General features: G+C 71.7%; 53 protein-coding genes and 1 tRNA gene (1 of these 54 running past the window's edge). 26 read left to right on the top strand and 28 right to left on the bottom strand.

The genetic code is table 11. The annotated features are described in order from the left end of the window. From G3I54_RS31665 to G3I54_RS31655, 3 genes are all read left to right on the top strand, one after another. Positions 1–1447, top strand: partial view of an acyl-CoA dehydrogenase gene (locus G3I54_RS31665; protein WP_164619691.1) — the 3' portion only. 380 nt of this gene lie to the left of the window's left edge; only the last 1447 of its 1827 coding nucleotides appear in the window; its start codon lies beyond the left edge, outside the window; its stop codon occupies positions 1445–1447. 126 nt (positions 1448–1573) lie between these two features. Further along, complete coding sequence (locus tag G3I54_RS31660; RefSeq protein ID WP_164619689.1) at positions 1574–2872, top strand: M18 family aminopeptidase; 1299 nt, start codon at positions 1574–1576, stop codon at positions 2870–2872. A gap of 100 nt (positions 2873–2972) precedes the next feature. Further along, positions 2973–3194: a DUF6458 family protein gene (locus G3I54_RS31655; protein WP_164619686.1), complete on the top strand. Its 222-nt coding sequence runs from the start codon at positions 2973–2975 to the stop codon at positions 3192–3194. 60 nt (positions 3195–3254) lie between these two features. Here the strand turns inward: G3I54_RS31655 and G3I54_RS31650 are convergent, their stop codons facing one another. Further along, the gene (locus tag G3I54_RS31650; RefSeq protein WP_164619684.1) at positions 3255–5072 is read right to left on the bottom strand and encodes a thioredoxin-like domain-containing protein; all 1818 of its coding nucleotides are present in this window, start codon (positions 5070–5072) and stop codon (positions 3255–3257) included. A 64-nt stretch (positions 5073–5136) separates the two neighbouring features. Between G3I54_RS31650 and G3I54_RS31645 the strand changes: the two genes are divergently transcribed. Further along, positions 5137–5628: an LURP-one-related family protein gene (locus tag G3I54_RS31645; protein WP_164619682.1), complete on the top strand. Its 492-nt coding sequence runs from the start codon at positions 5137–5139 to the stop codon at positions 5626–5628. Between the two features lie 70 nt (positions 5629–5698). Here the strand turns inward: G3I54_RS31645 and G3I54_RS31640 are convergent, their stop codons facing one another. Then, positions 5699–6499 carry a carbon-nitrogen family hydrolase gene (locus G3I54_RS31640; protein WP_164619680.1) on the bottom strand — a complete coding sequence of 267 codons (801 nt, stop codon included), beginning with the start codon at positions 6497–6499 and terminating at the stop codon, positions 5699–5701. A gap of 199 nt (positions 6500–6698) precedes the next feature. On the opposite strand from G3I54_RS31640, the gene G3I54_RS31635 reads away from it, so the two are divergent. Beyond that, positions 6699–7523 carry a maleylpyruvate isomerase family mycothiol-dependent enzyme gene (locus tag G3I54_RS31635; protein WP_164619678.1) on the top strand — a complete coding sequence of 275 codons (825 nt, stop codon included), beginning with the start codon at positions 6699–6701 and terminating at the stop codon, positions 7521–7523. A gap of 46 nt (positions 7524–7569) precedes the next feature. On the opposite strand, the gene G3I54_RS31630 is transcribed toward G3I54_RS31635, so the two are convergent. From G3I54_RS31630 to G3I54_RS31620, 3 genes are all read right to left on the bottom strand, one after another. Beyond that, the gene (locus G3I54_RS31630) at positions 7570–8877 is read right to left on the bottom strand and encodes an MFS transporter (protein WP_164619676.1); all 1308 of its coding nucleotides are present in this window, start codon (positions 8875–8877) and stop codon (positions 7570–7572) included. Next, positions 8874–9557: a GntR family transcriptional regulator gene (locus tag G3I54_RS31625; RefSeq protein WP_164619674.1), complete on the bottom strand. Its 684-nt coding sequence runs from the start codon at positions 9555–9557 to the stop codon at positions 8874–8876. The genes G3I54_RS31630 and G3I54_RS31625 overlap by 4 nt, the downstream gene beginning before the upstream one ends. A gap of 101 nt (positions 9558–9658) precedes the next feature. Next, positions 9659–10603, bottom strand: a complete 945-nt coding sequence (locus G3I54_RS31620) for a zinc-binding dehydrogenase (protein WP_164619665.1) — start codon at positions 10601–10603, stop codon at positions 9659–9661. Between the two features lie 192 nt (positions 10604–10795). Here G3I54_RS31620 and G3I54_RS31615 point away from each other — a divergent pair, with 192 nt between their 5' ends. After that, positions 10796–11695: a D-alanyl-D-alanine carboxypeptidase gene (locus tag G3I54_RS31615; RefSeq protein WP_164619662.1), complete on the top strand. Its 900-nt coding sequence runs from the start codon at positions 10796–10798 to the stop codon at positions 11693–11695. Positions 11696–11775: 80 nt separating this feature from the next. On the opposite strand, the gene G3I54_RS31610 is transcribed toward G3I54_RS31615, so the two are convergent. Next, entirely contained in the window at positions 11776–11961 is a 186-nt protein-coding gene (locus G3I54_RS31610; protein WP_164619660.1) for a DUF397 domain-containing protein, read from the bottom strand. Between the two features lie 2 nt (positions 11962–11963). After that, positions 11964–12842 carry a helix-turn-helix transcriptional regulator gene (locus G3I54_RS31605; protein WP_164619658.1) on the bottom strand — a complete coding sequence of 293 codons (879 nt, stop codon included), beginning with the start codon at positions 12840–12842 and terminating at the stop codon, positions 11964–11966. A gap of 243 nt (positions 12843–13085) precedes the next feature. On the opposite strand from G3I54_RS31605, the gene G3I54_RS31600 reads away from it, so the two are divergent. Next, positions 13086–13514, top strand: a complete 429-nt coding sequence (locus tag G3I54_RS31600; RefSeq protein WP_164619656.1) for an ATP-binding protein — start codon at positions 13086–13088, stop codon at positions 13512–13514. A gap of 59 nt (positions 13515–13573) precedes the next feature. Here G3I54_RS31600 and G3I54_RS31595 read toward each other — a convergent pair whose 3' ends face one another. Genes G3I54_RS31595 through pdhA (G3I54_RS31585) form a run of 3 tightly spaced genes read right to left on the bottom strand, consistent with a single transcriptional unit; the run spans position 13574 to position 17195 of the window. Beyond that, entirely contained in the window at positions 13574–15040 is a 1467-nt protein-coding gene (locus tag G3I54_RS31595) for a dihydrolipoamide acetyltransferase family protein (protein WP_164619654.1), read from the bottom strand. Between the two features lie 11 nt (positions 15041–15051). Next, positions 15052–16032 (bottom strand): alpha-ketoacid dehydrogenase subunit beta, encoded by a 981-nt coding sequence (locus G3I54_RS31590; protein ID WP_137229291.1) that lies wholly within the window; start codon positions 16030–16032, stop codon positions 15052–15054. 2 nt (positions 16033–16034) lie between these two features. Next, a complete protein-coding gene (pdhA, locus tag G3I54_RS31585; RefSeq protein WP_164619651.1) occupies positions 16035–17195 on the bottom strand; it encodes a pyruvate dehydrogenase (acetyl-transferring) E1 component subunit alpha in 1161 nt (386 codons plus the stop codon). Positions 17196–17544: 349 nt separating this feature from the next. Between pdhA (G3I54_RS31585) and G3I54_RS31580 the strand changes: the two genes are divergently transcribed. The 3 genes from G3I54_RS31580 (at position 17545) to G3I54_RS31570 (ending at position 19905) form a co-directional block, all read left to right on the top strand. Next, positions 17545–18204 (top strand): response regulator transcription factor, encoded by a 660-nt coding sequence (locus G3I54_RS31580; protein ID WP_137229295.1) that lies wholly within the window; start codon positions 17545–17547, stop codon positions 18202–18204. Positions 18205–18292: 88 nt separating this feature from the next. Beyond that, a complete protein-coding gene (locus G3I54_RS31575) occupies positions 18293–18742 on the top strand; it encodes a pyridoxamine 5'-phosphate oxidase family protein (protein ID WP_164619649.1) in 450 nt (149 codons plus the stop codon). A 131-nt stretch (positions 18743–18873) separates the two neighbouring features. After that, positions 18874–19905: a phosphotransferase gene (locus G3I54_RS31570; RefSeq protein ID WP_164619866.1), complete on the top strand. Its 1032-nt coding sequence runs from the start codon at positions 18874–18876 to the stop codon at positions 19903–19905. 75 nt (positions 19906–19980) lie between these two features. Here the strand turns inward: G3I54_RS31570 and G3I54_RS31565 are convergent, their stop codons facing one another. Beyond that, positions 19981–21576 carry a protein kinase gene (locus tag G3I54_RS31565; RefSeq protein WP_164619647.1) on the bottom strand — a complete coding sequence of 532 codons (1596 nt, stop codon included), beginning with the start codon at positions 21574–21576 and terminating at the stop codon, positions 19981–19983. Between the two features lie 359 nt (positions 21577–21935). Between G3I54_RS31565 and G3I54_RS31560 the strand changes: the two genes are divergently transcribed. The 6 genes from G3I54_RS31560 (at position 21936) to G3I54_RS31535 (ending at position 29649) form a co-directional block, all read left to right on the top strand. Next, a complete protein-coding gene (locus G3I54_RS31560; protein WP_164619645.1) occupies positions 21936–23573 on the top strand; it encodes a protein kinase in 1638 nt (545 codons plus the stop codon). A 306-nt stretch (positions 23574–23879) separates the two neighbouring features. Then, positions 23880–24485 (top strand): hypothetical protein, encoded by a 606-nt coding sequence (locus tag G3I54_RS31555; protein ID WP_343240478.1) that lies wholly within the window; start codon positions 23880–23882, stop codon positions 24483–24485. A gap of 80 nt (positions 24486–24565) precedes the next feature. Continuing rightward, positions 24566–25189, top strand: coding sequence for a PadR family transcriptional regulator (locus tag G3I54_RS31550; RefSeq protein WP_164619634.1), 624 nt, complete (start codon positions 24566–24568; stop codon positions 25187–25189). A gap of 157 nt (positions 25190–25346) precedes the next feature. After that, a complete protein-coding gene (locus G3I54_RS31545; RefSeq protein WP_164619632.1) occupies positions 25347–26129 on the top strand; it encodes an ABC transporter ATP-binding protein in 783 nt (260 codons plus the stop codon). Beyond that, positions 26126–28990, top strand: coding sequence for an FtsX-like permease family protein (locus G3I54_RS31540; protein ID WP_164619630.1), 2865 nt, complete (start codon positions 26126–26128; stop codon positions 28988–28990). The genes G3I54_RS31545 and G3I54_RS31540 overlap by 4 nt, the downstream gene beginning before the upstream one ends. A gap of 110 nt (positions 28991–29100) precedes the next feature. Continuing rightward, positions 29101–29649, top strand: coding sequence for a bacterial proteasome activator family protein (locus tag G3I54_RS31535; protein ID WP_073776059.1), 549 nt, complete (start codon positions 29101–29103; stop codon positions 29647–29649). Positions 29650–29795: 146 nt separating this feature from the next. Here the strand turns inward: G3I54_RS31535 and G3I54_RS31530 are convergent, their stop codons facing one another. From G3I54_RS31530 to pdhA (G3I54_RS31500), 7 genes are all read right to left on the bottom strand, one after another. Next, the gene (locus G3I54_RS31530) at positions 29796–30788 is read right to left on the bottom strand and encodes an NAD(P)H-quinone oxidoreductase (RefSeq protein ID WP_164619628.1); all 993 of its coding nucleotides are present in this window, start codon (positions 30786–30788) and stop codon (positions 29796–29798) included. A gap of 88 nt (positions 30789–30876) precedes the next feature. Continuing rightward, positions 30877–32013, bottom strand: a complete 1137-nt coding sequence (locus tag G3I54_RS31525) for a potassium channel family protein (protein ID WP_164619626.1) — start codon at positions 32011–32013, stop codon at positions 30877–30879. Further along, positions 31971–33677 carry a molybdopterin molybdotransferase MoeA gene (locus G3I54_RS31520; RefSeq protein WP_164619624.1) on the bottom strand — a complete coding sequence of 569 codons (1707 nt, stop codon included), beginning with the start codon at positions 33675–33677 and terminating at the stop codon, positions 31971–31973. The genes G3I54_RS31525 and G3I54_RS31520 overlap by 43 nt, the downstream gene beginning before the upstream one ends. After that, entirely contained in the window at positions 33674–34600 is a 927-nt protein-coding gene (locus G3I54_RS31515) for an NTP transferase domain-containing protein (RefSeq protein ID WP_164619622.1), read from the bottom strand. The genes G3I54_RS31520 and G3I54_RS31515 overlap by 4 nt, the downstream gene beginning before the upstream one ends. 106 nt (positions 34601–34706) lie before the next feature. Next, complete coding sequence (locus G3I54_RS31510) at positions 34707–36110, bottom strand: dihydrolipoamide acetyltransferase family protein (RefSeq protein WP_164619620.1); 1404 nt, start codon at positions 36108–36110, stop codon at positions 34707–34709. Further along, positions 36110–37141 carry an alpha-ketoacid dehydrogenase subunit beta gene (locus tag G3I54_RS31505; RefSeq protein WP_164619618.1) on the bottom strand — a complete coding sequence of 344 codons (1032 nt, stop codon included), beginning with the start codon at positions 37139–37141 and terminating at the stop codon, positions 36110–36112. The genes G3I54_RS31510 and G3I54_RS31505 overlap by 1 nt, the downstream gene beginning before the upstream one ends. Beyond that, on the bottom strand, positions 37138–38298 hold the full coding sequence (gene pdhA, locus G3I54_RS31500) for a pyruvate dehydrogenase (acetyl-transferring) E1 component subunit alpha (protein WP_164619616.1): 1161 nt from the start codon (positions 38296–38298) through the stop codon (positions 37138–37140). The genes G3I54_RS31505 and pdhA (G3I54_RS31500) overlap by 4 nt, the downstream gene beginning before the upstream one ends. Before the next feature lie 223 nt (positions 38299–38521). On the opposite strand from pdhA (G3I54_RS31500), the gene G3I54_RS31495 reads away from it, so the two are divergent. After that, the gene (locus tag G3I54_RS31495; protein WP_164619614.1) at positions 38522–39136 is read left to right on the top strand and encodes an Lrp/AsnC family transcriptional regulator; all 615 of its coding nucleotides are present in this window, start codon (positions 38522–38524) and stop codon (positions 39134–39136) included. A gap of 33 nt (positions 39137–39169) precedes the next feature. Here the strand turns inward: G3I54_RS31495 and G3I54_RS31490 are convergent, their stop codons facing one another. After that, positions 39170–39766, bottom strand: a complete 597-nt coding sequence (locus tag G3I54_RS31490; RefSeq protein ID WP_032790269.1) for a TetR/AcrR family transcriptional regulator — start codon at positions 39764–39766, stop codon at positions 39170–39172. Positions 39767–39922: 156 nt separating this feature from the next. On the opposite strand from G3I54_RS31490, the gene paaN reads away from it, so the two are divergent. Continuing rightward, positions 39923–41623 carry a phenylacetic acid degradation protein PaaN gene (gene paaN, locus G3I54_RS31485; protein ID WP_164619612.1) on the top strand — a complete coding sequence of 567 codons (1701 nt, stop codon included), beginning with the start codon at positions 39923–39925 and terminating at the stop codon, positions 41621–41623. On the opposite strand, the gene G3I54_RS31480 is transcribed toward paaN, so the two are convergent. Genes G3I54_RS31480 through G3I54_RS31470 form a run of 3 tightly spaced genes read right to left on the bottom strand, consistent with a single transcriptional unit; the run spans position 41624 to position 44597 of the window. After that, positions 41624–42343 (bottom strand): TrmH family RNA methyltransferase, encoded by a 720-nt coding sequence (locus G3I54_RS31480; RefSeq protein WP_164619610.1) that lies wholly within the window; start codon positions 42341–42343, stop codon positions 41624–41626. It abuts the gene before it with no gap. Further along, on the bottom strand, positions 42340–43716 hold the full coding sequence (locus tag G3I54_RS31475; protein ID WP_164619608.1) for an HTTM domain-containing protein: 1377 nt from the start codon (positions 43714–43716) through the stop codon (positions 42340–42342). The genes G3I54_RS31480 and G3I54_RS31475 overlap by 4 nt, the downstream gene beginning before the upstream one ends. Continuing rightward, the gene (locus G3I54_RS31470; protein ID WP_164619606.1) at positions 43713–44597 is read right to left on the bottom strand and encodes a DUF5819 family protein; all 885 of its coding nucleotides are present in this window, start codon (positions 44595–44597) and stop codon (positions 43713–43715) included. Before G3I54_RS31470 ends, G3I54_RS31475 begins: the two co-directional genes overlap by 4 nt. Positions 44598–44685: 88 nt before the next feature. On the opposite strand from G3I54_RS31470, the gene paaA reads away from it, so the two are divergent. The 6 genes from paaA to G3I54_RS31440 all read left to right on the top strand — a co-directional run bounded on the left by paaA (position 44686) and on the right by G3I54_RS31440 (position 49662). Further along, positions 44686–45795, top strand: a complete 1110-nt coding sequence (gene paaA, locus G3I54_RS31465; protein ID WP_164619604.1) for a 1,2-phenylacetyl-CoA epoxidase subunit PaaA — start codon at positions 44686–44688, stop codon at positions 45793–45795. Continuing rightward, on the top strand, positions 45792–46082 hold the full coding sequence (gene paaB / locus G3I54_RS31460) for a 1,2-phenylacetyl-CoA epoxidase subunit PaaB (protein ID WP_018489793.1): 291 nt from the start codon (positions 45792–45794) through the stop codon (positions 46080–46082). The genes paaA and paaB overlap by 4 nt, the downstream gene beginning before the upstream one ends. After that, positions 46079–46795 (top strand): 1,2-phenylacetyl-CoA epoxidase subunit PaaC, encoded by a 717-nt coding sequence (gene paaC, locus G3I54_RS31455; protein WP_164619601.1) that lies wholly within the window; start codon positions 46079–46081, stop codon positions 46793–46795. Before paaB ends, paaC begins: the two co-directional genes overlap by 4 nt. Continuing rightward, positions 46789–47286 carry a 1,2-phenylacetyl-CoA epoxidase subunit PaaD gene (gene paaD, locus G3I54_RS31450; protein WP_030077129.1) on the top strand — a complete coding sequence of 166 codons (498 nt, stop codon included), beginning with the start codon at positions 46789–46791 and terminating at the stop codon, positions 47284–47286. Before paaC ends, paaD begins: the two co-directional genes overlap by 7 nt. Next, positions 47287–48345, top strand: a complete 1059-nt coding sequence (locus G3I54_RS31445; protein WP_164619599.1) for a 2Fe-2S iron-sulfur cluster-binding protein — start codon at positions 47287–47289, stop codon at positions 48343–48345. A gap of 123 nt (positions 48346–48468) precedes the next feature. Further along, entirely contained in the window at positions 48469–49662 is a 1194-nt protein-coding gene (locus tag G3I54_RS31440) for an acyl-CoA dehydrogenase family protein (RefSeq protein ID WP_164619596.1), read from the top strand. Positions 49663–49708: 46 nt separating this feature from the next. On the opposite strand, the gene G3I54_RS31435 is transcribed toward G3I54_RS31440, so the two are convergent. The 4 genes from G3I54_RS31435 to G3I54_RS31420 all read right to left on the bottom strand — a co-directional run bounded on the left by G3I54_RS31435 (position 49709) and on the right by G3I54_RS31420 (position 53221). Further along, positions 49709–50053, bottom strand: coding sequence for a rhodanese-like domain-containing protein (locus G3I54_RS31435; protein WP_010071374.1), 345 nt, complete (start codon positions 50051–50053; stop codon positions 49709–49711). Positions 50054–50230: 177 nt separating this feature from the next. After that, complete coding sequence (locus G3I54_RS31430) at positions 50231–51217, bottom strand: J domain-containing protein (protein WP_164619593.1); 987 nt, start codon at positions 51215–51217, stop codon at positions 50231–50233. A gap of 102 nt (positions 51218–51319) precedes the next feature. Beyond that, the gene (locus G3I54_RS31425; protein ID WP_343240477.1) at positions 51320–52732 is read right to left on the bottom strand and encodes a DUF2252 domain-containing protein; all 1413 of its coding nucleotides are present in this window, start codon (positions 52730–52732) and stop codon (positions 51320–51322) included. 138 nt (positions 52733–52870) lie between these two features. Further along, complete coding sequence (locus tag G3I54_RS31420) at positions 52871–53221, bottom strand: helix-turn-helix domain-containing protein (protein ID WP_164619589.1); 351 nt, start codon at positions 53219–53221, stop codon at positions 52871–52873. A gap of 148 nt (positions 53222–53369) precedes the next feature. Here G3I54_RS31420 and G3I54_RS31415 point away from each other — a divergent pair, with 148 nt between their 5' ends. Continuing rightward, positions 53370–53981 carry an NAD(P)H-dependent oxidoreductase gene (locus G3I54_RS31415; RefSeq protein ID WP_164619587.1) on the top strand — a complete coding sequence of 204 codons (612 nt, stop codon included), beginning with the start codon at positions 53370–53372 and terminating at the stop codon, positions 53979–53981. A gap of 172 nt (positions 53982–54153) precedes the next feature. Here G3I54_RS31415 and G3I54_RS31410 read toward each other — a convergent pair whose 3' ends face one another. Both G3I54_RS31410 and G3I54_RS31405 read right to left on the bottom strand, forming a co-directional pair. Next, positions 54154–54957 (bottom strand): ScbR family autoregulator-binding transcription factor, encoded by an 804-nt coding sequence (locus tag G3I54_RS31410; RefSeq protein WP_164619585.1) that lies wholly within the window; start codon positions 54955–54957, stop codon positions 54154–54156. Between the two features lie 298 nt (positions 54958–55255). After that, a tRNA-Leu gene (locus G3I54_RS31405) sits at positions 55256–55338 on the bottom strand. A gap of 310 nt (positions 55339–55648) precedes the next feature. Between G3I54_RS31405 and G3I54_RS31400 the strand changes: the two genes are divergently transcribed. Beyond that, positions 55649–56129: DUF3662 domain-containing protein (locus tag G3I54_RS31400; RefSeq protein ID WP_164619583.1), on the top strand; the 481-nt coding region annotated here is incomplete at its 3' end.

Genomic DNA, 56129 nt, shown 5'->3' with positions numbered 1-56129 from the left:
GTACTCCTCCGGCCCGGCCTTCGCCGGCATCCTCTTCGACGAGGGCAACGAGGAGCAGAAGAAGATCGCGGAGATCGCCGTCGAGAAGCAGTGGGGCTCGACGATGGTGCTGACCGAGCCGGACGCCGGCTCCGACGTCGGCGCCGGCCGGACGAAGGCCGTGCGGCAGGACGACGGCTCCTGGCACATCGAGGGTGTGAAGCGCTTCATCACCTCGGGCGAGCACGACATGTCCGAGAACATCATCCACTACGTGCTGGCCCGCCCCGAGGGCGCCGGACCCGGCACCAAGGGCCTCTCGCTCTTCATGGTCCCGAAGTTCCACTTCGACTGGACCACCGGCGAGCTGGGCGAGCGCAACGGCGTCTACGCGACGAACGTCGAGCACAAGATGGGCCTCAAGGCCTCCAACACCTGCGAGATGACGTTCGGCGACCAGCACCCCGCCAAGGGCTGGCTGATCGGTGACAAGCACGACGGCATCCGCCAGATGTTCCGCATCATCGAGTTCGCCCGGATGATGGTCGGCACGAAGGCCATCGCCGCCCTCTCCACGGGCTACCTGAACGCCCTGGAGTACGCCAAGGAGCGCGTCCAGGGTCCGGACCTGGCGAACTTCATGGACAAGACGGCGCCCAAGGTCACCATCACGCACCACCCCGACGTGCGCCGCTCGCTCATGACGCAGAAGGCGTACGCCGAGGGCATGCGCTCCCTCGTGCTGTACACCGCCTCCGTCCAGGACGCGATCCAGGAGCAGGAGGCCGCGGGCGAGGACGCCAAGGCGCTGAACGGCCTCAACGACCTGCTGCTGCCGATCGTGAAGGGCTACGGCTCCGAGAAGTCCTACGAGCAGCTCGCGCAGTCGCTCCAGACCTTCGGCGGCTCCGGCTACCTCCAGGAGTACCCGGTCGAGCAGTACATCCGGGACGCCAAGATCGACACCCTCTACGAGGGCACCACGGCGATCCAGGGCCAGGACTTCTTCTTCCGGAAGATCGTCCGCGACCAGGGCGCCTCGCTCAACACGCTCTCCGAGGAGATCAAGAAGTTCCTCGCGGGCAACCAGGGCAACGAGGAGCTGGCCCCCGCGCTGGACTCGCTCGCCAAGGCGGCCGTGGACCTGGAGGCGATCGTCGGCACGATGATCACCGACCTCACCGCGACCGGCGAGGACGTCAAGAACATCTACAAGGTGGGCCTCAACACGACCCGCCTGCTGATGGCCTCCGGCGATGTCGTCGTCGGCTACCTGCTGCTCAAGGGCGCGGCCGTGGCCGCCGAGAAGCTGCCGACCGCCGCCGCCAAGGACGTCGCCTTCTACCAGGGCAAGATCGCCGCCGCGAAGTTCTTCGCCGCCAACGTCCTGCCGGGCGTCTCGACCGAGCGCGCGCTCGCCGAGTCGGTCGACAACTCGCTGATGGAGCTGGACGAGGCCGCGTTCTAGGACCTCGCCCGACCCGCTCGCACCGTCGACAGCGCCGCCGCCCGGAGGATTCCGGGCGGCGGCGCTGTCGTGTCGGATGTCCGGTCACCGGATACCGGACCGCGAGTCCTCGTTACAGTGAAGAACATGAGTTCCCCTCTCCGGTTCGACCGCGCGCACACCGATGACCTGATGTCCTTCCTGGCGGCCAGCCCGTCCCCGTACCACGCCGTGGCGAACGCCGCCGCGCTGCTGGAGGAGGCCGGCTTCCGGCAGGTCGAGGAGACCGCCGCCTGGGACGCGTCGGCCGGCGGGAAGTACGTGCTGCGCGGCGGGGCGATCGTCGCCTGGTACGTGCCGGAGGGCGCGCAGGCGCACACCCCGTTCCGGATCGCCGGGGCGCACACCGACTCCCCCAACCTCCGGGTGAAGCCGCTGCCCGACACCGGGGCGCACGGCTGGCGCCAGATCGCTGTCGAGGTCTACGGCGGCACCCTGCTGAACACCTGGCTCGACCGGGATCTGGGTCTGGCCGGGCGGATCTCGCTGCGGGACGGCACCCACCGGCTGGTCAACATCGACCGGGCGCTGCTGCGGGTGCCGCAGCTGGCCGTGCACCTGGACCGGTCGGCGAACACCGAGGGGCTCAAGCTCGACCGGCAGAAGCACATGCAGCCGATCTGGGGGCTCGGCGAGGTCGAGGAGGGCGACCTGATCCGCTTCGTCGCCGAGGAGGCGGGCGTCGACGCGGAGGACGTCACGGGCTGGGACCTGATGCCGCACGCCATCGAGCCGCCCTCCTATCTGGGCCGGGACCGGGAGCTGGTGGCCGGGCCCCGGATGGACAACCTCCTCTCGGTGCACGCCGCGACCGCCGCCCTGGCCGCCGTCTCCGCGCGGCCCGACGCCGACCTCCCGTACATCCCGGTGCTCGCCGCCTTCGACCACGAGGAGAACGGCTCGCAGTCCGACACCGGGGCCGACGGGCCGCTGCTCGGATCGGTGCTGGAGCGCTCGGTGTTCGCCCGCGGCGGCACGTACGAGGACCGCGCCCGCGCCTTCGCCGGCACGGTCTGTCTCTCCTCCGACACCGGCCACGCCGTGCACCCCAACTACGCGGAGCGGCACGACCCGACGCACCACCCGGTCGCCAACGGCGGACCGATCCTCAAGGTCAACGTCAACATGCGGTACGCCACCGACGGCAGCGGCCGCGCGGTGTTCGCCGCGGCCTGCGAGAAGGCGGGCGTGCCGTGGCAGAGCTTCGTGTCCAACAACGCGATGCCCTGCGGCACCACGATCGGCCCGATCACCGCGGCCCGGCACGGCATCCAGACCGTGGACATCGGCGTGGCGATCCTCTCCATGCACAGCGCGCGTGAGCTGTGCGGCGCCGACGACCCGTATCTGCTGGCGAACGCTCTCGCCTCGTTCCTCGCGGGCTGAACCGCCGCCCAACCGCCGCCGCGCACATGCTTGTTGCCGGGCCGGGTACGCGACCCGTACACCGGCCCGGATTCACCGGGCGGTCGAGGAGGCGGAATTCATGGGACTCGGAGGATGCATTCTCCTGATCGGTGGGGGCGCGATCCTGGCGTTCGCCACGGACTGGAAGCTGGACACCGTCAACGTGGACCTGGTCGGCTGGATCATGATGCTCGTCGGCCTCGTCGGGGTGTTCGTCTACATGAGCATCGCGCGCCGCCGCCGGATGGTCGTGCCGCCCACCACCACCGTCGTCCAGGACGACCAGCAGAACTACCACTGACAGCTCGCCGGACGGAGCGCCCCTCGCAGGGGTGCCCCGCCCGGCGCGTAGCCCGGCGCGTCAGCCCTGCGCGTCCATCCCGGCGAGCACCAGCGCCAGCCGGGATTCGCCCGCCGCCGTGACGCGGACCGGCACCCCCCAGTCCTGCTGGTGCACATGGCAGGCCGGGTACTCGTTGGCCGGGTCGTCGTCGCAGGACGCCGCCATCGCGGAGACATGCAGCACGCCCTCGGTGACCCCGTCCGCGAGGACCAGATCGCGCCCGAGGTCCGTGCCCGCGCCGGAGCCCTCCGCCAGCAGCTCGGGCGGGGTCGCGGAGACCAGCAGCCGGGTCGAGGGCCCGTAGCGGGTGTCCAGCTTCTGTCCCGCGGGCGCCTGGAAGACCACGTCGAGGCGGAGGGTGCCCGGGGCGATCTCGGTGGCGGCGCGCTGGGTGCGGTGCGCCTGGTCCGCGACCCGTACCGCCTCCTCGGGCAGCCGGAGGCGGGTCAGCCGATGGCGGGCCGACTCGACGACGACCAGGTCGCCGTCGACCAGCACCGCGTCGCTGGGCTCGCGGACATCGGTGGCCAGGGTGGTGACCTCGCCGGACTCCGGGTCGTAGCGGCGCAGGGCGTGGTTGTACGTGTCGCTGACGGCGACGGACCCGTCGGGCAGCGCGGTCACGCCGAGCGGGTGTTGCAGGAGCGCCTGGTCGGCGGCCCCGTCGCGGTGGCCGAAGTCGAAGAGGCCGGTGCCCACGGCGGTGTGCACCTGCTCCTCGCGGTCGACCCAGCGCAGCGCGGAGGTCTCGGAGTCGGCGACCCAGAGCCGCTCCCCGTCGGCCGAGACGGCGAGCCCGGACGGCTGGGCGAACCAGGCCTCGGCGGCGGGCCCGTCGACCAGGCCCTCGTTGGTGGTCCCGGCGGCCACGCGTACGGTCCCGGCCTCCGGGTCGTACGTCCACAGCTGGTGCACGCCCGCCATGGCGATCCACAGCCGGTCGCCGAACCACGCGACGTCCCACGGCGAGGAGAGGTCCACCTCGCGCGCCGGGCCGCTGGTCGGCGTGCCCTGCCACCACTGGCGGCCGGTGCCGGCGAGGATGCTGGTCACCCCGGTCGTGAGGTCCAGGGCGCGGATGGCGTGGTTGACGGTGTCCGCGACGGCGATGCGGCCGTCCGGGAGCACGGCGAGCCCCTGCGGTTCGCTGAACCGGGCCTCGTCCGGGCCGCCGTCGTTCAGCCCGCGTTCGCCGGTGCCGAAGTGGCGTCGTACGGTCTCGCCGTCGGCGTCCAGCTCGACGAGGCGGTGGCGGGTGGTGTCGGAGACCAGGAAGCCGCCGTCGGGCAGGAGCAGCGCCTTGCCCGGGAAGCGCAGATGCGTGGCGACGGGCTCGGGCGCGACGTAGGGGCCGTCACCGCGGCGGAGCGTGCCCTTGGCGGCGTGCTCGGCCTCCAGCTCCTCGACGAGCTTCTCGATGGCGTGCGCGTGGCCCTCGCCCGCGTGCTGGGCGACGACATAGCCCTCGGGGTCGATCACGACGAGCGTCGGCCAGGCGCGTACGGCGTACTGCTTCCAGGTGGCCAGCTCGGGGTCGTCGAGGACGGGGTGGTGGACCTCGTAGCGCTCGACGGCGTCGACGACGGCCTGGTGCTCGGCCTCGTGGACGAACTTCGGCGAGTGGACACCGATGATCACCACGGTGTCGCGGTGCTTCTCCTCCAGCTCGCGCAGCTCGTCCAGGACATGCAGACAGTTCACACAGCAGAACGTCCAGAAGTCGAGGATGACGATGCGTCCTCGCAGGTCAGCGAGGGTGTACTGCTGGTCGCCTGTATTGAGCCAGCCGCCCTTGCCGATGAGTTCGGGGGCGCGGACGCGTGCACGTGTTGCCATGCCACAAGTCAACACCTTCCCCACCTGCACGCATTCCGCCGGGGCCCGGGGGAACCTGTGACCCATGAGACTTCTCGTACGTGAGCGGCTTTTCGCCATCGGCGACGACTACTGGATCGAGGACGACGGGGGCCGCAAGGTCTTCCTGGTCGACGGCAAGGCGATGCGGCTGCGCGACACCTTCGAGCTGAAGGACGCCGACGGCCGGGTCCTGGTCGAACTGCGGCAGAAGCTGATCAGCCTGCGCGACACGATGCTCATCGAGCGGGGCGGCGAGGAGCTGGCCAAGGTCAAGCGCAAGCGGCTGTCGCTGCTCCGCAACCACTACCGTGTCACGCTGGTGGACGGCACGGAGCTGGACGTCAGCGGCAAGATCCTGGACCGCGAGTTCGCCATCGAGTACGACGGCGAGCTGCTGGCCCAGATCTCGCGCCGCTGGCTGACCATCCGGGACACGTACGGCATCGACGTCGTCCGGGACGACGCCGACACCGCGCTGCTCATCGCCGTGGCGATGTGCGTGATCGTGCTGGCGGAGAAGGAGCAGGAGGGCTGAGCGCGTTCCCACGGGCGGGGCCGCGCGCGGGAGTTCGTTGTTTCACGTGAAACAGCGCACCCCACGTCCCTCAGGAGCTGAGGCGCGGCGGGGCGAGCCCCAGCCGGCGGTCCTTCAGGGCCGGGAACTGGTCCCGGGTCGCGCGCACCTTCTCCGGGTCCAGCTCGACGGTCAGGATCTCCTCGTCCGCGCCCGCCTGGGCCAGCACCTCGCCCCAGGGGTCGACGACGCTGCTGTGCCCGGCCTGCTGGACGCCTGCGTGCGTGCCCGCCGTGCCGACGGCGAGGACGTACGCCTGGTTCTCCACGGCGCGGGCCTGCGCCAGGAGGGTCCAATGGGCGCGCCGGCGCTCGGGCCAGCCCGCCGCCACGACCAGCATGTCGGCGCCCGCGTCGACGAGCCCCCGGAACTGCTCCGGGAAGCGCAGGTCGTAGCAGGTGGCCAGGCCCAGCGTGGTCTCCGGCAGGGCGACGGTCACCAGCTCCTCGCCCGCGCCCATCATCACCGCCTCGCCCTGGTCGAAGCCGAAGCGGTGGATCTTTCGGTAGGCGGCCGTGCGCTCGCCCTCGGGCGAGAAGACCAGGCTGGTGTTGTAGAGGGTGCCGTCGTCCGCGCGTTCGACGAAGGATCCGGCGTGCAGCCAGACGCCGGCCTCGGCGGCGGCCTTCGCCATCACCTCGTGCGTGGGGCCCTCCAGCGGCTCGGCCTCCGCCTCGAAAACGGTGTAGGCGAACGCCCCGACCGGCCAGAGTTCAGGAAGGACCACCAGGTCGGCGCCCCGCTGGGCGACCACCAGGGAAGCCGCTCGCGCCCTGCGGGACTCGACGGATTCGTCCGGGTCTACTGCGATCTGGATGAGGGAGGCGCGCACACTACCACCGTCCTGGCATTCAAGCCGTCAACACGGGCCTACGATCGTCACACGAAAGCACTGCCGGGGTGCCTGCTCGCAGCGTAACTTAGCGGTCGAACCTCCCACGCAGCTCGCCGACAGCGCCGTCAGTGCCAGCCCATCCGCCAGCACTCCCTGCTCTCCAGCCCATGCACCGCAGAACCGCACGAGGGGTCCCGTGACCGTCCATCCCAGCCTCCAGCCCTACACCGACGCCGCGACCCACTCCATCGAGGCGATAGCCGAGCTGGTGAAGCCCCTCGCCGAGAGCGAGTGGAACCGCCGTACGCCCTGCCCGGGATGGTCGGTGCGCGACATCGTGTCGCACGTCATCGGCATGGAATGCGAGATGCTCGGCGATCCGCGGCCGATCCACACGCTGCCGCGCGACCTCTACCACGTACAGAGCGACTTCGCCCGGTACATGGAGATGCAGGTGGACGTCCGGCGGCACCACACCGCCCCGGAGATGACCTCCGAGCTGGAGTACGTCCTCATCCGCCGGGCCCGGCAGCTCCGCAACGAGTCGCGCACCCCGGAGACCACGGTCCGCGCCCCGCTGGGTGCCGAGCAGACCCTCGAAGTGGCGCTGAACCGACGGGCCTTCGATGTCTGGGTGCACGAACAGGACCTGCGCACCACGCTCGGGCAGCCGGGCAACCTCGACTCTCCCGGCGCCCTGATCGCCCGGGACACCCTGCTCGCCGCGCTGCCGAAGGTGGTCGCCAAGAGCGCGGGCGCGCCCGCCAATTCGGCGGTGGTCTTCGATGTGCACGGCCCGGTGGAGTTCCTGCGGACGGTACGGGTCGACGCGGAGGGCCGCGGTTCGATCGACGGCGCGCCCTCGCTGGGCCCCGCCGTGACGCTGTCGCTGGACTGGGAGACGTACGTCCGCCTCGCCTGCGGCCGGGTCCGGCCCGCGGCCGTCGCCGACCGGATCAAGATCGAGGGCGACCAGGAGCTGGCCGCCGCGATCCTGGACAACTTCGCCGTGACCCCGTGACTCCGTTACCGCTCACGGGCACGTGCCCGCGCCCCGGGGTCGAGGGCTACGCGGGCACGTGCACGGCCTCGACGCGGCTGACCACGTGGTGGTCGCGTTCCCTGAGCGCCGCCCGACGGCGCAGCCGCAGGATCTGGGTGACGCCGAGCGCCTCCAGGACGAAGACCGAGGCGAACGCGACGCGGTAGTTGTCGCCCGTGGCGTCCAGCAGGACCCCGACGGCGAACAGGGTGGTCATCGAGGCGACGAACCCGCCCATGTTGACGATTCCGGAGGCGGTGCCCTGGCGTTCGGGCGGGTTGGCCGGCCGGGCGAAGTCGAAGCCGACCATCGAGGCCGGACCGCAGGCGCCGAGCACCAGGCACAGGACGACCAGCAGCCACATCGGCGTGTGGTCGGCCGGATAGAAGATCGCGGACGCCCACAGCAGGGCCGTCGTCGCCACCGTGCCCAGCGCGATCGGGACGCGCGCCCCGTGGTGGCGGGCGATGATCTGCCCGTAGACGAGCCCGACCACCATGTTGGACAGCACCACCAGGGTGAGCAGCGTGCCCGCCGTGCCCCGGCTCAGCCCCTGCGCCTCGACCAGGAACGGCATGCCCCACAGCAGCAGGAACACCATCGCCGGGAACTGGGTGGTGAAGTGCACCCACATCCCGAGCCGGGTCCCGGGCTCCTGCCAGGCGGCGGCGATCTGCCGACGGACGTACGCGGCCCCGGCGTGCTCGGCGGGCGGCGGCTCATGGCCCTCGGGGTGGTCCTTGAGGAACAGCAGGAGCAGCACCAGCACCACCACGCCCGCCAGCGAACTGCCGACGAACGTCGTGGTCCAGCCGTAGCTGTGCAGCGCCCGCGCGATGAACAGCGTCGAGACGAGGTTGCCCGCCATCCCGAACAACGCCGCGACCTGGCCGATCAGCGGCCCGCGCCGGGCCGGGAACCAGCGGCTGCCGAGCCGCAGCACGCTGATGAACGTCATCGCGTCGCCGCAGCCGAGCAGCGCGCGGGCCGCCAGCGCCATCCCGTACGAGGGGGAGAGCGCGAAGCCCAGCTGCCCGACGGTGAACAGGACGACCCCGATGGTGAGGACCTTCTTGGTGCCGAGCCGGTCGACCATCAGCCCGACGGGTATCTGCATGCCCGCGTAGACGAGGAGCTGGAGGATGGAGAACGTGGAGAGCGCCGAGGCGTTGACGTCGAACCGGTCGGCGGCGTCGAGTCCGGCGACGCCCAGGCTCGTACGGAAGATGATCGCGACGAAGTAGACGGCGACCCCGATGCCCCAGACCCAGGCGGCACGCCGGCCGCCGGGCGGGTCGCCGGGCAGGGAGAGCGTGGGGGCGGCCGAACTCACCGGTCCTCACCCCGCACCAGCACCCGCACCCGGCCGACATGGCGGCGCACGACCTGCGCGGCCACCTCGGCGTCCCCGGCCCGGATCGCCTCCAGCAGCTCACCGTGCTCGGTGATGTTGGCCTCGATCCTGCCGGGGTGGGCCTCCATCACCGCGACGCCCATCCGCAGCTGACGGTCGCGCAGCTGGTCGTAGAGGCGCGAGAGGATCTCGTTGCCCGCGTTCTTCACGATCTCGGCGTGGAAACAGCGGTCCTTGACGGCCACCTCCGCCAGGTCGCCGACCTCCGCCAACTGCCGCTGCTCCTCCAGCAGCTGCTCCAGCCGCTCGATCAGCTGCGGCGAGGCGGGCACCGCCTTGCGCGCCGCGAACTCCTCGACCAGCAGCCGGGTCTCCACCACGTCCTTGATCTCCTGCGCGGAGACGGCGAGGACGAGTGCGCCCTTCTTCGGGTAGAGCTTGATCAGCCCCTCGACCTCCAGCCGCAGCAGCGCCTCGCGCACGGGCGTCCGGGAGACGCCGACCGCGTCCGCCAGATCGCCTTCGGTGAGCAGCGTGCCGCCCTCGTAACGACGGTCCAGGACCGCTTCCTTGATGTGCGTGTAGACGCGTTCGGCGGCGGGCGGACGCTTGAGGGAGGAGGCCGTGGAGCGTACGGGGGCGGAGGGTGCGGCAGGCATGCGCACAGCATAGATACAACATGCACGCATGTGGACCGGCGTCCGGATTCTGGACCTCCGGAACGGCCGGAGGGCCCCTGCCCCGGGCCCGGAGCCGGCCCTCAGGAGAAGTCCAGCACCAGCCGCCCTCGCAGACCTCCGGCCGCCAGCAAGCGGTGCGCCCGGGCCGCCTCCCGCCACGGCAGCACCTCGGCGACGCGCAGAGCGAGCGCCCCGCGCTCGGCCTGGCGGCGCAGCCCGTCCAGCACGTCGGTGTCGAACATGACGTCGGACACCATCACGGGGTGCACCCGGACGCCGCGCCCGGCCGGCCCGGACCAGCCCCGCAGTTCGGCCAGGGCCCCGCCGTCGGCGATGGCGGGCAGGATCTCGGCGGTCTGCATCGACCCGTCGACCAGCCCGGGGACTCCCCGGGGACACAGCTCCCGGACCCGGGCAGGGAAGGCCGCCCCCCGCTCGACCACACGGTCGGCCCCGAAGCCGAGCACCAGATCGCTGTCGCGCTCGGACGCGTCGGCCACGACCGTCAGACCGTCCGCCTTGGCCAACTGGACCGCGAATCCCCCCACGGCCCCCGCCGCCCCGGTGACCGCGACCGCGCCACCGCCCGGCACGGCCAGCCGGTCCAGGGCCAGCCGGGCGGTCGCGGCGTTCATCAGCAAGGTGGACGCCGCCGCGAAACCCGCCCCCGCGGGTGCGGGCACCACCGACACCGCGGGCGCCACGACCCGCTCCGCATAGGCCCCACCGCGTGGGCCGGTGAACGGCACCATCGCCACGACACGCTGACCCACGAAGAGGCGGTCACCGACACCCGGCCCGAGCTGGTCGATGACGCCCGCGGCGTCCATACCCGGCACGAACGGCGGCGCGATGCCCTCCATCCGTACGGCATGGCCCCCCGTCCGCAGCAGGGCGTCCGTCGGGTTCACGGCAGCCGCGTGCACACGGATGCGAACCTCGCCCTCGCCCGCCTCGGGCTCCGGAAGCTCCAGCACCCGCAGGACCTCGGGGCCACCGAACACGTCGAGTCCGATCGCTCTCACAGCAGGGGCAACCACCCCTCCGGAGGCTTCATTCCGCATGGGCCGCACGGGCCGAAAGCGACCTCGGCGCGGCCAGGTCAAGCCTGCGCAAATTCACCCGTTCGGTAACACATCCATTGCCCCTTCCCAGGAGTCTCACCTGCGAGCGGCACCCTTATGTGGCCGCATATCAGGGGCATTTGGAGCGTTCAGTTGAAAATCGGCATCAAGCGCATCAATCGCGTCACCGTGACGGCCACCGTGACGCTCACCGCCGGTGCGGTGCTCGCGGGCAGTGCCTTCGCCTCCACGGCGCACGCCGCCGCACCGCCGGCTCCGAAGATCGTCGCCAAGGGCGGCTTCGTGATGAACGACGGCACCGGGAAGACCCTCTTCACCAAGTCCGCGGACACCCGCCGGGCCACCGGCTCCACCACGAAGATCATGACGGCGCTGGTCGTGCTGTCGCAGAAGAACGTGAACCTGAAGAGCAAGGTCACGGTCCAGAAGGCCTACAGCGACTACATCGTCTCGAAGAACGCCTCGTCCGCCCGGCTGATCGTCGGCGACAAGGTCACCGTGGGCCAGCTCCTCTACGGCCTGATGCTCCCCTCCGGCTGCGACGCCGCGTACGCCCTGGCCGACAAGTTCGGCTCCGGCAAGACCCGTGCGGCCCGCGTGAAGTCGTTCATCGGCAAGATGAACTCCACGGCGAAGAGCCTCAAGCTGAAGAACACCCGCTTCGACTCGTTCGACGGCATAGGGGGTGGCAACAACTACTCGACCCCCCGTGACCTGACGAAGATCGCCAGCAAGGCGATGAAGAACTCCACGTTCCGCTCGATCGTCAAGACCAAGTCGACGAAGCAGAAGGTGACCACGAAGAGCGGTGGCTACCGCTACATGTCGTGGAGCAACACCAACAAGATGCTCAGCAGCTACAGCGGTGCGATCGGCGTCAAGACCGGCTCCGGTCCGACCGCCAAGTACTGCCTGGTCTTCGCGGCGACCCGCAAGGGCAAGACGGTCATCGGCACGGTGCTCACCTCGTCCTCCGAGGCGAACCGCACCGCCGACGCGAAGAAGCTGATGGATTACGGCTTCAAGAAGTAGCCCGCACGCGTCGTACGTGAAGGGGCCCGGCCCGCACACACCGTGCGGGCCGGGCCCCTTCGTCGTACGTACGGCTACGGCTACGGCTGCCGGCGCCGCAGGTCGGCCGTGAAGGCGTCCCAGGCGGCGGGCGCGAGGACGAGGACGGGTCCGTCGAGGCGCTTGGAGTCGCGGACGGCGACGGCACGGGGGACGTTGCGGGCCACTTCGACGCACTCGCCGTTGCCGCTGCTGTAGCTGGACTTGACGAACTCGAAGTGGGGCACAGCTACAACTCCTTGCGAATACGCCCTATGAGAGCGATGGAATCGCGGGGAGCGAGTCCGCTTCTGGCAATGCGACCGAATGTGACGTTGTGGCGGGCGGCATCCGTCTCACTCTCCAGCCACAGCGTAGACGACGTCGTGTCCATGTAGACCACGTCCATCGCACCGGGTTCAGCGAACGAGACAATGCTAAAAGCGCTGGTCATGCCCGGGTGGGATCCCGCGAGGAACGGGACAACCTGCACCGTGACATTTGGCTCGGCTGCCGCGTCCGCCAGGTGGGCCAGCTGAGCCCGCATCACTTCGCGGCCACCGACCAGTTGGCGCAGGGCCGCCTCGGCGACGATCGCCCACAAAGCCAGCGGGGCACTGTCCGTGAGACGTGCCTGCCGTGCGATCTTCGCTTCGACGAAACGCTCGATCTCATCCGGGTCGTCCCAGTCCGCGTTGCCGACCGCGAGCGCCCTGGCGTAGTCCGGTGTCTGGAGCAGCCCGGGAACGAAAGCCCCCTGCCAGGTCCGGACGCCTGTCGCGATGTCCTCGAGCGCAACGTACTCGACCAGCGAGCGCAGCTCCGGGTACTGGTTCCACCAGCCCTTCGCCTTACGGCGCTCCCGGTCCACCCGGGCGACTTCCAACAGCCGCCCGACGGACTTCGCGTCCTCCAGGCCGTAGAACTCGCAGAGAGTTCGGATGTCCGGGTCCCTCATCGGAACCCATCCCCGCTCCATCTTCACGATCTTCGAGTTGGTCGCGCTGATGACCTGCGCGGCCTGCTGCTGCGTCTTCCCGGACGCGTCCCGCAGGCGCAACAGCTCGCTACCAAGCCTGCGCCCAAGAACAGTTGACGACCGGTTCCCTTGCGGTGTCGCTGGATTCACGGCCCCAGTGTCCCGCTTCCCAGGGCGACACGTCGACCGCTGTCACCCGTTGGAGACAAGTGTCTCCGTTTCACTTGCCCCCACTATCGGAGGTGGCTACTTTCGGTACTCCGCCGCTCGCACAGCGGAGCCAACTCGGCGGAAGTGCACCGCCCTGCCCTGCGCCGGAGCCGAAAGCTCAAGTCCCGGCCCACCGCAGCAGCGACATCGCCACCGCCCACCCCACACCGGAGGCACGCGAGCATGACCGCAGCCCAGGCGATCTCAGCCCTCACCCCCGACCCCGTCCTCCGCGAGGACCGCGTCGACTACACGCCCACCGCGCACAGCGTCGTCCTCAGCCGGCACCGTGCCGCCCGGCTCGTCCTCCAGTGGGGGCACCCCACGCTCGCCGGTGACGCGGCGCTCCTGGTCAGCAAGTTGGCGACCAACGCGTTGCTGCACGGGGCGATCCGGGGGCGGCTCTTCCGGGTCCATCTCACGCTCACCGAGTTCGTCCTACGGGTCGCGGTCAGCGATCCGCGCGGGGAGCGGCTGCCCAGCCTTCGGCGGCCCGATGCCGACGACTGCTACGGGCGCGGGATCCTGATCGTCGCGCAGCTCGCCGATGACTGGGGCGTCGAGCCGCGCACGGTGGGCAAGACCGTGTTCGCCGAACTCGCCGTACGGTGAGGGCCGGACATGCCGGTGGGCCCGTACGCAACAACGTACGGGCCCACCGGACAGAAAACCTACGCCCAGGTGATCAGGCGCTTCGGCTGCTCCAGGATCGCCGCCACATCGGCCAGCACCTTGGAGCCGAGCTCGCCGTCGACCAGTCGGTGGTCGAACGACAGGGCCAGCGTGGTGACCTGACGCGGCTTCACCTTGCCCTTGTGGACCCACGGCTGCAGCTTGATCGCGCCGACCGCCAGGATCGCGGACTCGCCCGGGTTGAGGATCGGCGTGCCCGTGTCGACGCCGAAGACGCCGACGTTGGTGATGGTCACCGTGCCGCCCGCCATCGCGGCCGGGGAGGTCTTGCCGTCCCGGGCCGTGGCGACCAGCTCGCCCAGGGACGCCGCGAGCTGCGGCAGCGTCTGGTCGTGCGCGTCCTTGATGTTCGGCACGATCAGACCGCGCGGGGTGGCCGCCGCGATGCCCAGGTTCACGTAGTGCTTCTGCACGATCTCCTGGTTGGCCTCGTCCCAGGCGGCGTTGACCTCGGGGTTCCGCTTGATCGCTACGAGGAGGGCCTTGGCGATGATGAGGAGCGGATTGACCCGCACCCCCGCCATGTCCTTGTCCTCCTTCAGCTCGGCCACGAGCTTCATCGTGCGTGTCACGTCGACCGTGACGAACTCGGTGACGTGCGGCGCGGTGAACGCGCTGCCGACCATCGCCTGCGCGATGGCCTTGCGGACGCCCTTGACCGGGATACGGGTCTCGCGGGCGGAGCCGGAGACCACCGCCGGCGCCTCGGCGACCGCCGGTGCGGGGGCCGCCGGTACGGGAGCCGGGGCAGCCGCCGGAGCAGTGGCCGGAGCCGCCGCCGCGTGGACGTCCTCGCGGGTGATGATGCCGTCCTTGCCGGTCGGCACCACCGTCGCCAGGTCGATGCCCAGGTCCTTGGCCAGCTTGCGCACCGGCGGCTTGGCGAGCGGACGGCCGCCCTGCGCACCACCCTGGGCCGGCACCACCGGAGCCGGGGCCGCGGCGGCGGGCGCCGCGTGCCCGTTCAGCTCGGCCTGCACCGCCGCCGCGACGGCGGCGGCCTCCGGAGCGGCCGACGCCCCCTTGCGCGGGCGGCGCTTGGTGGAGGACTCGGCGACGCCATAGCCCACCAGGACCGGCGTACGGCCCTTCGGCTCGGCCTCCGCCTCCGGCGTCTCCACCGGCTCCTGGACCGGAGCGGCGGCCGCCGGGGCCGGAGCAGGCGCGTCGCCGCTGCCCGGGGCCACGTCGATCGCGATGATCACCTGGCCGACGTCGACGGTCGTGCCCTCGGGGAAGCGCAGCTCGTGCACCACCCCGTCGAACGGGATCGGCAGCTCGACGGCCGCCTTCGCGGTCTCGACCTCGCACACGACCTGGCCGTCGGTGACGGTGTCGCCGGGCTGGACGAACCACTTGAGGATCTCGGCCTCGGTCAGTCCTTCGCCCACGTCGGGCATCTTGAACTCACGGAAGCGAGCAGACGTTTCGGTCATCGTCGTCACGAACCCTCTCCTCAGAACGCCAGCGAGCGGTCGACGGCGTCGAGCACCCGGTCCAGGCCGGGCAGATACTCGTCCTCCAGCCGGGCCGGCGGGTACGGGACGTGGTAGCCGCCGACCCGCAGCACGGGCGCTTCGAGGTGGTAGAAGCAGCGTTCGGTGATCCGGGCGGCGATCTCCGCGCCGGAGCCGTAGAAGACGGGCGCCTCGTGGACGACCACGACCCGGCCGGTCTTCTCGGCCGACGTCTGGATGGCGTCGAAGTCGATCGGGGACATCGAGCGCAGGTCCAGGACCTCGATCGACTTGCCCTCCTCCTGGGCGGCCGCGGCCGCTTCCAGGCAGACCTTCACCATCGGCCCGTACGCGACGAGCGTGAGGTCGCCGCCCTCGCGGACGGTGACGGCCTTGTGCAGCGGGCCGGGGATGGACTCGGTGTCGACCTCGCCCTTGTCCCAGTAACGCCGCTTGGGCTCGAAGAAGATGATCGGGTCGTCGCTCTGGACGGCCTGCTGCATCATCCAGTAGGCGTCGCTCGCGTTGGACGGCGAGACCACCTTGAGGCCCGCGACATGCGCGAAGAGCGCCTCGGGGGACTCGCTGTGGTGCTCGACCGCGCCGATGCCGCCGCCGTACGGAATGCGCACGACGACCGGCAGCTTGACCTTGCCGAGCGCGCGGGCGTGCATCTTGGCGAGCTGCGTGACGATCTGGTCGTACGCGGGGAAGACGAAGCCGTCGAACTGGATCTCGACGATCGGGCGGTAGCCGCGCAGGGCCAGGCCGATCGCCGTGCCGACGATGCCGGACTCGGCGAGCGGGGTGTCGATCACCCGGTCCTCGCCGAAGTCCTTCTGGAGTCCGTCGGTGATCCGGAAGACGCCGCCGAGCTTGCCGACGTCCTCACCCATGATGAGGACCTTGGGGTCGTTGTCGAGGGCGAGGCGGAGCGACTCGTTGAGCGCTTTCGCGATGGACATCTTTTCCACGGCCATGGCTACTTGCCCTCCTCGGCAGAGTCGGCGAACGATGCCTGGTAGGCGGCGAACTGGGCCCGCTCCTCGTCCACGAGGGAGCTGCCGTCGGCGTAGCCGTGCTCGAACAGGGCCATCGGGTCCGGGTCGGGCATCGCGCGTACCGCTTCCCGTACCCGCTTGCCGAGGGTCTCGCTCTCCTCGTCCAGCGCGGTGAAGAAGGCCTCGTCCGCGAGCTTCTCCTTCTCCAGGTAGGCGCGCAGCCGCAGGATCGGGTCCTTGGCCTCCCAGGCGGCCCGCTCCTCGTCGGCCCGGTACTTCGTCGGGTCGTCGGAGGTGGTGTGGGCGCCCATGCGGTACGTGAACGCCTCGACGAGGGTCGGGCCCTCGCCGCGACGGGCGCGCTCAAGCGCGGAGCGGGTGACGGCGAGACAGGCGAGGACGTCGTTGCCGTCGACGCGGACGCCGGGGAAGCCGTAGCCCTGGGCGCGCTGGTAGAGCGGCACACGGGTCTGGCGCTCGGTGGGCTCGGAGATGGCCCACTGGTTGTTCTGGCAGAAGAACACGACCGGGGCGTTGTAGACCGCGGAGAAGGTGAACGACTCGGCGACATCGCCCTGGCTGGAGGCGCCGTCACCGAAGTACGCGATCACGGCGGAGTCCGCGCCGTCCTTGGCGACGCCCATGGCGTAGCCGGTGGCGTGCAGCGTCTGCGAGCCGATGACGATCGTGTACAGGTGGAAGTTGTTGCTGTTCGGGTCCCAGCCGCCGTGGTTCACCCCGCGGAACATGCCGAGCAGATTGGTCGGGTCGACGCCGCGACACCAGGCGACGCCGTGCTCCCGGTAGGTCGGGAAGACGTAGTCGTCGTCGCGCAGGGCCCGGCCGCTGCCGATCTGGGCGGCCTCCTGGCCGAGCAGCGAGGCCCACAGGCCCAGCTCGCCCTGACGCTGGAGGGCGGTCGCCTCGGCGTCGAAGCGGCGGGTGAGCACCATGTCGCGGAACAGACCGCGCAGCTCGTCGGCGCTCAGGTCGATGCTGTAGTCCGGGTGCTCGACGCGCTCGCCCTCGGGCGTCAGCAGCTGTACGAGCTGGGGCTCGGCACTCTGCGGCTTCTTCGCGGCGCTGGTCCGCTTACTGGCGCGTCGCGGTTTACGCGCGGCGGCAGTGCTCTCCACGGTCACGTGCGTGCTCCTCCGTCGGTCCGGCCCCCGGGGTCTGCCGGGAAACCAGTGCGGCTCGCCTGAATCCGACAGCCGTGCACGGGGTGGGTGCCGGTCGGCCGGGATCAGGCGTGACAGGTGCCCCGGCGAGCGCCCTGTCATAGGCACGTTACCCAGTGCATCGCATAACTGCGAAACCCTATCTGACCTGCGATTTTGCTTGGATTTCCAAGTAAATCGAAAAAATCGCGAAGCTCTGCTGGTCAGGGCACTGGAAACAGCCTTGCAGGCCGCCGGAACAACGGCACGTTATCCCGCGGATCAGCGCCAGGGAAGAGCGGAGGGGAAGCGAGTGTGTGAGACTGCGATCGTGCGCGAAGAAGGAAAAATCACGGTATTTCTGCTCGATGATCACGAGGTCGTCCGGCGTGGCGTCCATGAGCTGCTCGCCTCCGAACCGGACATCGAGGTGGTCGGCGAGGCCGGTACGGCGGCGGACGCCCTGGTGCGGATCCCGGCGACGCGTCCCGATGTGGCGGTGCTCGACGTGCGGCTGCCGGACGGCAGCGGTGTGGAGGTGTGCCGGGAAGTCCGTTCTCAGGACGAGAACATCAAATGCCTGATGCTCACCTCGTACGCCGATGACGAGGCGCTTTTCGACGCGATCATGGCGGGCGCCTCGGGATATGTGCTGAAGGCGATCCGCGGCAATGAACTGCTGAATGCCGTACGGGACGTGGCCGCCGGAAAATCGCTGCTGGACCCGGTGGCGACCGCCCGGGTGCTGGAGCGGCTGCGCGACGGCGGCAACGGCAAGGGCGACGACAAGCTCGCCGGCCTCACCGAGCAGGAGCGCAAGATCCTGGACCTGATCGGCGAGGGGCTGACCAACCGGGTCATCGGGGAGCGTCTGCACCTCGCCGAGAAGACCATCAAGAACTACGTCTCCAGCCTGCTGTCCAAGCTGGGCATGGAACGCCGCTCGCAGGCGGCCGCGTACGTCGCACGGCTCCAGGCCGAGCGCCGCTGAGGCTTCCTCTCCGCCGGGACTTTGGTCCCGTGCCGACCGGGGCAGGCGACTCTTACGCGGCCCCTACGGCCGGGGGACAGTGGAAGCCATGTCCTTCGACGAACTCCCCGCGGCCGGAACGACGCGGCGCGCCGCCACCGGGACGGTCACGCGGATCGCGCCGATCGAGCTGCTCGGCCGGGTCCCGTACGGCCGCCTCGCCACCAGCATGCGGGCCCTGCCGTTCCTGGCGGTGGCCCGGCACATCGTGTGCGACGGCCGCATCCTGCTGCGGATGCACAGCGGCTTCGGCCATCACGAGGCGTGCGACGGAAGCGTCGTCGCGTACGGGGCGGACAACTACAACGACGCGGCATCGGGCGACGGCGGCAATCTGTGGTCGGTGCAGTTCACCGGACCCGCCGAGATCGTGCACCCCGGCCCCGAGCAGGAGGAACTGTTCGGCGCCGCGCCCGTATCCGTCAACGGGGAGCCGTACGCGCCGGCCTATCTGCGGGTCGATCCGCACTTCGTCACCGAACACACCCTGGACTTCTGAGACCTCGGACGCCCTCTAGCGCACCCGTGGGCGTGACCGCAAGTCCGCAAAGCGGCCACGCAGAGTGATCTAACATCTGGTAAGTGCCGCGCTCATATGTCACCCGTCCACCAGTTCCCCCGGTCGGCGAGGTGCTGCGCCGCTACCCGGGCGTGGGCGAGCCGCTCGCCTGCGAGCCGATCACCAAAGGCCTGCTGAACCACGGATACCGCGTCTCCACCACGAGCGGTTCCTACTTTCTCAAGCACCATCTCGACAAGAGGCACCTGGACGACCCGAGCGGCGAACGCGCCGCGATCGTGCGCCAGCACCGCGCCACCCAGCGCCTGCAGTCGCTCGGCGTGCCCGTCGTCCCGCCCCTGGCGGACACCCGGGGCGACACCGTCGCCGTGATCGGCGAACGCTGCTACGCCCTCCACCCCTGGGTCGACGGCCTCCACCGGGTCGGCGCCCAGCTGACGCTCGCCCAGTCCCGCCGGCTCGGAACGCTCCTGGGAACCGTGCACACCGGCCTGGAGCAGGTGATGGCGCCGCGCGACGGCCCGCACCCGGCGAGAGAGCCCGCCCGGCCGGGGCACCGCAGCCCGGACGCCGCCGACACCTTCGCGCTGATCGACGACCTGCTGGCCGCCGCGCGCGGGCAGAGCGGCCGGGACACCCCGCGGGACGCCTTCGACGAACTCGCCGTGCACCGGCTCGTGGAGCGCCGCGCCCTGCTCGAACAGCACGCCCACCGCCGCCCGCCCACCCCGGACGGACCGGCCACGGGATGGGTGCACGGGGACTTCCACCCGCTGAATCTGCTCTACCGGGGCGCCGACCCGGTCGCGATCGTGGACTGGGACCGGCTGGACGTACAGCCTCGCGCCGAGGAGGCGGTTCGGGCGGCGGCGATCTTCTTCGTCCGGCCGGCCGGGGAGCTGGACCTCGCGAAGGTCCGGGCGTACGCCCGCGCGTACCGGCGGGCCGCCGGGGCGGGGGCGGCGGAGCTGGCGGCCGCGGTGCACCGGGTGTGGTGGGAGCGGCTCAACGACTTCTGGATACTCCGCTGGCGCTACCGCCTCGACGACCGCAGGGCCGACCCGCAGTTCCCCGCGGTGTCGGCCCTGGCGGTGTGGTGGACGCGGGAGTACGAGGCGGTGTGCGCGGCCTTCACGGAGTGAGGCGGTGCATCACCGCGTGAGCCCGGCGCGCGCCGCTGGGGCGCACGCCGGGCTCGGGGGTGATGCGGTGGTGCGTTACGGCGTGGTGTTGCCCGCGATCGAGGCGCCGGGCGTGGTGCCCGTACCGCCGTCGTCCCCGCCCGCGCCGCCGTCGTCCCCGCCGGCGCCGCCCGGGGTGCCGGGGTCGGTGCTCGGATCGGTCGGATCGCCGGTGGGCTCGCCGCTGCCGCCCTCGTTGGTGCTGCCGTCCGACGTACCGGCGTCCGTGTCGGTCGGGGTCGGCGACGGGGTGAACGTGGGCTCGCTCGGCGTCGGGTCCGGGGTCCACGGCGGCGGGTTGGGCTGCGTCTGACCGCCCGTCGAGTCGCTCGGCTCCTCCGGCTCCTCGCTCTCCTCCTCGGACGGCTCCTCCGAGGGCTCCTCCTCGGACTGGCTGACCGAGGTGGACGGGGTGACCGGCTTCTTCTTGTTGCCGTCGTCGTCCTGCGCCGCGTTGATGGCGAAGGCGACGCCGGCGCCGATCGCGATCAGCGCGAGCAGGACGAAGAGCCACATCTTGCCGCGCCCGCCGCCGGACCGCCGCCCGCCGCCACCGTCGTAACCCCCGTCGTCCGGGTTGTACGGCGGCAGGATCGGGCCCTGCGAGGTGTCCCCGTGCATCGGGTGGCCCATGGCGCGGGTGGAGCCGGACATCCCGTGCGGCGAGGTCTGGCCGCCCTCGTGCAGCGTGACCGGGCCGGTGTTCCAGGTGCCCGTGTGACCGCCCTGCACCTGGAGCATCTGCAGGCTGTACTGGACGAGCCCGCGCATCTCCTCGGCGCTCTGGAACCGGTCGTCCGGGTCCTTCGCCAGCGAGCGCATCACCATCCCGTCCAGCTCCGGCGGCACCACGTCCGAGACCTCGGACGGCGGCACCGGGATGTCCTGGACGTGCTGGTAGACCACCGAGAGCGGGGTCTCGCCGGTGAACGGGGGCCGCAGCGCCAGCAGCTCGTAGAGCAGGCAGCCGGTGGCGTACAGGTCGGACCGGTGGTCGACGGCCTTGCCGAGCGCCTGCTCGGGGGAGAGGTACTGCGGGGTGCCCATGACCATGCCGGTCTGGGTCATCGTCGACTGCGCGCCGTGCAGCGCGCGGGCGATGCCGAAGTCCATCACCTTGACCGCGCCGGAGTCCGTGATGATCACGTTGGCGGGCTTGATGTCACGGTGCACGATGCCGTGCTGGTGCGAGTACGCCAGGGCCTCCAGCACGCCCGAGACGATGATCAGCGCCTGCTCGGGAGGCGGGGCCTCGGCGGTCAGGAGGAGGTCGCGGATGGTGCGGCCCTCGACCAGCTCCATCACGATGTACGGGACGGTCTGGCCGCCCACGACGTCCTCGCCGGAGTCGTACACGGCGACGATCGCGTGGTGGTTGAGGCCCGCGACGGACTGTGCCTCGCGGGTGAAGCGGGCCTTGGAGACCGGGTCCTCGGCCAGGTCGGAGCGGAGCAGCTTCACCGCGACCGTCCGTCCGAGCCGGACGTCCTCCGCCGCGTAGACCTCCGCCATGCCGCCCCGGCCGAGCCGGTGGGTCATCCGGTAACGTCCGTCACCGACGACGCCGCCGACGCCCCAGGAGTCGGTGCCATCCGAAACTCCGCCGCCGTTTGCTTCGGAATCGGGTGCCATCAGTCCTCGCCGTCGTATCTGTCCGCGCGTCCGCGGGTTCTCACGGTGCCTTGCTGCACTTGCTGCATTGCCACGTCACGCTACAGCCTCCGCCGGACACCCCGGTTCCGCTGCGGCAGGATCATCGGACCGCCCGGCGCGTCCTACACCTGAATTTGATGCGTTTCCTGTAACGCTTCCGAGACGCTTCTTGTGCGTAGGGTCACGGAACGGGCACCCGGCTTGACGTGTCGGACCCCTACGGCAGACTTGGCGCGTAATCGCGTTGTACGGAACCGCGTCGCACGCAATCACGTCAGACAGAAACTGTCAGGCAGAACACCGCGTGCCACCGCGCGCCGCCGAGGGGGATGCAAGTCATGAGCCAGGACGGCGCACAGGGCCGCTACGCGGGCGGGGCGGTCGCGGGCGGCCGCTACCAGCTGCGCGACCTGCTCGGCGAGGGCGGGATGGCGTCCGTCTACCTGGCCTACGACTCCGCCCTGGACCGTCAGGTCGCGATCAAGACCCTGCACACCGAGCTCGGCCGCGAGCAGTCCTTCCGCGAGCGCTTCCGGCGCGAGGCGCAGGCCGTCGCCAAGCTCCAGCACACCAACATCGTCTCCGTCTTCGACACCGGCGAGGACGAGCTCGGCGGTGCGCTGATGCCGTACATCGTCATGGAGTACGTCGAGGGGCAGCCGCTCGGCTCGGTGCTGGCCGCCGACATCCGCGATCACGGCGCGATGCCGGCCGACAAGGCCCTCAAGGTGACGGCGGACGTGCTCGCCGCCCTGGAGACCAGCCACGAGATGGGCCTGGTCCACCGGGACATCAAGCCCGGCAACGTGATGATGACCAAGCGCGGCATCGTCAAGGTCATGGACTTCGGCATCGCCCGTGCCATGCAGTCCGGCGTCACCTCGATGACGCAGACCGGCATGGTCGTCGGCACCCCGCAGTACCTCTCCCCCGAGCAGGCCCTGGGCCGCGGCGTCGACGCCCGGTCCGACCTGTACTCGGTCGGCATCATGCTCTTCCAGCTGCTCACCGGCCGGATCCCGTTCGACGCGGACTCGCCGCTGGCCATCGCGTACGCGCATGTGCAGGAGGAGCCGGTCGCGCCCTCCAGCATCAACCGGTCGGTCACCCCGGCGATGGACGCCCTCGTCGCCCGCGCCCTCAAGAAGAACCCGAACGAGCGCTTCCCGAGCGCCGCCGCGATGCGCGACGAGATCGCCCGGGTGCTGAACGCCTCCGGCGGCCAGACCGGCGCCCCGATGATCGTGGCCGGCGGCGGGCCCGCCAACAGCGGCGCCGGCGTCGGTTCGGCGGTGTTCCCGCCGGTCGACCAGAGCATCTCGGCGCCCCACAGCGTGCAGACGCCGTACCAGCCGCATCCGCACCAGCAGCCCCACCAGCCCGGCCCGTACAGCCAGCCGACCCCGGCGCCCACGCCGAGCTACGGCTACCCGCAGGCGCAGGGCTACCCGACCCCGGGCCCGCTGTCCCAGCAGACCCCGCCGCCGTACTCGATCTCGCCGCAGCACTCCACGGCCGTGGGCACCACCGACCGCGGCGGCGCGAAGCGGAACATGCCGGTCATCGTCGGCTCGATCGTCGTGGCCCTGCTGGCCATCGGCGGCCTGATCACCGCGATCGCCCTCCAGGGCGGCAAGGACGACGAGGCGGGCAAGGGCGGCGAGACGGGCACCGAGCAGGTGGAGGGCTACCGCCCGCCGGAGCGCAACCGGACGATGAAGGACACGGAGTGCTCCGGCGCCTCCGAGGACTCCAACGACCCGAAGAAGGTCCGCGCGCCGAGCTTCATCTACAAGGACATCCTCTCGGCGAAGGCGTGCGCCGCCGCCGCCGGCTGGACGATCAAGGAGATCGAGGAGCCGGGCAACACGTACGCCGACGGCCAGGTCGTCGGCCAGTTCCCGTCCTCCGGTGCGGCGGTCGACGAGCGCGGCGCGCACTTCGAGCTGAAGGTCTCCACCGGCAAGCCCTCCTGAGTCTCCGCCGGTACGTCGGACACCGCCCGGCGGGCGGTGTCCGAAGGTGATCGTTATGCGTCCACGGATCTCGCCGGATCTTCGTCGCGGACCGGTAAGTGGACCGGTAACAGGCCCCTGACTTCCGGATACCGCGTCCGGGATGCCGGATACAGGGGCCCGTGTGACGCTGATCTCATGGCTCCAGGACTTCCGGCCGCATGGCCGTCGAGGTGTGCGGTCTGTCTGCTGGCAGCGGCCGGAGCGGCGCTGGGGCCGTCGGCAGGCTCCGCCCACGGTTCATCGGCGCCCGACGGTCCGCCGTCCGTGACCGCCACGGTCCCCGGGGCGTCGAGCCCCGCCGCCACCGCCTCCGCAGCCCCGGCCTCTCCGCCGCCCGTCCCGTCGGGCTCCACGTCCCCCTCGGCGCTTCCCTCCGCCCTGCCCCTGCCCCTGCCGTCCGGCGTTCCGGGCCCCGGAGCCTCGGGGACCGGCCCGGTACCGTCCTCCCCTGCGGCGACCGGGCGCGACGCGCAGGCCCCCGCCGGGCCCGGGGCCGAGCCGCCGGAACCCTCCTCCTCCGCTTCCGCTTCTCCCGACGTCTCCGGGTCGACCGCTCCGCTGGCCGGGCGCGAGGCCGGGGCCGGGAAGGAGCGCCCCGGGCGTCCGCTGTCGCCGCTGGAACTGGCGCGGGCCGAGGATCCCGTCGAGGAGGACGAGCCCGAGGAGCCCGAGGAGCCGGTCGTGGACGCCGTCGACCTGCCTGTTTCCCCTCCGCCGTCCAGTGCCTTCACCGATCCGGGACAGCGGGCCGGGCAGGCGCTGGACGCCGCGGACGTACGCCGCGTGCAGCAGGTCTCGCTCGGTTCGGGCATCGCCCTGGTCGGTCTGGGGCTCGGCTTCCTCGCGTTCCGTATGCGCCGCCCGAACTGAGCGTCGCGCCCCGGGATCCGTCTCCTGTCGGCGGCCGTCGGGACTTGCCAGGACGAACATACTCGGTATACATACTCAGTATGTCCATTCGCCACGGCCTGCTGGCCCTGCTGGAGCGCGGCCCGCGTTACGGGTCCCGGCTCCGCACCGAGTTCGAGTCGCGCACCGGCTCCACCTGGCCCCTGAACGTCGGGCAGGTCTACACGACGCTCAGCCGCCTGGAACGCGACGGCATGATCGTCCAGGACGGTACGGACGACGCCGGGCACGACCTCTACGCGATCACCGACGACGGCCGCGCCGAGCTGCGCACCTGGTTCGAGACGCCCGTGGACCGCACCAGTCCGCCCCGCGACGAGCTGGCCATCAAGCTCGCCATGGCCGTCGGCGCTCCGGGCGTCGACATCCGCGACGTCATCCAGTCCCAGCGCCACCACACGCTCAAGGCGATGCAGGACTACACCCGGCTCAAGGCCCAGGCCCTGGCCGACGTCCCGGCCAACCGGGACGAGGTCGCCTGGCTGCTCGTCGTGGAGCAGCTGATCTTCCAGGCGGAGGCCGAGGCCCGCTGGCTCGACCACTGCGAGTCCCGGCTCGTCCGCCTCGCCGAGGCCGCCGCCGTCGAGCCCACCGACGAGCCCGGCCCCGCGGCCACCCGCGGTCCGGCCCGCTCGCTGGCCGGCCGCACCCGCTCCCAGCGCTGACGCGCCCCGCGCACAGCTCGGCGGGGGCCGGTTCGCCGTCACCCGCAGCCCGGGCGATGCCCGTACCGCCGTCGCCCGTACCGCGTGATGCCGGTGCCGGTCCCGACGCCGCCGCCCACACCTGACCCAGTCCGTTCCTAGGGGGGAACCACCCGTCATGCCCTCGTCCGCCACACCTCCGCCCCCGCCGTCCTCCGGGACGACCGGCGGCAGCCCCGTACTCGAACTGCGGGCGCTGACCCGTACCCACGGCTCCGGCATCGCCGAGGTGCACGCCCTGCGCGGCATCCACCTCTCCGTGCACCCGGGCGAGCTGGTCGCCGTGATGGGCCCCTCCGGCTCCGGCAAGTCCACCCTGCTGACCCTGGCCGGCGGGCTCGACACCGCCACCAGCGGCCAGGTGGTCATCGAGGGCCAGGACATCGCCGCCCTCGGCCCCAAGGGGATGGCCGCCCTGCGCCGCCGCAGCGTCGGCTACGTCTTCCAGGACTACAACCTCATCCCCGCCCTGACCGCCGCCGAGAACATCGCGCTGCCCCGCGAACTCGACGGCGTCTCCGTGCGCAAGGCCCGCAAGGAGGCCCTCGCCGCGCTGGCAGAGATGAAGCTGGCGGAGATCGCCGACCGCTTCCCCGACGAGATGTCCGGCGGCCAGCAGCAGCGCGTCGCCATCGCCCGCGCCCTCGTCGGCGACCGGCGCCTCGTGCTCGCCGACGAGCCGACCGGAGCACTCGACTCCGAGACCGGCGAGTCCGTCCTCGCCCTGCTGCGCACCCGCTGCGACCAGGGCGCGGCCGGCGTCATGGTCACCCATGAGCCCCGTTACGCGGCCTGGGCCGACCGGGTCGTCTTCCTCCGCGACGGCTCGATCGTCGACCAGACGCTCACCACCGGAGCCGACTCCCTCCTCTCCGCCGGAACCGCCGAGGCCGCCACGTGAACCCCCTTCCCGGTTGGCGCGCCGCCTTCCGCATAGCCCGGCGCGACGCCGCACGGGCCAAGGGCCGCAGCGCCCTGGTCGTCGCGATGATCGCCCTGCCGGTCCTCGGTGTGACCGCCGCCGACCTCACCTACCGCAGCGCCCTGCCCACCAGGGCCGAGGAGCTGACGGCCGAGCTGGGCTCGGCCGACGCCCGGTTCACGGCCACGAACATGGGCCCGATGAAGCTTCAGCAGATGCCCGACGGCATCAGCTGGAACCCGGCCGACGAAACCGCCGACCCCACGCCCGAGGAGCAGGCGAGGCCGGTCGACGTGACCGCGACCTTCCCCGAGGGCTCGCGTCACCTCACCGAGCGGAGCGTGCCCGCGTCGGTGACCACCCGCCACGGCATCACCGACACCGAGATCACCGAACTGCGCATCGGCGACCCGATGCTGCGCGGCCGCATCGAACTGACCGACGGAAGCTTCCCCCGGGCCGCGGACGAGATCGCGGCGACCGCGAAGTTCATCGAGTCGTCCGGGCTGTCCATCGGCGACCGCATCACCGTGCGCGGCCCCGACCGGACCTACACGCTCACCGGCGCCGTCGAGCTCCCCGCCGACCTGCGGGCCGACTCCCTCTACGCGCTCCCCGGCTCGGTCATCGCCCCCTGGCAGAAGACCGCCGACGGCGACAAGAGCGTCCTGCCGCCCCAGGCGACCGACCCGAAGTGGCTGGTCCAGGTCCCGTCCGGAGCGGGCGTGACCTGGCAGGACATCCTCGCCGCCAACGAGAAGGGCGTGGTGGTCACGTCCCGCCAGGTCGTCCTGAATCCGCCGCCGGACTCCGAGGTCCCGATGGCGTCCATGATGGGCGACTCGTTCGACACGGACACGGAACTGACCGCGGCGGCTCTCACGGTGACCGCCATGGCTCTCCTGGAGATCGTGCTGCTGGCCGGACCGGCGTTCGCCGTGGGCGCCCGCCGCTCGCGCCGCCAGCTGGGCCTGGTCGGTTCGTGCGGCGGCAGCCGGGGCCAGGTCCGGGCCGTGGTGCTCGCGGGCGGCGCGGTGCTCGGCGGGGTCGGCGCGGTGGCCGGGGTCGGCGCCGGGTTCGGCCTGACCGCCCTGTTCCGCCCGCTGATCGAGGACTACACGGGCAACCGCTTCGGCGAACTGACCGTACGGCCCTGGGAGATCCTCGGCATCGCCGTGCTCGGCCTGGTCACCGGTGTCCTCGCCGCGCTCGCCCCGGCAATCGTCGCGGGCCGCCAGTCGGTCCTGGAGTCGCTCACCGGCCGGCGCGGCATCCGCCGCAGCTCCCGGGTGCTGCCCGTCATCGGGGTCATCGCGCTCACGGCCGGCGTCGCGATCGCGGTCTACGGCGGGATCAACGGCAGCACCAATCTCGTCGCCGGTGGATCCGTCCTCGCCGAACTGGGCGTCCTGTGCTGCATCCCGGTGATCGTCGGCCTCCTCGGCCGGCTCGGCCGACGGCTCCCGCTGACGCCCCGGATCGCGCTGCGCGACGCGGCCCGCAACCGAGGCCGTACCGCACCCGCCGTCGCCGCCGTGATGGCGGCCGTCGCGGGCAGCATCGCCATCGCCACGTACACCAGCAGCAACGCCGCCGAGCAGGAGTACGACTTCGTGCCCAACATGACGCCGGGCACCGTCGCGCTGATGGATTCCGGCGGCAGCGGCGGCACCGCCGATCTGGCGGTCTCCCGGACCGCCGTCGAGCAGAACTTCCCGGTCGGCGGCGGGCGCGCCGACATCGGGCGGGTCTGGGCCGGCAGCGACTGCATGGACTACTACGAGGAGGACGGTGCCGGCTGCGGCACCCTCGAACTCGTCAAGCCCACCGGCAAGGGCCACTCCTGCCCGCTGAAGGGCAAGGGCGCCAAGGAGCTGGCCCTGCGGATCTCGGCCGACGAGCACAAGCGGCTGATGAACTCCCCGGCCTGCATGGACGAGAACTACACGATGGTCGCGTTCGGCACCGACGAGCACAAGATCGTCATCGGGGGCGCGGACGTGCTCTCCTCGTACGTGAAGCTCGACGACCCGGCGGCGGCGAAGGCCCTGGCCGAAGGCACACCCGTCCTGCTGAACTCGGCGTACGCGAAGAACGGCGAGGTCACCCTCAAGGCCGCGCACATCTACAACGACCGCGACAAGAAGAACCGGGCCCTGCACCCCGGCAGGGCCCGCACCACCACGGAACAGCTGAAGGTGTACGTCGCGGAGGACCGCTTCGCGGCGACGCCGGGCATCCGGATGGTCATGCCGAAGCAGACCGCCGAGCGGCTCGGCCTGTATGTCGAGGACCACGGCAGCTTCTACCCGCTCACCCGCGAACCCACGGACGCCGAACACCAGGCGGCCTACTCCGCGCTCCAGCGGGCCGGTGACCACGGGTACCTCATGACCTCGAACGAGCGGAACCGGACGGAGGACGACACGATCCTGCTGATCCTCGCCCTCTTCGCCGGTGTGGTGACCCTGGGCGCCGCGGCCATCACGACCGGGCTGTCCAAGGCCGACGCGGAGGCCGACCTCACCACGCTCAGCGCGGTGGGCGCGCCCCCGGGCGTACGGCGTTCGCTGTCCGGCTTCCAGTGCCTGGTCGTCGCCCTGACCGGCGTACTCCTGGGAACGGCGGCGGGGCTCGTGCCCGCGGTCGCCCTGCGCCTGACCGACCTGCGCGCGGCGCTGGAAGACATGCGGCAGGACCCGATGGAGTCGGCGTACACACCGATCGTGATGCCGTGGGAGACCATCGGGCTGCTGGCCCTGGTCGTCCCGGTGCTCGCCGGACTGCTGGCCGCCGCCCTGACCAGCTCCCGGCTGACGCTGGCCCGGCGCGCGGGCTGAACGGCCCTTCCGGCGCTCCCGGAAGGGATCCGGTGCCCCCGAGGACGGTGGATCATCCGTTTTCGGGGGCACCACCGTGGGGTACGGCATGTGTGCGAGACAATGGCGGCATGGAAATGCCGAGGAATGACCGGTCGCAGGAGCACCCGCAGGTCCTTGTCGTGGGCCAGGACGGAATGGCTATCGGCGGCGGTGCCAGTGACGACGAGTCGCGCGAGGTCCCGGTGACGGAAATGGTGGAACAGCCCGCGAAGGTCATGCGCATCGGCAGCATGATCAAGCAGCTTCTGGAAGAGGTCAGGGCGGCTCCTCTCGACGAGGCGAGCCGGGTCAGGCTCAAGGAGATCCACGCCAGCTCCGTGAAGGAGCTGGAGGACGGCCTGGCGCCCGAGCTGGTCGAGGAGCTGGAGCGGCTCTCGCTGCCGTTCACCGAGGAGTCGGTGCCCTCCGAGGCCGAGCTGCGGATCGCCCAGGCACAGCTCGTGGGCTGGCTGGAGGGGCTCTTCCACGGCATCCAGACGGCGCTGTTCGCCCAGCAGATGGCGGCCCGCGCCCAGCTGGAGCAGATGCGCCGGGCCCTGCCGCCCGGCATGGGTCACGAGGACGAGGAAGGCGGCGCGGACCCGCACGGCCCGATCCGTTCGGGCCCGTATCTGTAACCCGTATCCGCCCCCGGAGACCGAGGACCGACCGCGAGGGGCCCGGCAGCACACCGCACGGTGTGCTGCCGGGCCCCTTCGTCGTACGTGTGGGTGCCCTGTCCGCCGAGGCCGGGCGTCGTTACGGGGGCGGGCCCTGCTACGGGTCAGGCGGCGGCCGACGGTGCGGTCAGCAGGACCTTGCCGATGTGCGCGCTGGACTCCAGCACCCGGTGCGCCTCGGCCGCGTCCGCCATCGGCAGCGCCCGGTCCACCACGGGCCGGACCACCCCGTCGGCGATCAACGGCCACACGTGCTCGCGTACGGCGGCGACGATGGCGGCCTTCTCGTGGAGCGGGCGGCCACGCAGGGAGGTCGCGGTGACGGCGGCCCGCTTGGTCAGCAGGGCGCCGAGATTCAGCTCGCCCTTGGCCCCGCCCTGGAGTCCGATGATCGCGAGGCGGCCGTTGACGGCGAGCGCCTGGACGTTCCGGTCCAGGTACTTGGCGCCGATGAGGTCCAGGATGACGTCGGCCCCCGCCCTCGCGGTGTTCTCCCGCAGCTCCTCGACGAAGTCCTGCTCGCGGTAGTTGACGAGGATGTCCGCCCCCAGCTCGGCGCACCGGGCGAGCTTCTCCGGGCTGCCCGCCGTGACCGCGACCCGGGCGCCGACCGCCTTCGCCAGCTGGATCGCCATCGTGCCGATGCCGCTGGAGCCGCCGTGCACCAGGAAGGTCTCGCCGGGGCGGAGGTGGGCCACCATGAAGACGTTCGACCACACCGTCGCGGTGACCTCGGGCAGCGCCGCGGCCTCCACCAGGTCGACGCCCTCCGGTACGGGCAGGAGCTGGCCCACCGGAACGGCGACCTTCTCCGCGTAACCGCCGCCCGCCAGCAGCGCGCACACGGCGTCGCCGACCGCCCAGCCGGTCACCCCGGGGCCGAGTGCGAGGATGCGGCCCGCGCACTCCAGGCCGGGGTAGGGGGACGCGCCGGGCGGCGGGTTGTAGAAGCCCTGCCGCTGGAGCACGTCGGCGCGGTTCACGGCGCTGGAGACGACCTCGACGAGGACCTCGCCGTCGCCGGGTACGGGATCGGGTACCTCGGCCCACACGAGCGCCTCGGGGCCGCCGGGTTCGGGAATCGTGATCGCATGCATGGCCGCGAGGCTACTCCGGCGGAGCGTGCGTTCAGGGGCGCGGCGTGCGCTCGGGAGCGAGACGTACCTTCAGGGGCTCGGCTTACGTTCAGGGGCGCGGCGGCGCCGAGTTGTACGGCACGGAGGGCGTGCTGGGGCTTTTCCGGACGATGGTGATGACCCGGTCCGTCAGCTGCAACGGGCTGGCCTGCGGATCGTCGTAGCCGAGCAGCCGGTGCCCGCGCAGGACACTGACGACGAGGTCGTCCGTCTCCCGTACGTTCTTGCCCACCTCGGCCTTTATGACCGGCCGTTCCACCAGGTCGAGGCCGCTGCCCTGTTGGATCAGGTCCTCCATCACCGTGCCCGCGCTGGGGCTGAGGACGGAGAGGCCGAGCAGCCGGCCGGCGGCGCTGGCGCTGGTGATGACGGCGTCGGCGCCGGACTGCCGCAGAAGGGGCGCGTTCTCCTCCTCGCGCACCGCCGCCACGATCTTCGCCCCACGGTTCAGCTGGCGCGCGGTCAGCGCCACCAGCACGGCGGTGTCGTCGCGCTGGGTGGCGATAATGACCTGACGGGCCTTCTGGAGCTCGGCGCGCAGCAGGACATCGCTGCGGGTGGCGTCGCCGAGGACACCGGTGAAGCCCTCGGCGTTGGCCGCCTCGATCACCTTCGAGGCCGGATCGACGATGACGATCTGATCCTTCGACAGGCCGGTGGCGCAGAGGGTCAGAATCGCCGAGCGGCCCTTCGTACCGAAACCGACGACGACGGTGTGGTCACGCAAGTTGGATCTCCAACGCTTCAGCCGGAAGTCCTCCCGGGTTCGTTCCGTGAGGACTTCGAGAGTGGTACCGACCAGGATGATCAGGAACATCACGCGCAGCGGTGTCACGAGCACCACATTGATCAGCCGTGCTCCGTCGCTGTACGGCGTGATGTCGCCGTACCCGGTGGTGGAGAGGGTGACCGTCGCGTAGTAGACCGCGTCCAGCAGGTCGACCTTGCCGTCGGCGTTGTCGTTGTAGCCGCTGCGGTCGAGCCAGACGATCAGCACGGTCGCGGCCAGCACGAGCAGCGCCATCAGCAGGCGTTTGCCGACCTGGCGGGCCGGGCCGTCGATGACCCGGCGGGGCAGCATCACCCGGGTCGGCACGACCAGTTCGTCGGCTCGCCTGGCCATCGCATCGTGGCCGGGAAGTTTCACGTGAAACACCCTTCCGTCCACGGCGTCGCCGGGGCCCATGGCAGATCCAGAATCTCCACCTCGGTGCCGGACCGTACCCCGCCCGGCGGTACGACGGCCAACCCGTCCGCCGCGGCGATGCCCCGCAGCATGGCGGGCCCGTTGTAGCGGAGCGGTGCGACATGGTCCCGGCCGCCCGCCCGGCCCGCGCGGTGCACCACGGGGACGAGGCGGGTGTCGTGCGGATGCCCGTGCACCTCGGCATGGACGAGGGCCCGGTACGCGTCCTGGGCGGGGCGGCCCGCGATCCCCGCGAGCAGCGGTTCCGCGAGCGTCAGCAGGCCCGACACGGCCGCGAGCGGATTGCCGGGCAGACCGACCAGATACGGCCCGTCCGGCGGCCCCTCCGTCGGCCCCTCCATCCGTCCGGGGCCCGGCAGCCGTGCCAGCAGCATGGGGTGGCCGGGGCGGACCGCGACCCCGTCCACCAGCAGTTCGGCCCCGAGGGCGTCGAGGACCGGGTGCACATGGTCGACCGGACCGGAGGCGGTGCCGCCGGTGGTGACGATCAGATCGGCGTCGGAGGAGGCGAGGGCATCACGCAGCGCCCCGGCGTCGTCCCCAAGGCGGACGGGCCCGGAGACCTCGGCGCCCAGGGCCCGCAGCCAGGGGCCGAGCATGGGGCCCAGCGCGTCACGGATCAGCCCGTCGTGCGGCAGACCGGCGGCGAGGAGTTCGTCGCCGAGGACGAGGATGTCGACGCGCGGACGGGGCACGGCGGGCAGCGCGTCGTACCCGGCGGCCGCGGCGAGGCCGAGCACGGCCGGGGTCACGACCGTCCCGGCCGGAACGAGCGGCTCGCCCGAACGGCACTCCTGGCCACGCGGCCTGATGTCCTGTCCGGTGACCACGGACCGCCGCGCGTGCAGCAGCCCCTTGGCCTCGTCGGGGTGCGCGTGCTCGCTGCGGATGACCGCCGTGGTGTCGGGCGGGACGCGGGCGCCGGTGGCGATCCGTACGGCGGTGCCGTCGGGCAGCGGGGTGTCCGGGCCCCGGCCGGCGAGGAGCCCCGCCCCGGCCTCGTACGCCCAGGGGCCCGGTCCGGCGACCGCCCAGCCGTCCATGGCCGAGGTGTCGAAGGACGGCAGATCGGTGAGCGCGCCGAGCGGCTCGGCCAGCACATGGCCCAGCGCACGGTCGAGCGGCAACCGGATCGTCGCGGGCGGACCGGTCCGCCCGGCCCTGGTGGCGACCGCCCTCGCCCGGTCCCAGGACAGCGGCGGGGCCTTCGGCGTGGCCGGCTCGGCCTTCGGCGTGGGAGCTTCGGATGAGGACCGGTCGGGCCGGGGCCGCTGGTCGCTTCCGGACGCCTGGGCGGTGGGGCGAGCACCCGCCGAACGGCCCTCTGCACTCGGGCCGTTGCCGGTCGGAGCGTTGCCGGTCGGGCCGTTGCCGTCCGCGGTGTGGTTGTCCGGGGTGTTGCCGTCCGGGGTGTTGCCCTGGCTTCCGCTCGGGCCGCTGTTCAAGTCGCCGCCGGGGGTGCCGGAGGCACTGGGGGCACCGGGAGCGCGGCTCGGGCGCAGGGTCGTCCCGCCGACCAGGGCGAGCGCCTGCTCGACGGCCCGCTCCTCTTCTTCACGTGCGAGGTCGCTCCCGGATCCGGCGGGGCGGAAGCCGCCGCCGTCGCTGCCGGGCGCACGGTGCGGCCCGTCGGGGCCGGTCATGGTGTCCCGGTCCCCTCGCGGCCCGCGTCGGGCTTCGCCCCGCCCGCCGGCCCGCCCGCCGCATCGCCCCCCGCACTCGCCTCCGCCTCCCAGCGCAGAGCGAGGGCGGTGGCCTTGCGGGCGGCCTCCGCGACCGCTGCGGCGGCCTCGTCGGGCCCCGCGCCGGCGCTCGCCCTGGCCGCCGCGTACCCGACCAGGAAGGTCGTGAGCGGAGCGGCGGGCCGGGCGACTCCGTGCGCGGCGTCACGGGCGAGGTCGAGCAGGACACCGGTGTCGACGTCGAGGTCGATACCCAGTTCGTTCTTGACCGAGGTGATCCATTCGTCCAGCACGGCCCCATGCTCCCTGATCCGGGCTCTGGCGGCGGCGATGTCGTCCCAAGTGTCGCAGTCGAACGCGGCGTCGGGGCCCGCCTCGACCCGGGCGAGGTCCAGCTCCGCCGTCAGGAGCCGGAGCGGCAGCCCGGCGAGGCTTCCGTGCTCGGTGGCGATCAGGGCCAGCTCCCGGCGGAGCGGCTCGGCTCGGTAGGCGGCCACGAGCGGCTGGTCGCGGCCGTCGGGGTCGGTGCACAGAGCCCCTTCCCGGCCGGGCTGTCCGGCGGCGGCGAGCAGGGCGTCGACCGTGCCCGGGCCGAGGAACGGAAGGTCGGCGGAGAGAACGAGAACGCGCTCCGCCGTCGTCAGCCGCAGACCCGCGCCCAGCGCCGCCAACGGGCCGCCGCCCTCGGGCACTTCCCGGGTCCAGACGACCGGCCGGGCGGTGGCCCGACGACCGCCCACCACGACGGTGCGGGCCGCACCGGCGCACGCCGCGAGGACCCGGTCGAGCAGCGCCCGGCCGCCCACCCGGACTCCTGGCTTGTCGGCGCCGCCGAGCCGCTTCGCGGCCCCGCCGGCAAGGACGATCACGTCATAGGCGGTCATACGTCGAGTATGGGCGGCGCCCCGGAGCGACGCCCCCGCCGGGGTGGGTGGAAGACCCGGACCCGGCGGGGGCGCGTCGGTGACGACGCCGGATGTACGGCTACGGCTACAGGGTGCGCAGCAGCACCGCCGGCTGCTCCACGCAGTCCGCCACATACCGGAGGAAGCCGCCCGCCGTTCCGCCGTCGCACACCCGGTGGTCGAAGGTGAGGGACAGCTGGACGACCTGACGTACGGCCAGTTCGCCCTGGTGCACCCAGGGCTTGGGCATGATCCGGCCGACCCCGAGCATCGCCGCTTCCGGGTGGTTGATGATCGGCGTCGAACCGTCGACCCCGAACACCCCGTAGTTGTTCAGCGTGAACGTGCCCCCGGTCAGCTGGGCCGGGCTGAGCTTCCCGGTCCGCGCCAGCTCGGTCAGCCGGGCGATCTCGGCCCCGATCGACTCGGCGTTACGGGTGTGCGCGTCCCGGACGACCGGAACGACGAGGCCCCGCTCGGTCTGGGCCGCGAACCCGAGGTGCACGCCGGGCAGCCGGACGATCTCCCGGGCCGCCGTGTCCACGGTGGAGTTGAGCTCGGGGAACCGGGCCAGCGCCGCCGTGCAGATCCGCGCCAGCAGGGCCAGGACCGACACCTTCGGCCCGGCGGACGGGCCCGTGGCGGCGTTCATCGCGGCCCTGACCGCCATCAGTTCGGTGGCGTCGGCATCGACCCAGCAGGTGGCGTCCGGGATCTCGGTCCGGCTGCGCGACAGCTTGTCGGCGACCGCTCCGCGCACCCCGCGCAGCGGGATCCGCTCGGCGTCCGAAGCGGCGGCCACGCCGTTCGGGGCTGCGGCCACGGCCGCCACCGGTGCCTGGACCTGGGCGGTCGCCGTCTCGGTCTCCGCCGCCGTCCGGATCGCCCGGTCGACGTCGGCGCGCAGGATCAGCCCGTCCGGACCCGAACCCGCCAAACGCCGCAGATCGATGTCGTGCTGCCGGGCCAGGCGGCGTACCAGCGGAGAGACCACCGGCACGGGGCCCTCATGCACCGGGGCTTCGGCAACCAGAACCTCGGCCACAGGGGCCTCGACCACCGGAGCGACGGAGACCGGGGCCTCGGCCACCGCCCGGTCGAGCCGGTCCGGACGAATACGCCGACGGCGTGCCGCCGGTGCGCCGGTCCCGTACCCCACGAGCACGTTCCCCGAGCCGCCCGAGGACTCCGTGTCGGAGCCGGAGGGGGAGGGTGAAGAGGGGGAGGAGACCGGCCCCTCCGGTGCTCCGACGGCGACCGTCAGCAGCGGTGCGCCGACGGGAAGTTCCGTACCCTCCTCGCCGAACCGCGCGGTCACCACACCCCCGTAGGGGCAGGGCACCTCCACCATGGCCTTGGCCGTCTCGACCTCGACGACCGGCTGGTCGATGGCGACGACATCGCCGACTTCCACCAGCCAGCGGACGATCTCCGCCTCGGTCAGTCCCTCACCGAGGTCCGGCAGCTTGAATTCCAGCACCTGGGCCATCAGCTGTCCGCCTCCCACTGCAACCGGGCCACCGCGTCGAGCACCCGGTCCACTCCCGGCAGATGGTGCCGCTCCAGCATGGGCGGCGGATAGGGGATGTCGAACCCGGCCACCCGCAGCACCGGGGCCTCCAGATGGTGGAAGCACCGCTCGGTGATCCGGGCCGCGATCTCACCGCCGGGCCCGCCGAAGCCGGGGGACTCATGGACGACGACCGCGCGACCGGTGCGCCGCACGGACGCGGCCACCGTCTCGTCGTCGAACGGCACCAGCGAACGCAGGTCCACCACTTCGAGGTCCCAGCCCTCGGCGACCGCCGCTTCGGCAGCCTCCATACAGACCGGCAGAGAGGGCCCGTACGTGATCAGCGTGGCGCTGCGGCCGGAGCGGCGCACCACCGCCCTGCCGATCGGCTCGACCGCGGCGGGGGCCTCGGGCGACCAGTGGGACTTGGACCAGTAGAGCCGCTTCGGCTCCAGGAACACCACCGGGTCGTCCGAGGCGATCGACTGCCGCAGCAGCCCGTACGCGTCCTCGACCGTGGCCGGAGTGACGACGTGCAGGCCGGGGGTGGCCATGTAGTACGCCTCGGAGGAGTCGCTGTGGTGCTCGACCCCGCCGATGCCGCCGCCGTACGGCACCCGCACGGTGATGGGGAGCGGCATGGCCCCGCCGGTGCGGTTGCGCATCTTGGCGACATGGCTCATCAGCTGCTCGAACGCCGGGTAGGCGAAGGCGTCGAACTGCATCTCCACCACGGGGCGCAGCCCGTACATCGCCATGCCGACGGCCGCGCCGAGGATGCCCGCCTCGGCCAGCGGCGTGTCGGTGCAGCGGTCGTCGCCGAACTCCTTCGCCAGCCCGTCGGTGATCCGGAAGACCCCGCCGAGCGTGCCCACGTCCTCACCGAGCACATGGACCGTGGGGTCCTCGGCCATCGAGTCGCGCAGCGCCCGCCCGAGCGCCTGTGCCATCGTGGCCGGTTTCGCCTTCGCCGTACGTCCGCCGGCCGTCGCCGCCGCGGTGGTCATCGTCCTGCCTCCGCGCTGTGCTCGTCGTGGTCCTGCTCGGCGTCCAGCTCGGCCCGCAGAGCGGCGGCCTGCTCCCGGAGCTGGCTGGTCTGCTCGGCGTAGACATGGGTGAAGAGGTCCATCGGGGTCAGCTCCGGATCGGCGTTCATCCGGTCGCGCAGGGCGGCGGCCATGCGTTCAGCGGCCTCCTTCGCCTGCTCGATGCCCTCGTCGTCCAACAGCCCGCGCCCCGTCAGCTCGCGCTCCAGCAGCCGCACCGGGTCGTGCGCCTTCCATGCCTCGACCTCGCTGTCGACCCGGTAGCGGGTGGCGTCGTCGGCGTTGGTGTGGGCTTCCATGCGGTAGGTGACCGCCTCGACCAGCGTCGGGCCCTCGCCGCGCCGGGCCCGGGCCACGGCCTCGCTCAGCACCTGGTGCACCGCGGCGGCGTCGTTGCCGTCGACGAGGCGGCCCGGCATCCCGTATCCGACGGCCTTGTGGGCCAGGGAGGGGGCGGCGGTCTGCTTGGCCAGCGGCACGGAGATCGCGAAGCCGTTGTTCTGGACGAAGAAGACGACCGGGGCCTTCCAGACGGCCGCGAAGTTCAGCGCCTCGTGGAAGTCGCCCTCGCTGGTGCCGCCGTCGCCGACCATGGCGAGCGCCACCACGTCGTCGCCCTTGAGCCGGGCGGCGTGCGCCAGCCCCACGGCGTGCGGGAGCTGGGTGGCCAGCGGGGTGCACAGCGGGGCGATGCGGTGCTCGCGCGGGTCGTAGCCGGTGTGCCGGTCGCCGCGCAGCAGGGTCAGCGCCTCGACCGGGTCCAGGCCGCGTGCGACGGCCGCCAGCGTGTCGCGGTAGCTGGGGAAGAGCCAGTCGCGCTCCTCCAGGACCAGGGCGGCGGCGATCTCGCACGCCTCCTGGCCGGTGCTCGACGGGTAGACCGCCAGCCGGCCCTGCTTCGTCAGCGCGGTGGCCTGGGCGTTGTAGCGGCGCCCGCGGACCAGCTCGGCGTGGAGTCGCAGCAACAGCTCGGGATCGACATCGGCGACCGCGTCCGTACCGAGCACCCGGTAGGGCTCCGGGTCCGGGAGCAGCGGGGCGGGGTCGGTGATCGGCTTCCAGGCCGGGGGCGGCGTGGGCCGGTAGGCGGCCGCGCCGGGCAGCTCTTGGACCGTCATGAGAAGCACCTCCTGGCATCGAGGGAGATCGAGGGTGTCGATCGGCGGTGTCGATATGGAGCGAGATGTCGAGGGGTAGGCGAGGCACGGATGTGGTGTGCCTCACCTACCGATTGTTCGGTCGCGGGCGCATTTTGGCTACAGGCACCGCCAGCCTGTGGACAAACGGTTCTCCACAGCCTGGGATAGGGGCAGGTCGTCCACGACAGGGAGGCGCGGGCAGATGGCAGCTGAACAAATGGCCGACAGGGGCGCCGAGAGGGGCAAGGAGCCGGGCCAGGCCGCATCCGCGGCCACGCCGTCGCCGGCCCCCGCGGCCGTACCGCCGACCGCCCCGGCGGGTACGGCGGCGGAGTCTCCGGTTCCGCCCGCTCGGCCGCTGGACGCCATCGACCGCGACATCCTGCGCATCCTCCAGACGGACGGCCGCGCCTCGATACGGTCCGTGGCCGAACGGGTCCACGTCTCCCGCGCCAACGCCTACGCCCGGATCAACCGGCTCGTCGAGGACGGTGTGATCCGCGGCTTCGGCGCCCGGGTCGACCACGAGCGGGCGGGCCAGGGGGCGTCCGCGTACATCACGCTCAAGATCGTGCAGAACTCCTGGCGCACCGTGCGCGAACAGCTCCAGGCGCTGCCGGGGGCCACGCACATCGCGCTGGTCAGCGGTGACTTCGACGTACTGCTGTTGGTGCACACGCCGGACAACCGGGCGCTGCGCGAGCTGGTCCTCACCCGGATCCAGTCCATTCCCGAGGTGCTCTCCACGCGCACCCTGCTGGTGTTCGAGGAGACGGACCTGGGCCCGCGCCCGGACCGGCCGGCCGAACTCGCCTGACCGCGCAGACGGGCGGCAGGACGGCCCGCGGGCTCAGCGCCCGTTCGCCCGCATCCCCTCGAAGGCCAGCTGGACGACCGTGTCCGCGAGCTGTTCCTCCCCCGGGAAGCCGCCCGGCTGCGGCCGGTACCACTCGACCAGCGAGTTCACCATGCCGAACAGCAGCCGGGTCGCCAGCCGTATGTCCACGTCCGCCCGGAGGTCGCCCTCGGCGACCGCGGCCTGGAGCAGCTCGGAGACCCGCTGGTCGAACTCGCGGCGCCGCTCCAGCGCCCAGCGCTCCGTCTTCGTGTTGCCACGCACCCGCAGCAGCAGGGTGACATAGGGGACCTCGGCCATCAGTACGTCGACCGTGCGGCGCGTGACGTACTCGACCCGCTCGACCGCGCGCCCGCGCAGCGCCCCCGGCTCGTCGAGGATCGCGAAGAGCCCGTCGAGCGCCCGGCTCACGGCCCGGCGCAGCAGCTCCTCCTTGCCCGCCACATGGTGGTAGATGGAGGATTTCGAGATGCCCGCCGCCCGGGAGAGATGCTCCATGGACGTGCCGTCGTAGCCGCGCTCGTTGAACACACGGACGGCGACGGTGAGCAGGGTCTCCGGTGTGTACGTGTCCCGCTTGGCCGTGGTCATGTCCGCGATCCTCCCCCATGAGGGATCAGCCCCGCACAGGCGGGGACCATCGAAGTTGTCCACAGGTTTCCCCGGGCCCCTTGTCCCGACCGATCGTTCGGTTACTCTAACTCCGTCCGTACGTCCCCGCCCGGCTCGATGAGGAGTTGGTCCGCCATGGCCGCCGCGCTCACCCCCCAGCAGCTGTCCGAGACCCACCGGCCCACGCTCGACCGGGCCCTCGACGTGATCAGTACCCGCGCGTACTGGTCGCCGCACCCCGAGCACCCGAAGGCGTACGGGGAGGGCGGCGCCCCGGGCAGCCTGGGAGCGGCCGAGGGCAAGGCAGCCTTCGACGCCCTGCTGAACACCCGGCTCGACCTGGGGCAGCCCGGCACCGACGGCTGGACCGGCGGCGAGGTCTCGCCGTACGGGCCGGAGCTCGGCGTCGAGTATCCGCACGCCGACCTGGACGTCCTGCTGCCGGCGATGAAGGCCGGCACGGGCGCCTGGCGGGCGGCGGGGCCGGAGATCCGGGCCCTGGTATGTCTGGAGATCCTGTCGCGGATCAGCGCCCGCACCCATGAGCTGGCCCACGCGGTCATGCACACGAGCGGCCAGGCCTTCATGATGGCGTTCCAGGCGGGCGGCCCGCACGCCCAGGACCGCGGCCTGGAGGCCGTGGCGTACGCCTACCGTGAGCAGGTCCGCACCCCGGAGACCGCCGACTGGTCCAAGCCGCAGGGCAAGCGCGATCCGCTGAAGCTGCACAAGTCGTTCATCACGTCCGGCCGCGGCGTCGCGCTGGTCATCGGCTGCAACACCTTCCCCACGTGGAACGGCTATCCGGGCCTCTTCGCCTCGCTCGCCACGGGCAACCCGGTGCTGGTCAAGCCGCACCCGCGCGCCGTGCTGCCGCTGGCCCTCACGGTGTCCATCGCCCGTGAGGTGCTGAGCGAGGCGGGCTTCGACCCGAATCTGGTCGCGCTGGCCGCCGAGCGGCCCGGCGAGGGCATCGCCAAGACCCTCGCGGTCCGCCCCGAGATCCGGATCATCGACTACACCGGCTCCACCGCCTTCGGCGACTGGCTGGAGGAGAACGCCCGCCAGGCCCAGGTCTACACCGAGAAGGCCGGCGTCAACACGATCGTCGTCGACTCCACCGACGACTACCGGGGCATGCTCGCCAACCTGGCGTTCTCGCTCTCGCTGTACAGCGGCCAGATGTGCACCACCCCGCAGAACCTGCTGATTCCCCGGGACGGCATCGCCACCGACGACGGCGCCAAGTCCTACGACGACGTGGTCGCCGACATCGCGGCGGCCGTCACCGGGCTCCTCGGCGACGACGCCCGCGCGGCCGCCCTGCTCGGCGCGCTGGTCAACCCGGACGTCAGGGCCCGGGTGGAGGCGGCCGGGGAGCGCGGCGAGGTGGCGCTGGCCTCGCGGACGGTCGCGAACGCCGAATTCCCCGACGCGGTCGTCCGTACGCCGGTCGTCGTGAAGCTCGACGGCACCAAGAGCGACGACGGCGCGGCGTACCTCTCGGAGTGCTTCGGTCCGGTGTCCTTCGCCGTCGCCGTCGAGTCGACGTCCGCCGCCCTGGACCTGCTCCGCCGCACGATCCGCGACAAGGGGGCGATGACGGTCGGCGCCTACACCACCTCCCCCGAGGTGGAGCGGGCGATCGAGGACGTCTGCCTGGACGAGTCGGCCCAGCTCTCGCTGAACCTGACCGGTGGGGTCTACGTCAACCAGACCGCGGCCTTCTCCGACTTCCACGGCTCCGGCGGCAACCCCGCCGCGAACGCGGCGCTGTGCGACGGGGCCTTCGTCGCCAACCGCTTCCGGGTGGTGGAGGTGCGCCGCCAGGCGTAGTCAGCGAGCGTCTCGCGGGTCCGGGACGTCGGCGTAGCGCTGTACCCACGCGTGCATCGCGATGGCCGCGGCCGCGCCGGCGTTGATGGACCGGGTCGAGCCGAACTGCGCGATCGAGCACACCATCGAGGCGTGCTTCCGCGCCTCCTCGGTGAGGCCAGGCCCCTCCTGCCCGAACAGCAGGACGCACCGGCGCGGCAGCTCGGTGCGCTCCAGCGGTACGGCGCCGGGGAGGTTGTCGATCCCGATGATCGGCAGCCCCTCGGCAGCCGCCCACGCGGTCAGGTCCGCCGTGTCGGGGTGGTGGCGCACATGCTGGTAGCGGTCGGTGACCATGGCGCCGCGCCGGTTCCAGCGGCGTCGGCCCACGATGTGGATCTCCTTGGCCAGGAAGGCGTTGGCGGTCCGCACCACCGAGCCGATGTTGAAGTCGTGGCCCCAGTTCTCCACGGCCACATGGAAGTCGTGCCGCCGCAGGTCGAGATCGGCGACGATCGCCTCCCGCGTCCAGTAGCGGTAGGCGTCGCCGACGTTGCGCCGGTCGCCCTGAGCCAGCAGCTCGGGGTCGTAGCGCTCGCCCTCGGGCCAGGGCAGCGGGTGCGGCCCGACGCCGATCGTCTGGCCGTAGCCGTCGTCGTACTGGAGAGGCTCCGTCGGAAGGGGCTCCGCCGGGGGCCGCTCCGTCGGGGGCTGCTGGGTTCTGCCGGTCTCACTGCTCACCCGACGAGCGTATGGCCCCCGCCGCCGCCCTGGAGCCGGGGCTCCTCCGTACCGCCGTGACCGTCCTTCGCCGGGCCGGCCGCCGACCGGCCCTCGGATCCGTCGTCGGCACCGGACCGCCCGGGCTTCCCTTGCGTACGGGACCGGCCGGGCAGCCCGGCGAGCAGCCGGCGCCTGCCGGTCGCTGCGCGGGCGCCCAGCCACATCAGGAAGGCCGTCGGCAGGAACACCGCGTCGGCCGCGATCATCGCCATGGAGAAGAACGGCAGCCCGAGCAGCAGGGCGATCCCCGCGTGCTCGCAGATCATCGCGACCAGCAGGACGTTCTTGACCCGCCGGTTGAACAGCGTGAACGGAAAGGCGACCTGGACGATGACCGTGCCGTACGTCAGCACCATCACCATCAGCCCGCTGGCGCCCAGGATGTCCGACAGGGCGGGCCACGGGGTGAAGTAGTCGAGGTTCAGCGGGTAGTAGAGCGCGGTGCCGTCCTGCCAGCGCGATCCCTGGATCTTGTACCAGCCGGCGGTCGCGTAGATCAGACAGACCTCGGCCATGATCACGGCGAGCGTGGCGTTGTGCGCGAGGTTGGCCAGCACGTCGAGCAGGGTGCGGGGCTCGCTGTGCGGCAGATAGCGGTTCACGGCCCACCAGGCGGCGGCGGAGAGCCAGATCACCCACAGCAGCGTCGGGAGCCACCAGGTGCCGCCGAGCCCGCCCATCAGCGTGGCCGCCACGAGGACGGGGCCGAGGAGCACCCAGAGCACCGGGCCCACGATGTCCCGCATCGGCGGCAGGCCCGCCGCAGCGCGCTGCGCGTCGCGCGCCGCACGGCGGGCGTCCAGCGACCAGACCTGGGCACAGCGCGTCAGCACCAGATAGATCGCCATGAGGTGGACGACGTTGTCGCCGCCGTCGCCCATGAAGATGCTGCGGTTCTGCACCGAGAGCACGCCGACCATGAAGAGGACGGACATGGTCCGGGTCCGCCAGCCGAGCAGCAGCGCCGCGGCGGACAACAGCGTGAGGGCGTACACGGCCTCGAACCAGACCGTGCTGTCCGTCCACATGAGGACGGAGAAGGCATCGTTGCCGTTCGTGAGCTGACGGGCCAGGTCCCAGTGCCACGGGCTGTCCGGGCCGTACAGCTCATGGCGGTGGGGCAGCTCGCGCAGCAGGAAGAAGAGGTAGGTGGCGGCGAAGCCGATCCGGACGACGGCGCTCTGGTACGGGCCGAGGGCCGAGGCGGTGACGCGCTGAAGTGCACGGGCCGGGCCACTGCTGCCGGGTGCGCCGGCGCGGGGGCCGTCCGGGCGGGGGGCGGTGGGCTGCCGGGCGGCGTCCTGCGGGGTCGCGGGCGGGGGGACGGTCACTGGTTCTCCTCCACGCCGTGCGCCTTGTCCCGCTGTTCCGCTTTCCGCTGTTCCGCGTCCCGCTCGGGAAGATCGTCCGGGGTCACGGTCCACCAGGGGAGTACGCGGTAGACGGGCCGGGTGCTGATCTTCTCGTTGCTCCACGGGGGCGGGGCGATGGAGCTGGTGGCGGAGCGGAGCTGGATGCGTTCGATCGTGCCGCCGTAGTCGCGCTCGCTCAGCCGCAGCATCGCGATGCGCCGCACATAGCGCTCGGAGAGATCTCCGCGCAGGCCGTTGGGGCGGTTCTCGCTGTCGTGGGAATTGACGTAGAAGTCCCAGCCCCGGCGGAGCTCGTTCTGGTCGATGTGGCTGGGGAAGAAGCTGCCGCGTATCGCTTCGCCGTCCTCATGGGTGAGGTTCATCCACCTCGTGGTGCGGCGGCCGTCGACCCCCACCACGTCGGCCCGCACATGGACGGCGACGTTCTGCTGGAGCGGGTTGGGCGCGAAGAGCTTCCAGTTCTGCTCGAACTCCGGGTAGATCCAGCCGTCGATCGACTTCCCGTGCTGCTTGGTCAGCGTGTTGGACGGGGCGACGTGCAGGAACACCATGGCCACCTGTGTGCAGGCGAGCAGCCCGATCAGGGACAGCGCCAGGGCCGCGACCACCTGGTAGGGGAAGGAGAGCCCCGCTATGCCCCGGCCGATGGCCGAGGGCTCCGCCACCGGCGCCGAGGGCGTGGGCGGTATGGCTGCCGAGGGGGTCGGCGGTATGGCTTCGGGGGTGTCCCGCGCTTCCGCCGGCCGGTTCAACGCCTGCGGCCAGGCGTCCTTCCCCCCGCCCGCAGAGCTCCTGTCGTGGTCCGAATCCATCCCGCCCCGCTCACCGTCGATCACCACTCAGTTATCCACAGGGTTGACACCCTACGGGCCTCCGACTCACCATTGAAGTCAAGGAACCGAACGATCGGTCGGTAGGGAGCCCGGGATGGCGGCAGTGACTGCGGACCAGACGACGCAGAAGACGCTCGGCACGGCGAATGCGACGGATGTGGTGGACGCGGCGGACGCGGACCGCCTCGCGGCCTTCGACGCGACGGTCGCGGCGGACGAGCGGATCGAGCCGCGCGACTGGATGCCCGACGCCTACCGCGCGACGCTGGTCCGCCAGATGGCCCAGCACGCCCACTCGGAGATCATCGGCATGCAGCCCGAGGCCAACTGGATCACCCGGGCGCCCTCGCTGCGCCGCAAGGCGATCCTCATGGCCAAGGTGCAGGACGAGGCGGGCCACGGCCTGTATCTCTACAGTGCCGCCGAGACCCTGGGCACCAGCCGCGAGGAGCTGCTCGACAAGCTGCACGCGGGCCGCCAGCGCTATTCGTCGATCTTCAACTACCCCACGCTGACCTGGGCCGACGTCGGTGCGATCGGCTGGCTGGTGGACGGGGCGGCGATCACCAACCAGGTGCCGCTCTGCCGCTGCTCCTACGGCCCCTACGCCCGCGCGATGGTCCGCATCTGCAAGGAGGAGTCCTTCCACCAGCGCCAGGGGTACGAACTGCTCCTCGCCCTCAGCCGTGGCACCGAGGCCCAGCACGCGATGGCCCAGGACGCGGTGAACCGCTGGTGGTGGCCCTCCCTGATGATGTTCGGCCCGCCCGACGACGCCTCGTCGCACTCCGAGCAGTCCATGGCCTGGAAGATCAAGCGGCACTCCAACGACGAGCTGCGCCGTCGCTTCGTGGACATCTGCGTGCCCCAGGCCGAGGCGCTGGGCCTGGAGCTCCCGGACCCCGACATCCGGTGGAACGAGGAGCTCGGCCGGCACGAGTTCGGTGCGATCGACTGGTCCGAGTTCCAGGCGGTCCTGAAGGGCAACGGCCCCTGCAACGAACAGCGCATCACCCAGCGGCGCAGGGCCCACGAGGAAGGCGCCTGGGTCCGGGACGCGGCAGCCGCGTACGCCGCCAAGCACGCCCCGGCCCGAACGCCCGCCCCGCAAGCACCGGCACCGGCACCGGCACCGGTATCAGCCCCGGCATCGGCATCGGCACAGAACAGCGCGTCCGCGCAGCATGTGGAGGAGACGGCATGAGCAGCTCGACCGACTGGCCCCTGTGGGAGGTGTTCGTGCGCTCGCGGCGCGGACTGTCCCACACCCATGCGGGCAGCCTGCACGCGCCGGACGCCGAGATGGCCCTGCGCAACGCCCGCGACCTCTACACCCGCCGCTCGGAGGGCGTCTCGATCTGGGTGGTCCCGTCCACCGAGATCACCGCCTCCTCCCCCGACGAGAAGGACTCCTTCTTCGAGCCGGCCGCCGACAAGCCCTACCGCCACCCCACGTTCTACGAGATCCCGGACGGGGTGAAGCACCTGTGAGCGCCGCAATCGCCCTCGGCGACGACGCGCTGGTGCTCTCGCACCGGCTGGGGGAGTGGGCCGGTCACGCCCCCGTCCTGGAGGAGGAGGTGGCTCTCGCCAACATCGCCCTGGACCTGCTGGGACAGGCGCGGGTGCTGCTCTCGCTCGTCGGCGACGAGGACGAGCTCGCCTACCTCCGCGAGGAGCGCGCCTTCCGCAACCTCCAGCTGGTCGAGCAGCCGAACGGGGACTTCGCCCACACCATCGCCCGCCAGCTCTACTTCTCGGTGTACCAGCACCTGCTGTACGAGCGGCTGGCGGCCGGGGACGGCGAGTTCAGCGGTCTGGCGGCCAAGGCCGTCAAGGAGGTGGCCTACCACCGCGACCACGCCGAGCAGTGGGTCCTGAGGCTCGGTGGCGGCACCGAGGAGAGCCACCGCCGGATGCAGAGCGGCCTGGACGCGCTGTGGCGGTTCACCGGCGAGATGTTCCAGCCGGTCGAAGGGCTCGACGCCCCGGACTCCGGTGTCGACTGGCAAGCGCTGCAGAGCGGTTGGCTCGCCGCCGTCACCGATGTCGTCGAGCGGGCCGGCCTGGCCCTCCCGGCGGGCCCGCGGTCCGGGGGCTGGGCGGCGGGCGCGGGCCGACAGGGCCTGCACACCGAGCCGTTCGGCCGCATGATCGCCGAGATGCAGCACCTGCACCGCAGTCATCCGGGGGCGTCATGGTGACCGACACCCTGCTGGAGGCGGAGCTGCGCGGCCTCGCCGGCTCCGTGCCCGACCCCGAGCTCCCGGTGCTGACCCTGGCGGAGCTCGGCGTCCTGCGGGACGTGCGGGTGGACGGCCCCGGCCGGGTGACCGTGCACCTCACCCCGACCTACACGGGCTGTCCGGCGATCGAGGCGATGTCCGCCGACATCGAGCGGGTGCTGCACGACCACGGCGTCCCGGAGGTCTCCGTGGTCACGGTCCTGGCGCCCGCCTGGTCGACGGACGACATCAGCGCCGAAGGCCGCCGCAAGCTCGCCGAGTTCGGCATAGCCCCGCCGCGCGCCCACAGCGCGGACGGCGGCCCCGTGCCGCTGACGCTCTCGGTGCGCTGCCCGCACTGCGGCTCCACGGACACGGAACTGCTCAGCCGGTTCTCCTCCACGGCGTGCAAGGCCCTGCGCCGCTGCGTCGCCTGCCGCGAACCGTTCGACCACTTCAAGGAGTTGTAGATGTTCCATCCGCTCCGGGTCAGCGCGATCGAACGGATCACGGACGACGCGGTGGCCGTGACCCTCGCCGTGCCGGCCGAGCTGCGCGAGACCTTCCGCCACACCCCCGGCCAGCATCTGAACGTGCGCTACGCCGTGGACGGCCAGGAGATCCGCCGTTCGTACTCGATCTGCGCACCGGCCACCGAGCAGCCCGGCGAACCGGTGCTGCGGGTGGGCATCCGCATGGTCGAGGGCGGGGCGTTCTCCACGTACGCCCTGAAGGAGCTGGCCGTCGGGGACCAGGTGGAGGCCATGCCTCCGATGGGCCGCTTCGTCCTGAAGCCGCGCCCGGGCCTGTTCGCGGCGGTGGTCGGCGGCAGCGGCATCACCCCGGTGCTGTCGATGGCGGCCACCCTGCTCGACCGGGAGCCGACGGCCCGGTTCTGCCTGATCCGCAGCGACCGCACGGCGGCCTCGACGATGTTCCTCGACGAGGTGGCCGACCTCAAGGACCGCTATCCGGACCGCTTCCAGCTGGTCACCGCGCTCTCCCGGGAGGAGCAGTCGGCCGGGCTCCCCTCCGGGCGGCTCGACGCCGAACGGCTCACCGGTCTGCTGCCCGCCGTGCTGCCGGTGCCGGAGGTGGACGGCTGGTTCCTGTGCGGACCGCTCGGCCTCGTACGGGGCACGGAGAAGGCCCTGAAAGCGCTCGGCGTCGACCGCTCGCGGGTCCACCAGGAGATCTTCCACGTCGACGAGGGCCCCGCCGATGTGACGGTGGTCAAGGTCGCCGCCCCGTCCGACGCGATGCTGACGGCCACCCTCCACGGCCGCTCGGGCAGCTGGCCGGTGCAGGACTCCGAGTCCCTGCTGGAGACGGTGCTGCGGAGCCGTTCGGACGCTCCGTACGCCTGCAAGGGAGGGGTGTGCGGGACCTGCCGGGCGTTCCTCGTATCGGGCGAGGTCCGGATGGACCGCAACTTCGCGCTGGAACCGGAGGAGACCGGGGCGGGCTTCGTGCTGGCCTGCCAGTCGCATCCGCTCACCCCGGAGGTGGAGCTCGACTTCGACCGCTGAAGCAACTGAGGCCGCTGAGGCCGCTGACGCGGTCCCGGGGCCGCCACACTGTTCCCTTCCCGTAGAACCTGTTCTATCTTGACGACCCGTCAGGTCGTCAACGGTTAGCGGGAGGCCGGGACAGTGGACTTCACCTTCACCGAGGAACAGCAGGCGGCCGTCGAGGCGGCCAGGGCCGTCTTCTCGGATGTCGCACCCGACCGCGCGCCCAGCCCCGCCCTGACCCCGGGGGCCGTGGCGGAGGACATCGACCGGCAGCTGTGGCACGAGCTGGCGCGCACGGATCTGCTCGGGCTCACGCTGTCGCCGGACCATGGGGGCGCGGGCCTGGACCCGATCGCGCTCTGCCTGGTCCTGCGGGAGTCGGCCAAGGTGCTGGCCAGGGTCCCGTTGCTGGAGAGCTGCGCGGTGGCGATGGCGGTCCAGCGGTACGGAGATCGCGCCCTCGCGGCGGAGCTGCTGCCCCGGGCCGGGCGGGGCGAACTGATCCTGACCGTCGGCGCCAACGGCCGCAGCGGCCATGATCCGGCCGAACTCGCCGTCTCCGCACGGCCGTACGGGGAGGGCCGCGGGGAGACTGGCAAGGAGACCGGCAAGGAGAACGACGGCCCGGCCGGGGATTCCGGCTGGGTGCTCGACGGAGTGCAGTCCGCGGTTCCCTGGGCGCAGGTGGCCGACCGGATCGCCGTCCCCGCGCACACCGCGGATGGCCGGCCGGTCCTGGCCCTCGTGCCCCGTACCCGCGACGGCGTCACCCTGGCGGACCAGGTCTCCACCAGCGGTGAACGCCTGGCCGAGGTCCGGCTCGACGCCGTGCGTGTGGCGGACCGCGAGCTGATCGACGCGGCGGACTGCTGGGAATGGCTGCGGTCCCTGCTCATCACGGGAACCTGCGCGCTCGCGCTCGGGCTGGGCGAGCGGGTGCTCGCGATGACCGCCGAATACACCGGCAGGCGGGAGCAGTTCGGGTTCCCGGTCGCCACGTTCCAGGCGGTGGCGGTCCAGGCCGCCGACCGGTACATCGATCTGCGGGCGATGGAGGCGACGCTCTGGCAGGCCGCCTGGCGGATCTCCACCGACGCCGGAGGCCCGCTGCCCGCCGCGGGCGATGTCGCCGTGGCGAAGATCTGGGCCTCCGACGGCGTCCGCCGCGTCGTGCAGACCGCCCAGCATCTGCACGGCGGCTTCGGCGCGGACACCGACTACCCGCTGCACCGCTTCCACGCCTGGGCGAAGCAGATCGAGCTCTCCCTCGGGCCGGCCGCGGCCCACGAGGAGGCGCTGGGCGACCTGCTGGCCGCCCATCCGCTCGGCTGAACCCGCGCCGGACCGCGCCGACCTCAGAGAGGACGAAGGGCCGACCTCAGAGGACGAAGGCGGGCGTCCCGTTGTCCGTGACCATCGGGCGCCCGGCGCCGTCCCAGGCCTGCATGCCGCCGTCGATGTTCACGGCGTCGATGCCCTGCTGGACCAGGTACTGGGTGACCTGGGCCGACCGGCCGCCGACCCGGCACATCACATGCACGCGCCGGCCGTCCTCGGCGGCCTCGGTCAGCTCGCCGAACCGGCCCACGAAGTCGCTCATCGGGATGTGCAGCGCACCCTCGACGTGACCGGCCGCCCACTCGTCGTTCTCACGGACGTCCAGGACGAAGCCGTCCGACGGCACCGCCGCGGCGTCCACCGAGGGCAGCGGGGCGAAATTCATGGGTCATGCCTTCTCTCGTGCAGTCTTGGGCTTGTCTCGTGCAGTCTTGGGATTGCCATCTCGAGGTCGCGGGCCGGGGCCTTTGTACGCGGGCCTCGTGCCTACGCGGGCCTCGTGCCTACGCGGGCCTCGTGCCTACGCGGGCCTCGTGTCCACGCGGCGGAGTCACCCGGAACGCTACTGCACCATCTCCGCGAGCTCGGCCTCACGCCGGGACACCTCGCCGAGCAGCTGCTCCGCGATGTCCTCCAGCAGCTGGTCCGGGTCGTCCGGCGCCATCCGCAGCATCGAGCCGATCGCGCCCTCCTCCAGCTCCTTGGCGAGCACCGTCAGCAGCTCCTTGCGCCGGCTGAGCCACTCCAGCCGGGCGTAGAGCTCCTCGCTCTCGCTCAGCGGGGTCAGGGGCTGCACCGGGCCGGCCGCCCACTCCGCCACGAGCTCCTTGAGCAGCTCGACGTCGCCCCGCCCGTAGGCGGCGTTCACCCGGGCGATGAACTCGTCACGGCGCTGCCGTTCCGGCTCGTCCTGGGCGAGGTCGGGGTGCGCCTTGCGGGCCAGCTCCCGGTAGAGCTTGCGGGCCTCCTCGCTCGGCCTGACCCGCTTCGGCGGCCGGACCGGCTGCTCGGTGAGCATGGCCGCGGCCTCGGGGGACAGCCCGTCGGTGTCCATCCAGTCGTGGAACAGCTCGTCGACCCCGGGCATCGGCATGACGACCGCCCGCGCCTCGCGCGCCTTGCGCTCGTCCTCCGGATCCCCGGTCCGGGCGGCCTTCGCCTCCGCGATCAGCGCGTCCAGCTCGTCGAGGCGGGTGTACATCGGGCCGAGCTTCTGGTGGTGCAGCCGGGAGAAGTTCTCGACCTCCACCCGGAAGGTCTCCACCGCGATCTCGAACTCGATCAACGCCTGTTCGGCGACCTGCACCGCCCTGGCCAGCCGCGCCTCGGGCCGCGGCGCGGCGTCCTCGGGGCCGACCGGCTCCCCGGCAGCGGCGTCCGAGGCCCCGGAGCCGCCCGGCGCCCCCGGGGCGTCCTGCGTCTCCTGGGCGTCCTGCGCGCCAGGGGCGTCCTGGGCCTCCGGGGCGGGCCGGGGCTCGTCCTGCCGGTCGTTGTCCTGCCGGTCTTCATCGTTCCGGGTGGTCGGCACCCCGGCGGCTTCGTCGGTCACCCGTCCAGCGTATGGCCACGGCCCGGCGGCCCGGCACACACGGTGGGCCCCGGCCCCGGGACCCACCGCCTCAGGAACCGGTCCCACCGCCTCACGGCCCCGTCATATACCGAACTCGGCGGCCAGCCTGCCCGCCTTGATCGCCCGCACCAGCTCGGCGTGATCCGCCTCCGTACGGTCGGCGTACGTCACCGCGAAGGCGGCCACCGCCTCGTCGAGCTCGTCGTTCTTGCCGCAGTAGCCCGCCAGCAGCCGGGGATCGGCGCTGTGCGCGTGCGCCCGGGCGAGCAGCGCGCCGGTCATCCGCCCGTAGTCGTCCACCTGGTCGGCGGCGAGCGCGGCGGGGTCCACGCTGCCCTTGCGGTTACGGAACTGCCGGACCTGGAACTGCCTGCCGTCGACGTCCGCCCAGCCGAGCAGGATGTCGCTGACGACCTGCATCCGCTTCTGTCCGAGCACCACCCGGCGACCCTCGTGCGCCACCTCCGGCACATCGAAACCGACCGCGGGCAGATAGGGCGCGAGCACCGAGGGGCGCGCCTCCTTCACCTGGAGGACCAGCGGCTCACCCCGGTGGTCGAGCAGCAGCACCACATACGACCGAGTGCCCACGCTGCCGGTGCCGACCACCCGGAACGCCACGTCGTGGATCGCGTACCGGGCCAGCAGCGGCACCCGGTCCTCGGAGACGGTGGAGAGATATCCGGCGAGCCCGGCGGCCACCACCGCGGCCTCGGCGTCCGGCACCCGGCGCAGCACGGGCCGGGCGTCGACGAAGCGCCGGCCGCCGTCCGGGCACTCCTCGGTGGAGCGGGCGGCGAAGCGGGCGCTGGTGTTGTTGCGGGCCTTCTCCGAGACCCGCTCCAGGGTGCCGACGAGGTCACGCGCGTCCGTGTGCGAGACGAGCTCCTCGTCCGCGATGGCGTTCCAGGCGTCGAGGGCGGGCAGCCGGGCCAGCAGCCGCATCGTGCGCCGGTAGGCGCCGACGGCGTCGTACGCGCCCCGGCGGCAGGTGTCCTCGTCGGCCCCGGCGGCCCGGCCGGCCAGCACCAGGGAGGTGGCCAGCCGCTTGAGGTCCCATTCCCAGGGCCCGAAGACGGTCTCGTCGAAGTCGTTCAGATCGATGACCAGGCTGCCCCGGGCATCGCCGTAGAGGCCGAAGTTGGCCGCGTGCGCGTCGCCACAGAGCTGGGCGCCCACACCGGTGACCGGGCTGCCCGTCAGATCGTGAGCCATCAGTCCGGCCGCACCCCGCAGGAAGGCGAACGGCGTCGCCGCCATCCGGCCCACCCGTATCGGCGTCAGTCCGGGCACCCGGCCCCGGTTCGACTCCTCGACCGCCCGCACCGCGTCCGGCCGGCCCTGCGGCAGGACCAGCGAGGCGTGCGAGGACCGCGGCACCCGGTCGCGGAGCGCCTTGCCCGCCGCCTTCGGTGAACTCGTGGCCCCGCGCCGGGCGAACCCGGGCACGACCGGAATACGCGGATCAGCCTCCGCTCCACGCTGTTCAGGCATCGTCGTCCCGGTTCCGCCCATGGAGCGTCGCCTCCCCCACCCTCGTACCCACTCTCCGGCTGCCCGGCTGTCCGCCCGGCCAGCGGCCCTGCCCCGCAGCGGCCGAGCACGACGGTACCGCCGATTCGGCAGCCGGTATCAGCAGCCGGTACCGGGGTCGGGCTTCAGGTAGGTGTCCGACCACCGACCGAGTTCCTTGAGTGCGGGCTCCATCGCGGCGCCGGCCTCGGTGAGCCGGTACGCGACGCGCAGCGGCGGCCCCTCGTCGACCTCGCGGATCACCAGGCCGGCCGCGCCGAGTTCGGTCAGCCGGTCCGAGAGCATGCGCTCGCTGATGCCGGGAATCGCCCGGCGCAACTCGGCGAAGTGCACCGGTCGCTGCAGCAGCACCGAGACGATCGGGCCGGTCCAGCGCTTGCCGAACAACTCGAAGACGCGACTGATCCCCACATCGACCCGCCGACAGGCCTGTTCGCTGTGATCCGCCATGTCCCCAGGGTACTGCGCCACCGTGGGTGGCTTACTAAAAATAAGTAGCTATGCTATTAGTAGTTACGCACGGAATGGATCCGCCCTGGGCGCCCGCGCGGTCCCGTCGACCCGCCCGCGCCCCCTTCCCCTCTCTGTGGAGATCACCATGGCCACGCTTCTGCACCTCGACTCCGCCGTCTTCCCCCAGGGCTCCGCCTCCCGCGACATCACCGCGGCGTTCGTCGAGGCCTGGCGCGAGCAGCACCCGGACGGCACCGTCGTCCATCGCGACCTCGCCGCCGATCCACTGCCCCACCTGGACGCCGGCGCCACGGCCGCGGGCGCCGACGACCCGCTGCGCCGGGAACTCGCCGACGAGCTGGCCGCGGCGGACGCCGTCCTGATCGGCGCACCGATGTACAACTTCACGATCCCGTCCACCCTCAAGGCCTGGCTCGACCAGGTGATCATCGTCGGGCACAACGCCGGACCGGACTCCCCCATCGCCAAGACCCCGGTGACCGTCGTCGCCAGCCGGGGCGGTTCGTACGCTCCGGGCACCCCGCGCGAGAGCTTTGAATTTGTCCAGAATTACCTGGAGAAGGTGTTCGCGGGCATGTTCTCCGCCGAGGTGGACTTCATCGTTCCGGAGCTGACACTCGCCCACTCGCAGCCGTCGATGGCCGAACTGATCCCGCTCGCCGAGGCCTCCCGCGCCAAGGCGCTCGACGACGCCCGGGAGAAGGCGAAGGCCCTCGCCACCCGCCTCGCCGCCTGAGCGGACAGCAGAGCGGCAGAACGGCAGACCCCGAAAACGCAGACAGGGCCGCGGAGCTTCTACGAGCTCCGCGGCCCTGCCGCATGGTGAATCGGGCGTTTCACGTGAAACATGGCACCCCTGAGCGTGGTTCAGGCAGCCCCGAGCGTGGTTCAGACGCCCTCGGCGTGGTTCAGACAGCCCCTCCGGCCGCCACACCCGCACCCGCCGGCTCCTCGTCGGCCTCGTCGGCGGCCTGACCGGCCCTCGTACCGCGACCGGCTCCACCGCCCCGCAGGCCGGCCTCGCCCGGCAGGGAGCCCGCGTCCTTGGCCTCCGCGGCGATCCTGGCCTCCTGCTCCTCGCGCTCCGCCTTCTCGCGCGCCTCGGCCGCCAGATCCACCCGGCCCTCCGGCTTGATGTGGGCGATGACACCGGGGTGCGCGATCGACGGCAGGATGTGACGCCACATCTCCGCCACCTGCTCGCGCAGATCGGCGCGACCGGTGTCGGCCTCCGAGACCAGCTGGATACCGGTGAACGAGGCGACGATGATTTTGGCCGACACCATCGGGTCGATCTGCGGGAACACCTCGCCGCGTTCCTGGCCCAGCTCCAGCATCCGGGCCGTCGCGTCGATCCAGTCGCCCCACGGGTGCGGTCCGCCGAGGAAGACGCCCTCGATGGAGAGCCTCGTACCGGCCCGGGCCATCGCGTTGTGGCGCAGGGCGAAGGCGAACTGCTGACCACCGTCCACCAGGGACTGGAGCGGCGATCCCTCCTGCTCGAACTCGACCGTCGACGTCTGCTCGTCCATGATCGCCTGCGCGATGGCCTCCTTGGAGGCGAAATGGAAGTACAAGGCCCCCTTGGTGACCTTGGCACGGCGGAGGATCTCCGAGATGGCGGCACGCTCGTAGCCGTAGTCGTCGAAGACACTCGCCGCGGCATCCACGATCGACCGCCACGTCTGGACCGCGCGAGCCTGCTTCGCCATTTCCTGCCTCCGGGACGTTCTGTGCGCTCAGCCCTTCACCGCCGAGCCGCCGTCGATCCAACCTCTGCGGCCAGCGTATGCAAGTGCGCCGTTGCACCGGCCATCGGTCTGTCCGGAAACCGCGCCCACAGCCGGTGGATCACCGCCCTTCGACGACCGCCGCCGCCTCTTCCCACCCGCCTGTCCGTACCCCGGCCCTCCGGCGAAAACACGGAACAACGAAGAACCCCCGCTCCGGATCTCTCCGAAGCGGGGGTTCTCTCGAATCAACTTCAGCAGTTGCGGGCAACTGCCGTTGTGCGCGAGGGGGGATTTGAACCCCCACGTCCCTAAGGACACTGGCACCTGAAGCCAGCGCGTCTGCCGTTCCGCCACTCGCGCAAGTGGTGTTTCAGACCCTCACCGTGTGGGGCGAGCGCCTGGCGACAAACTGAAGATTAGCACGCTGGACAGGGTGGATTCACATCCGTTGTTTCGCCGGCTCCGGGAAGGGAAGCGGGAACCCCGAACCATCGCCCCCACTCCTCCAGAGTGCGTCCCGGGTGCGGGACACTGTGAGGAAGCCACCTCTACGATCCGTGTGAGGGGTGACACTCATCCACAGGCCAGACAAGGGGAACCAGCCGATTTCCCGACGCGTGGATACGATCAGCAAGCAGTACAGGGACGATGACACCGGAGGAGGTGCCCCATGGGGGTCATGAAGCGTTTCGAGCAGCGCCTCGAGGGGCTGGTCAACGGCACCTTCGCCAAGGTCTTCAAGTCCGAGGTGCAGCCCGTCGAGATCGCCGGCGCCCTCCAGCGCGAGTGCGACAACAACGCGACGATCTGGAACCGCGAGCGGACCGTCGTCCCCAACGACTTCATCGTCGAGCTCAGCACACCCGACTACGAGCGGCTCAGCCCGTACTCCGGTCAGCTGGGCGACGAGCTCTCCGGCCTGGTGCGCGACTACGCCAAGCAGCAGCGCTACACCTTCATGGGACCGATCAAGGTCCACCTGGAGAAGGCCGACGACCTCGACACCGGGCTCTACCGGGTCCGCAGCCGCACACTGGCGTCGAGTTCGTCACAGCAGGACCAGTCGGCACCGCCCCAGCCCGCGGCCGGGCGGCCCGCCGCCCCGCAGGCCCCCGGCGGCTACGGCTACCCCCCGAGCGCCGCCCCGCCGA

The organism is Streptomyces sp. SID14515 (genome assembly GCF_010548505.1).
GTDB lineage: Bacteria > Actinomycetota > Actinomycetes > Streptomycetales > Streptomycetaceae > Streptomyces > Streptomyces caviscabies.
This window is presented reverse-complemented; position numbering and strand designations above follow the sequence as displayed.

What these genes read in the sequence shown, in the direction of transcription:
- G3I54_RS31660 (WP_164619689.1), top strand. Translation starts at nt 1,574, where the DNA reads ATGAGTTCCCCTCTCCGGTTCGACCGCGCGCACACCGATGACCTGATG.
- G3I54_RS31655 (WP_164619686.1), top strand. Translation starts at nt 2,973, where the DNA reads ATGGGACTCGGAGGATGCATTCTCCTGATCGGTGGGGGCGCGATCCTG.
- G3I54_RS31650 (WP_164619684.1), bottom strand. Translation starts at nt 5,072, where the DNA reads ATGGCAACACGTGCACGCGTCCGCGCCCCCGAACTCATCGGCAAGGGC.
- G3I54_RS31645 (WP_164619682.1), top strand. Translation starts at nt 5,137, where the DNA reads ATGAGACTTCTCGTACGTGAGCGGCTTTTCGCCATCGGCGACGACTAC.
- G3I54_RS31625 (WP_164619674.1), bottom strand. Translation starts at nt 9,557, where the DNA reads ATGCCTGCCGCACCCTCCGCCCCCGTACGCTCCACGGCCTCCTCCCTC.
- G3I54_RS31600 (WP_164619656.1), top strand. Translation starts at nt 13,086, where the DNA reads ATGACCGCAGCCCAGGCGATCTCAGCCCTCACCCCCGACCCCGTCCTC.
- G3I54_RS31590 (WP_137229291.1), bottom strand. Translation starts at nt 16,032, where the DNA reads ATGGCCGTGGAAAAGATGTCCATCGCGAAAGCGCTCAACGAGTCGCTC.
- G3I54_RS31575 (WP_164619649.1), top strand. Translation starts at nt 18,293, where the DNA reads ATGTCCTTCGACGAACTCCCCGCGGCCGGAACGACGCGGCGCGCCGCC.
- G3I54_RS31565 (WP_164619647.1), bottom strand. Translation starts at nt 21,576, where the DNA reads ATGGCACCCGATTCCGAAGCAAACGGCGGCGGAGTTTCGGATGGCACC.
- G3I54_RS31560 (WP_164619645.1), top strand. Translation starts at nt 21,936, where the DNA reads ATGAGCCAGGACGGCGCACAGGGCCGCTACGCGGGCGGGGCGGTCGCG.
- G3I54_RS31550 (WP_164619634.1), top strand. Translation starts at nt 24,566, where the DNA reads ATGTCCATTCGCCACGGCCTGCTGGCCCTGCTGGAGCGCGGCCCGCGT.
- G3I54_RS31545 (WP_164619632.1), top strand. Translation starts at nt 25,347, where the DNA reads ATGCCCTCGTCCGCCACACCTCCGCCCCCGCCGTCCTCCGGGACGACC.
- G3I54_RS31535 (WP_073776059.1), top strand. Translation starts at nt 29,101, where the DNA reads ATGGAAATGCCGAGGAATGACCGGTCGCAGGAGCACCCGCAGGTCCTT.
- G3I54_RS31530 (WP_164619628.1), bottom strand. Translation starts at nt 30,788, where the DNA reads ATGCATGCGATCACGATTCCCGAACCCGGCGGCCCCGAGGCGCTCGTG.
- G3I54_RS31525 (WP_164619626.1), bottom strand. Translation starts at nt 32,013, where the DNA reads ATGGGCCCCGGCGACGCCGTGGACGGAAGGGTGTTTCACGTGAAACTT.
- G3I54_RS31520 (WP_164619624.1), bottom strand. Translation starts at nt 33,677, where the DNA reads ATGACCGGCCCCGACGGGCCGCACCGTGCGCCCGGCAGCGACGGCGGC.
- G3I54_RS31515 (WP_164619622.1), bottom strand. Translation starts at nt 34,600, where the DNA reads ATGACCGCCTATGACGTGATCGTCCTTGCCGGCGGGGCCGCGAAGCGG.
- G3I54_RS31510 (WP_164619620.1), bottom strand. Translation starts at nt 36,110, where the DNA reads ATGGCCCAGGTGCTGGAATTCAAGCTGCCGGACCTCGGTGAGGGACTG.
- G3I54_RS31505 (WP_164619618.1), bottom strand. Translation starts at nt 37,141, where the DNA reads ATGACCACCGCGGCGGCGACGGCCGGCGGACGTACGGCGAAGGCGAAA.
- pdhA (WP_164619616.1), bottom strand. Translation starts at nt 38,298, where the DNA reads ATGACGGTCCAAGAGCTGCCCGGCGCGGCCGCCTACCGGCCCACGCCG.
- G3I54_RS31495 (WP_164619614.1), top strand. Translation starts at nt 38,522, where the DNA reads ATGGCAGCTGAACAAATGGCCGACAGGGGCGCCGAGAGGGGCAAGGAG.
- G3I54_RS31490 (WP_032790269.1), bottom strand. Translation starts at nt 39,766, where the DNA reads ATGACCACGGCCAAGCGGGACACGTACACACCGGAGACCCTGCTCACC.
- paaN (WP_164619612.1), top strand. Translation starts at nt 39,923, where the DNA reads ATGGCCGCCGCGCTCACCCCCCAGCAGCTGTCCGAGACCCACCGGCCC.
- paaA (WP_164619604.1), top strand. Translation starts at nt 44,686, where the DNA reads ATGGCGGCAGTGACTGCGGACCAGACGACGCAGAAGACGCTCGGCACG.
- paaB (WP_018489793.1), top strand. Translation starts at nt 45,792, where the DNA reads ATGAGCAGCTCGACCGACTGGCCCCTGTGGGAGGTGTTCGTGCGCTCG.
- paaD (WP_030077129.1), top strand. Translation starts at nt 46,789, where the DNA reads ATGGTGACCGACACCCTGCTGGAGGCGGAGCTGCGCGGCCTCGCCGGC.
- G3I54_RS31445 (WP_164619599.1), top strand. Translation starts at nt 47,287, where the DNA reads ATGTTCCATCCGCTCCGGGTCAGCGCGATCGAACGGATCACGGACGAC.
- G3I54_RS31435 (WP_010071374.1), bottom strand. Translation starts at nt 50,053, where the DNA reads ATGAATTTCGCCCCGCTGCCCTCGGTGGACGCCGCGGCGGTGCCGTCG.
- G3I54_RS31425 (WP_343240477.1), bottom strand. Translation starts at nt 52,732, where the DNA reads ATGCCTGAACAGCGTGGAGCGGAGGCTGATCCGCGTATTCCGGTCGTG.
- G3I54_RS31420 (WP_164619589.1), bottom strand. Translation starts at nt 53,221, where the DNA reads ATGGCGGATCACAGCGAACAGGCCTGTCGGCGGGTCGATGTGGGGATC.
- G3I54_RS31415 (WP_164619587.1), top strand. Translation starts at nt 53,370, where the DNA reads ATGGCCACGCTTCTGCACCTCGACTCCGCCGTCTTCCCCCAGGGCTCC.
- G3I54_RS31410 (WP_164619585.1), bottom strand. Translation starts at nt 54,957, where the DNA reads ATGGCGAAGCAGGCTCGCGCGGTCCAGACGTGGCGGTCGATCGTGGAT.